The sequence below is a fragment of the Enterococcus sp. ZQ21 genome (assembly GCF_030053755.1).
GTDB lineage: Bacteria > Bacillota > Bacilli > Lactobacillales > Enterococcaceae > Enterococcus_B > Enterococcus_B lactis.
Genome location: NZ_CP125659.1, coordinates 57672 through 114489, shown reverse-complemented (window position 1 = coordinate 114489; position 56818 = coordinate 57672). Strand labels below are relative to the sequence as shown.

The window sequence follows — 56818 nt, the reverse complement described above, 5'->3', positions numbered from 1 at the left end:
CAATCGCATAGCTCAATACTTCCTTTGATCCGTCCGGGCGAATGCCAACTGCGATATGAATAGCTTCCTTGGCGACGGTTTTCCGCTTTAACGGAATATACGTTGCGTCCATATAAATAGCAGCATAACGGTCATGAAGCTCCCGCCCTTTAAACGCCGTTACCTCTTCTGTAAATGATTTTGTTATATTGGACATGGTTTGGGGCGTGTAGTGATGCCCATACATTTTCTCAATCAAGTCTGCGATTTCCGACATGGTAATACCTTTTCGGAAGAGGTGAATGACGGTCTCCTCTAACGTGTCATTCGTCCGTCTATAAGCAGGAACAGTCTGTTGCTTGAACTCACCATTGCGGTCGCGCGGAATCTGGAGATGAAGTTCCCCGTACTCGGTCTTGACTGTACGGTCATAGGAGCCGTTACGAGAATTACCCGTGTTAAAACCAATGCGATCGTACTTTTCGTAATCGAGGAAAGCCGTTAACTCCGTTTTGAGAAGCGTATTGACAGCTTTTTCCAAATGGACACGGAATAATTCATTCAAATCGCCTTTGTTCGCTAGAGTCTTTAGAATTTCTGTAGTAAAATCGTTCATATGGAAGTCCTCTTTTCTGTGAATGTGTTGTGGTAACTCTATTCTACACAAGGGACTTCCTTTTTTCTATTTACACAAAATATTTTGTTATCACTGTTGAATCATCATTTATAAGTGAACGTAAAAGATAATAGATACCCAAAAACAGAAAGAAAAATAACGGTAATACACGGAGTAAAACAAACGGAGTTTCAAAAATGAACGCTTTCCAAAACCACATACCCTCCATTTCCCATAAACCTTGGGTAAAATACCATGATTTAAAGTTCAATATCTTATCCAAATTCCAAGAATTACTACTAAAAAAAATAAAGAAATACAATAAAAATAGAGTTCCATAAGTATAACCATATTTTACATATCTTTTCTTTACACTTTCTTGAGAATCAGTGTCAGAAAATATGTCCCTTGTTACATCAGGATATTCTTGCTGAAAATACTGAGCGCCACCAGAACGACTTCCCTTTATTAGTTTCCAACCACTATCAGAAAACAATGTTACATAATCTTCATATTTTATTTTTCCCATACTTTTTTCTCTAAAATCAAGGCGCACATAAGGAATAAACTTTTCTTTACTAGCCAATTTTTCAAAAGTATATATAGGCACCACTGAACTAACAGAAACTAACCTATAACCTTCTTCTTGTATAGAATTAATCCATTCTTCTTTTTTTTTTAAGGATAAGAAAATTCTAAATTTTTTCATGTTATCTCCTCCTAATATCCAAAATCAGAAGATAGCTTAATCAAACTTCCTAGACGTTCTATTTCTAGTCTTAAGACTTCTTCTCCCAGATCAGTAATTTTGTAAACTCTTCTTCTTTTTTCCCTACTTGGAATTTCTTCTATCCAATTAAGTTTAAGTAAATTTTCAATCGCTCCGTACATAGTTCCAGCAGCTACCTTAACTGATCCCTCGCTTAACTTATCAATTTCTTGAATAATAGCATATCCATGAGCAGGTGTAGTTAAAACTAGCAGAATATAAAAAGTTGTTTCAGTTAAAGGTAAATATGGATTTCTAATCATATAAAGACACTCCTCTTAATATACAGTTCCATTATATAAAGCTTAACTATATACATAGTATATGAATTGACAGACATCGGTACGCCAATCGTCAAACAGCATAATGGTATCAATGAGATCACCTTATATTATGACTTGCCGCTCTTCTTTTATTTCATCATCGGGTTGACCTTCATTGGTTGGCTGATTTTATTCATCATGTTTATTAGAAGTCGGATACATTCATAAAAAAATGAGGTCGAGACAAAAATCGTTTATGAGAAATTAGAGAAAAAACGAACAATACATTTTTTGTATTGCTCGTTTTTTTTAAATTTCCGAAAAACCTGCCTTTCGGACGTCGTTTATTTGAGAGAGGTTAGGACAGAAGTGTTTAACTCTGAGAAATAAGAAGAAATGAACGAAAATTGCTTTTCAAATTTTTGTTCATTTCGGCTTATTTAAGAAGGAGTTGCTTCTGCTCCCGTCGTTTATTCGAGAGTCTGTAGCAAACCTGATTTTTAGATTTGTCCCATATTCTTATTGTGACAATATTCCTTCGTTTCTCTTCACTCCAACGTGACTGCTACCCCATAATGATCACTGACAATCGGGCCATTTTCCCCGTCAAAAATACGTTGATAACTTGTAACAAAGCAATCTTGTGGTACATAAATATAGTCGACACGTAGCCCCTCTTTATTGTTTTCCCAGCCATCGATTCTCTTTTCGATCGTTGCTTCAGCTTGTTTTTTTTGCGCGATTGTATAAGCATCACGAATAGGCAACTGACTTTTTGCCACTAAATCGTACCCGCTGCCTTCAGCAGGATTGTTGAAATCCCCTAATAGATACAGTGGTGTTGTAAGAGGCGCTAAACTTGCTTCTAATTCTTTCCACTCAAATGCAAATCCGCTTTTTTCATCTACCCACCAAGAAAAATGACAACTTGCTACAGTAATACATTGTGTTTTGACAGAGGTTTGACCTACTAATATTTTTCGAGTATGGTAATCCTCTTTTTCTTTTGTTTCGGAGACTAGGTGCGTTTGACTAGTTAGTGGTTGTTTGGAAAGAAGCGCATTGCCTTCCTCATAGATAGCATAGCCGATATGACTCATTTCCCAACTCCAATAGTAAGTTTCACCTTGTTCTGCTAAGAGCTGGATCAAGCAATAGGCAAAGTTATCCGAGCGGACAGGCGTTTGTTCCTGCACCTGACTAAAATTCTTCAGCTGCTCACTGGTTAGTCGTTTTGCGTCCATCGTTTGATTGACTTCTTGCAATGCGATCACATCATATTGTTCATGACAGATTTTTTGAGCGATCTGTTTTAATTTTTCTTGTGGTTCCTCTTCTAACCAACTATGCGTATTCAACGTCATTATTTTCATATAATTCTCCTTCTTAATGGGATGGGTCGAAACATTGCTCCCACCTTCTGGATCCATATAGGTAAAGATCCCAAAGTAGTTTATTCAAAAAATAAGCCAATAATCCCTGAAATAGGAAAAGCAATTTCGGGATTATCGGCTTACTTCTAGGAGTTACACACATCGAACACATTCTTTCGATATGAAATACACACATGAACTTCTGTGATTCTTTACAAGTTTATTTTCCCGATCACTGTTCCTCGTTCAGTGTCTCCTAATTTATTGATGGTCAGCCCATTGACTTTGTCATCTGTAAAGACTACTATGATCGTCGTTTCTTTCCCTTCGTTCTTGATTGCATCTAGATTCATCTGAGCAATCGTTGTTCCTGCTACTACTTCTTGGCCTTCAGAAACTAAGATCTCAAACGCTGGCTGGCTCATATGAACAGTATCCAGTCCCATATGGATCAAAACATCTGCTCCTTCTGCTGTTTGCATGCCAATTGCATGCTTGGTTGGGAAGACACTCACGATTTTACCAGAAAGTGGTGCCGTCACTTCTCCGGTGGCAGGAATGACAGCAAAGCCATCACCCATCATCTTTTGTGAAAAGACTGGATCATTCACATCTGTTAAAGCAATTACCTCACCAGTTGCTACAGTGAATAATTCTTTTTCGATACCTAAAACATGTTTCTCTTCATTCTTCTCATTTTTATTTGTTGCCTCAACTGTTGGCTCTGGAATATCAGCGCCTGATTGTAGTAAATCTTCAATATCCGATTTCAACACATCCGCTTTTGGTCCATACACGGCTTGCACACCTTTGTCCTTAACGATCAAGCCCATCGCTCCAGCACGTTTCCATTCTTCTTCTGAACCGACTTTCCCAGGATCCTCGACGCTGACACGTAAACGAGTCATACAAGCATCTACATCCTTGATGTTTTCTTTTCCGCCTAACAAATGGATGATCTTAATGATTTGTTGATCTGCATTAGTTGCAGAACCTGACGGCGTTTCTTCACTGTCGTTATCATAGTTCCCATTACGTCCTGGTGTAGCATAATTGAATTTTTTGATCAAAAAGTTTGCCACAAAATACGTCAATACTCCAAATAATATGACACAGATAACAAAATTGAGCAAGTCGATACCTAATCCTGCTTTGATCGCTAATGGTGTACGTGTCAATAGTTCAATGTTCCCAAATGAATGGACACGTAAAGGTAGAATATCTGCCATTGCAAAAGCTGCCCCTTGGATCACAGAATAAACAATGTAAAGAGGTACAGCTGCAAACATGAACATGAACTCTAATGGTTCGGTTACACCTGTTAAGAAAACTGCAAGTGCTGCTGAAAAATACATTGATTTATATTTAGACTTTTTGTCTGGATCAACATTACGGTACATCGCTAGTGCTAATCCCATCAAGATACCGGAAGAACCAATCATTTGTCCCACTTTAAAACGAGCAGGTGTCCAGTTCGTCAATACGAATTCATATTGCGACATGTCGCCGGCGCCTTTCAAGTTGACCAAATCAGTCGCCCACGCCAACCATAAAGGATCTTGTCCAAATACTTGTGTTCCCGCTTGCGCACCAGATAATATCTCATAGGTACCACCCAGCTGCGTATAATTGATTGGGATCGTCAACATGTGATGTAAGCCAAATGGTAACAATAGACGTTCCAATGTACCATATAGGAATGGTGCTAAAATCGGAGCGCTTTCTTTTGACTCTGCAATCCACAATCCAAAGTTATTGATCCCTGCTTGGACATTCGGCCATACAATAGCAAGAATCAATGCAACAATCGTTGACCACAAAATAACTACAAAAGGAACAAATCTTTTTCCATTAAAGAACGATAATGCGTCAGGTAATTTACGATAATTGTAATATTTATTATAGGCCATCGCCCCAACGAACCCTGCAATAATCCCAACAAATACCCCCATATTTAGTGCTGGTGCTTCTAATACACTGGTAAAGAACCCTTTAACCATGATTTTCGTGCCAAACAAGGTATGCGTAAATGCGTCTTCATTTGCCAACATCTCATTAGTCACACCAAAAATTGCTCCTGTGATCCGATTGATCAATATAAATGAGATCCCCGCAGCGAATGCTCCCCCTGCTCGTTCTTTTGCCCAACTACCACCTATCGCTAGTGCAAATAAAAGATGTAAATTTCCGATAATTGCCCAACCAATATTTTCGATCACGCCACCCGTTGTAACTAAAGGTGCAAGATCAGGATTGATCAACGGAATCGATTTACCGATACTGATCATCAAACCTGCCGCTGGCATAACTGCCACAACGACCATTAAAGCCTTTCCAAATTTTTGCCAAAACTCAAAGCTAAATATTTTTTTCATTTCCTCGTCTCCTTTGTGCAATCGGTTTCGTTGTTAGTTATTATAGCGTGTATTTCTTTTTTTGTAAATGCTTTATTTCGTATTTTTATGATTTTTCTGTAAGTACCCAATCGTTCTTTATACATTATTTCTGTTCATATTATAGTAGTAAATATTGATACAATCGCTTTTGTTTTGTTTTTTCATCCACTTCAAAATTTAATTTCACTTTTCTAGTTGACTTACGCAATCGGTTGCGTTTATTATGGACGTATAAACGACAACGTCTAGGAGGAGAACAATGAAACAAATTAAACGGTTATTTCAGATCGACCCTTGGAAAATCAGCACGAATAAATTAGATAAAGAAAATTTACGCTTGCAAGAATCATTGACCAGTATCGGTAACGGATATATGGGTATGCGCGGAAATTTTGAAGAAGCATATTCTGGTGATCATCACCAAGGAACCTATTTAGCAGGTGTTTGGTACCCTGACAAAACACGTGTTGGCTGGTGGAAAAACGGCTACCCTGAATATTTTGGAAAAGTAATCAATGCAGTCGATTTTATCGCTATGGATCTTTTTATCGATGATCAGCTGATTGATCTAGCTACACTTACTACTGAAGATTTTTATTGGGAATTAAACATGAAAAACGGTGTTTTGACACGTAGTTATACAGTCACTACCCCATCAAACAAAGTTCGTCTTTCATTCGAGCGCTTTTTAAGTATTGTCAAAAATGAAGCCGCTTATATTCGCTTAACCATTGAAATGTTGGAAGGAAATGGAACTGTAAAAGTTATTTCTAAGCTAGATGGCAATGTCCAAAACGAAGACAGCAATTACGATGAACACTTTTGGAATGACATCGATCATGGCGTCAAGGAAGAAATAGCGTACTTAACGACTAAAACGATCCCGAATAATTTTGAGATCGAACAATTTACAGTGACCGCTGGGATGCGCCACTACGTTGATGGAAAATTATATACGCCAAGCTACCAAGAGGGCACCTTAGCAATCGAAGGTTCATTCACCTTTGACTTAAATGAAAATGAAACACTTCTTATCGACAAAGAAGTATTGATTTTCACAAGCCGAGATATCCCTGAAGCGCAACAAGCGACACATCTCTTTAAAGAATTCAACGAATTGAACGTTCACTATCCCCAAGCAAAAGAGGAGCAAACAGCCGCTTGGTCTAAACGATGGGAATTGGCAGATGTAGTCATTGAAGGAGACGATGAAGCACAACAAGGAATCCGTTTCAACCTCTTCCAGCTATTTTCTACTTATTATGGCGAAGATGAACGTTTGAATATTGGACCAAAAGGCTTCACTGGCGAAAAATATGGTGGTGCAACTTACTGGGATACTGAAGCCTATGCAGTGCCTCTGTACCTCGCTTTAGCGAAACCTGAAGTCACTAAGAATCTCTTGAAGTACCGCCATAACCAATTGCCACAAGCAATCCATAATGCACAACAGCAAGGGCTAAAGGGCGCGTTATATCCAATGGTCACTTTCACAGGTGTCGAATGCCACAATGAATGGGAAATCACCTTTGAAGAAATCCATCGAAATGGCGCAATTGCCTACGCTATTTATAATTATACTAACTACACTGGCGACATCGACTATTTAAAAAATGAAGGTTTAGAAGTCTTAGCAGAAATCGCTCGCTTTTGGGCAGACCGAGTCCATTTTTCTAAACGAAACAATCAATATATGATCCACGGGGTTACAGGACCGAACGAATATGAGAATAATATCAACAACAATTGGTACACGAATACGATTGCTTGTTGGGTACTACGTTACACACGAGAAAATTATTTGAAGTTCAAAGAAGAGAGCACTGCTAAAATCAGCGACGATGAATTGGCACATTGGCAAGAAATTGCTGAAAATATGTACTTCCCAGTAGATGAAGAATTAGGGATTTTTGTTCAACACGATACTTTCTTAGACAAAGATCTCAAACCAGTAGCGGAACTATCCGCAAGTGAATTGCCATTGAATCAGCATTGGTCATGGGACAAGATCCTTCGTTCTTGCTTCATTAAACAAGCAGACGTTTTACAAGGTATCTACTTCTTCAATGATTCATTTACAAAAGAAGAAAAACAACGCAACTTTGATTTTTACGAGCCAATGACTGTCCATGAGTCTTCCCTATCTCCTAGTATCCATGCTATTTTAGCTGCTGAACTAGGCATGGAAGATAAAGCTGTTGAAATGTATCAACGCACTGCTCGTTTAGATTTAGATAACTATAACAATGATACAGAGGATGGCTTACACATCACTTCAATGACCGGAAGTTGGCTTGCTATCGTACAAGGATTCGCGCAAATGAAGACAGATCATGAACAATTAAGATTTGCACCATTCTTGCCTAAAACATGGTCTGCTTATTCATTCCATATCAATTATCGCGACCGCTTGTTATTTGTCGCCGTTTCAAATGAACAGGTAACATTGAACCTCTTATCTGGCGAAGCATTACCGCTAGAAGTCTACGAAAAAGCGTATGTCCTTACTGATCATTTGACTATTCCATTACGAGAAGGTGAAGCGAATGTTTAAAGGTGTATTATTCGACTTAGATGGGGTCATTACAGATACCGCTGAATTCCATTACCGTGCTTGGAAAAAGCTAGGTGATGAGATCGGTATTCCCTTAGATCGGTCATTCAACGAACAATTGAAGGGTTTAAGCAGAGAAGATTCTCTGACTCTCCTTCTTGCTCACGGAAAAAAAGAAGAGCAATTCTCAAAAACAGAATTTCTCGAATTAGCGAAAAGAAAAAATGATTATTATCTTGAAATGATCCAATCGATCACACCAAAAGATGTTTTTCCAGGGATTTTAGAATTATTAAAAGACTTACGGGCAAACAATATCAAGATTGCACTAGCATCTGCAAGCAAAAATGGCCCTTTCCTACTTGCCAAGATGGGTCTAGAAAGCTACTTTGATGCGATTGCTGATCCGGCAAAAGTCGCTAATGGAAAGCCTGCACCAGATATTTTTCTACTTGCTGCGAAAGAAATCGGTTTGACCCCTCGTGACTGCATCGGAATCGAGGATGCAAAAGCTGGAATCGCTGCGATCATTGCTAGTGGTGCGCAACCTATCGGCGTAGGACGTTCAGAAGATCTTGGGGAGGATATTCCAATCGTACCTGATACAGCTTCATTGACTTTCGATTACTTGAAAAAAACGTGGCAGCCAAATGCCTGAACCTTCTATTTCAGTGACTCCTATCCCCAACACTGAATTAAAAAAAATCACATTGAAGAACGACGAATTGACCGTCGTTCTTCTAAATTATGGCGCTAGACTTCACCAAATCTTTGCTCCAGATAACAAAGGACATTTAGAAAACGTCTTACTTTCTTATGATGAACTTTCAGATGTTTTAACCGATGAAAGTTTCTTTGGAGCCACAGTCGGTCCCGTAGCAGGCAGAATCCGAAATGCTACATGGGGAAATCATCAACTTGAAAAAAACGCTGGCAACCACCATATCCACGGAGGAACAAATGGATGGTCTTTCCAATATTGGGATGTCGAAGTGTTCAAAAATCCACAGTCGATCGGCGTTGTCTTTTATTTACAAGACACTTTTTCCGATTATCCTGGTCCTATCACAGCAACGATCACGTATCAGCTAACTGCGAATAGCCTGGAAATGATCACAAAAACGAACAGTCCCGTCGAGACGATCTGCAATCCAACCAATCATGCCTATTTCAACCTTTCTGGGAATGGTAAATGTGACATTGATACACATGAACTGGCTGTCCAAGCAGAAAGTCTATTGGTATTAGATGAAGATAAACTACCAACAGGCGAACAAATCACTCAAGCGGATTTACCGATCAATTTCAAGAAACCACATACAATCGAAGAAATTCTCAACGCTTATCCAGAAGGACTTGATGACGTTTTTGTTCTTACTACACCGAAACGTTCAAAAAAGGTGCTGTGTCTTTCAGAAAAACAATCTGGACGCCAGTTGTCTATAGCAACAACAAATAGAAGTGTGGTATTATTTTCTACGACTGGTTTTGAAGCTGATTTTATGATCAACGGGAAACATATGCATTCAAACTATGGTTTAGCCATCGAGCCACAAGAATTTCCGGATCTAGTCCATTTACCTGAACTCGGTTCGATCGCTTTGTACCCTGGTCAAGAAAAGGTCAACCATACGACCTATCAGTTTACTATTTTACCGAATGAACAGATAGCAAATACTCAATAGTTGCTTGTTTTGATTACGAATAGCTCAGAAAAGAAGAGATTTTTATTTAGAAGAAAGGTGTTTAAATTATGGGGTTCTGTTGCGAAGTTTGAAAATCAAACGCGCCCTCTCTGAACTCTAAATATCTTAGGCTGTTATTCCCATTAATACCTTGATTTCAGTAGACACCGAAAAGCCGAAGAGCGTTCCATTTCTTCGGTTCTTTTTATATATTCCTCGAATGGTCTCCATGCCCTTAATCGTGGAAGAGGCTGTACGGAGACTTTGATAAAATTTATTTCGTCGTTTAATAGGTCGATGGTCTTGTTCTATTAAATTGTTAAGATACTTCACAGTTCGGTGCTCTGTCTTAGTATATAAACCCACACTCTGTAACTTTCTAAAGGCGGAGCCAAGAGAAGGTGCTTTATCGGTCACAATTGCTTTCGGCTCACCAAACTGTTTATGGAGTCGTTTTAAGAAAGCATAGGCTGCTTGCGTATCCCGTTTCTTTCGTAACCAGATATCTAAGGTTAAGCCGTCCGCATCAATTGCACGATAAAGATAATGCCAACATCCCTTAATTTTGATATAGGTTTCGTCCATTTTCCATGAATAGAAGGATTGTCTATTTTTCTTCTTCCAAAGATAATAGAGGACTTTGCTGTACTCTTGTACCCAACGATAAATCGTAGTATGACAAACATTTATTCCACGATCATATCACAATTCCTGAACTTCACGATAGCTTAGATTGTAACGCAGGTAGTAACCAACAGCGACAATAATGACGTCTTTTTTGAATTGTTTGCCTTTAAAATGATTCATTACTCTGTCCTCTCTGTCTTTTTTCTCAATTTTACACTAAAATAGATTTTTTGGAAAACTTTGCAACAGAACCTATCCATATGTAAAAAATTTATTTGACGAATATGAATCTATGCAGAGAAAGCTAGAAGAACTGAACGGCATTAAATTTGGCGTAATTAGAATTGGGACCTTTTCAAGTGTGGCTACGCATTGGCTACCTCAACTTATCTTAAATTTCCAAAATAAATATCCAAATATAAAATTTGAATTATTACTTGGAGATCATGATGAAATCGAACATTGGATTCTTACTGGTAGGGTAGATTTTGGATTTCTAAGATTGCCCACACTGCCAAAATTAAGTACGCAATTTATACATCAAGATGATTTCAAAGTTATAGTACCGAAGAACCACTTTTTAGAAAAGAAAGATTCTGTTTCACTCAATGATCTCTCTGGGTTACCTTTTATTCTCTTAGATAAAAATGGAAACTCCAATATCACTACATTATTTGAAACGATGGACTTTTCACCTGATATTAATTTCACTACTTGGGATGATTATGCAATTATGGCCATGGTTGAAAAAGGATTAGGTGTTAGTATACTTCCGGAATTAATTTTACAACGTGTACAATATGATCTAACAATTTTAGATTTAGATGTTCCATTATATAGAAAAATAGGGATTGCATACAAAGAAGAAAAAAATTTATCTTTAGCTAGTAAAAAATTTCTAGATCTTTTATTTTTTGAATAATTCATCAAAAGTCTTAGCTCAAAATATATTTACAATCATAAAATCAAATCGTTTTCAGACTATTTTGATAAAATACGAGATAGAGCCTAATATCATTACCTGACCACTACCGATCATAATAATTACTTATAACAAGATTGAGTTTATCCGAAACTATTCCAAAAGAAATTTATATACTAATCACACTTCACTAAAATTATTTCACCAATACAAATATTTTCCTATAAGCAAGTCTAAAAAAACTGCTATAAGACAAAAAAATAGCGATTTACGATTTTTTTACCACAATCAGTATCGAGTTTAATATAATAGTATTATCAAAAAGGGAGTGTGATCAACATGCAAAATATAAAAAAAATACTATTAGTAGAAATGAAACAAGTTGAAAGAAACGAAGCTGTTAACTGTGTTGCAGGAGCTATCAGCGAAGGACTAGCTAGTATTGATTTTGAAGCTGCTAGGGTCTAATGATATGTCTACTAAAAACAAATCCAAAGGACTTATAGTATCAACTATTATTTTTTCATGCTTTATTCTATTAGGTATCCATAATTTCAGCACAAACCTTTCAATCCCAAAATTATTATTAAACAGTTTAGGGATCTTCTTGTTTATCCTTTTACTCTTTCTTTCGATAAGAGAATTATTCAAACGGTAAAAACTATACTGTTTGTTGCAACAATTTTATTTATCTAATAAAAAAAGATAGTCTTCAAAGAAAAAGCTATTCTTAACATATGGCATTTTCATATTTTTAATTACCTATGACGTTCTATGGGAGATTTATTCTCATTATGATACAAAATAAAGTTATATAATTTGAAGAACACTTAAATAGCCTTAGTATTGCACACAAAAGCCGACTACTTCAATTTATGATGTAGTCGGTCTTTTTTAAATATTATTTGTACTAGATACTCACTATCAGTAGCTTCTTGTAAAACAGATTTTAGGATTACAATTTAAAATTCATTTACTTCCTTTTTAGGCATTTTTACTAAGAAGAACAGTGGGCTTTTGCCTACTGCTCTTCCTCTTTATCCAATCCCGCAATCTTTCGCTGTTTCCGATTAGATTCTTCAGCTACCCACTGTAAAACAGTCATAAACTCTTCTCGAGTAGCCTTTTCTTCAAATTCTCCATAGCTGCGATTATATTTTTTCATTATTTCCTCAGCTTCTTCTCTTTCAATCAAGTAACTTCACATCCAATTCGTTTTAAGTATAAGTGTCTCGCAATATAAGGTCGATATCTGTCACAGCAAGAACTATTATTGTAATCTGGTTGATATAGAATTTTATTACTATAGAAAAAATTAAATACTATAATTTAATCTAAAAAAGCTATTGCATACTACAACATATTTGTTGAAATGATAGAATAAAAGAATAATTTTAACAAATTAGAGAAGCTTGTTTCCATTTTTCATAGCGCGAATTGTAAAATTAAGTTAGAAAAATAAAAAGGCATTTATGGTACACTCAAATTGTATTTCCGACGAAAGAAAACAAAGGAGTGTAACCATAAATGACCTACAAACATCTTACCATAGACGAACTGACAATGATAGAATCATATTATCTTCAACATAATAAGCCGGTTGAAATCGCTAACCGAATGGGACGTGCTATACAAACTATTTATAATGTAGTCAATAAGTTCAAGCAAGGCAAGACTGCTCTTGATTATTGGCACCAGTATAAAGAAAATAAGAAAAAATGTGGGAGAAAAGTCATTCAATTACCTGCTCATGAAGTAGATTACATTAAAGAGAAAGTCACTCTTGGTTGGACGCCTGACGTCATTATCGGGCGAAAAGAAAGGCCTGTTTCATGCGGTATGAGAACACTTTATCGTTTATTTTCTAAAGGAATATTTGATATTGACACACTACCGATGAAAGGTAAAAGAAAACCCAATGGCCATCAGGAAAAACGGGGAAAACAACAGTATCAGCGCTCAATCCATGATCGACCTGATAATTATCCTGATTTCAATTCTGAGTTTGGTCACCTTGAAGGTGATACGATCGTTGGCATTCATCATAAAAGTGCCGTCATTACTTTAGTTGAAAGATTATCTAAAGTCATTATCACGATTAAACCCAACGGCCGTAAGGCATTAGATATTGAAACTGCCCTTAATCAATGGTTTTCTCGCTTCCCTAAAAACTTCTTTAAATCTATTACGTTTGACTGTGGAAAAGAATTTTCTAACTGGAAAGCCATTAGTAACCAACATGATATTGATATATATTTTGCGGACCCTGGAACACCTTCTCAACGCCCATTAAACGAGAATTCTAACGGGATTCTGCGTCGTAATGGACTGCCGAAATCAATGGATTTTAGAGAAGTGAATCAGACATTTATTTCCAGTGTCAGCAATCAACGTAATCATATTCCAAGAAAATCATTGAATTACAGAACACCAATCGAAATATTTTTGAGCTATGTACAAGAAGCATTTTATTCTAGCTTAATTTGACAAATCATATAGTGTAAAAAGTTTTTCAATTTATTCTGTGGCTGATAAACGTGGAAGCTGACTTAGTATCTCCGACATGGTAGTTAGTTCTGTTAAATGGTAATGCCCATTTGGTAATGTCTCTATTAAAATTTTGTTCGCAACAAATACCGCGATTTCTGCAGTCATTTTTGCTTCTTCTTCTCCAAAGAGAACAATTTTTTCAGGATCTTTAACTTGTCCATTTGATACTTTTACAACAAAAGAACGATCTCCGACTAATCCTCGTTTCATGAACCATACGGGGCTCTTTATTACTCTTGGATTTTTAAAAAGTCTTGCTAGTCCAACTTTTTTTATTGTTCTTAACAATGCAGTCAACCAATTTTGATCCAAACCGAGAAATGTTACATAATTGCGTGAAGGATCTGCAGAAAAAAGTAAATGCTGATCGGCAAAGCCAAAGTTAGCACTGCGACGCTTCCCAAATGGTGGTCCAAAATCCGTTTTTCGACTATAGACAAAATTTTCAATTGGTTGTGCCCATTTAGGATGTATATACGTACGATTTAATTGCTCAAAGGTCCATCTTACTGCTGCTTCACCGTGACGATCACCTATTCCTAAAAGGACATCAATTACTATCATTTGAGCAGATGGCTCTTTCTTAGTGTACGCGGCCGCGGCTAAGTTGGTAACACCAGGTGCTAACCCTAAACCAATGACTCTCTTGCTTTTTTCAGGAATGGGTAGCAAATTAACTTTTTTCAAAAAATCACTATTGGCACTGATATCCAAATAATCAATTCCTAATTTTTGACATTGTTCGACAAACTGGGTATCCGTTTGGTCCAAACAAACAATTACCATATCAAGATCAGCAAGTTTTTCAGGAATAACAAATTTATTCAAGTCTACTTCACTCTGTTCTAGAATGGGTAAAAATTCTTGGGCAAATACTTCCATTTTTTTTAAATTTCTTCCCATTAAAACAACGAAATACCCATGATTTGTTAACTCTCTAACATTACCTTTTCCAACCTGTCCATGACCGCCAACTACTGCTATCGTCTTCATCTTTCTTCTCCTTTATCTACCAAGTTAATTCATTTTTACCGATAGGCTAAATCGTATAAAAACTAACCACTTTTAATCATTATTTTATTCTTAGTTTTATGTGAGATAAATTAACCATTTTAAGTTTACAAATGTAATCAATTTCTATTACTTTATAAGTATCGTTTACATTCGTCAACGATAGAGCTTGAAATATTTTTATTTGAAAATTTTGTATTTAGATGATTATGAACTAATACAGTGTCGGAGGATACCTATGTATTTAAACTAAACTATTTTAGAAAAACCAGTAATCCTTTGAATTTTCTATTGGAAAATGAAGTAAAATATTATAAGAATAACCTTTAAAGTTGGGCAACTATTATTCAAACATCTAAACATACTCCTAAGAGAAATAGATATATAATAGACTAAGGAAGCGTTTTAAATATTGTAGAAAATAGAGAAAATTTATCAGATCTTCGGTTTAATTTTTACAGCGTTAATCGCTCTTGATATGAATGAGCTCTGATAAAGCCGAAGTAAATTGGCGATTTGAAAAGTTCAATTATTTGAGAATAGAATATTTTTTATATAGAATTGAGTTATAGTTAAGGGGGAATAGGTGTGTTAAATAAAATGTCAATTTCAACTGTGGAAGTCGATGGTGGTCGTGAAAATGAGCGATAATTTATTTTTAGAAGTACAACCAGAAGTATTTAAGCAAGTACCTCGTTTAAAGGATGGATTCTTGTTAACTTTAAATGATGGCTCTAATCAATTTTCTTCAGCAGAGGGATGCTGTATGATTGGTGATCATTTTTTATTAGTTTCCACACAACATTATATTCCAGCATATGATTTAACAATACCTTGCGAAGAAGCAACAGTTAAAACATCTGAATACGATACTACCTTTATTAATGGGCATTTAGTATTAGAGGTAACTCCATCAAATCAAACAATTCGTTTAAAGAATGAAAGTGGTATTTTAGATAGCAATGTCCAAGTCTATTTTGACTCATCAGACGCTTCGTAAATCTGTTCTAAATATAGTTTTAAAACCTCGAATATTTCTTATATCGAGGTTTTTTGATGAATTACCTAGTGTTTACGTGTTAGGGAACAATCGATCGAGCGTCACTAAAACACCGTCTTCGTCATTTGAAGGACATTGATGCTTAGCAACTTGCTTAACAGCTTCCGTTGCATTATCCATTGCATAACTCAGACCACAATACTCCAACATCTCAATGTCATTGCCCCCATCTCCAAAAGCAACGCACTGGTCAGGATTAATCCCCAAGCGCTCAACTAACATTTTCAAGCCGAAAGTTTTATGGCACTCAGAAAGAATCAAGTCTACAGAACCATGACCACTACTGGTAGGTACTAATAGCCCGGCTAATTTTTCACGGAACAATTCAACGTAAAATTCGGTTTTTTCAACAGGCATAGTCGGAGCAAATTTTAAAATTTTATCTTGAACTTCTGCAAAATCAGCTACCCATTCTAATCTATGGTAATAGATATTGGTTAGATCAAAAAATGCTTGACTCACCTTTCCTCTTTCACAGTAGGCACTATTCAGACCACACATCACATTTTTTACTTCAGGATAGTCTTTACATAAATCAAGGACCACCTCGATCGCTTTTCTAGGCATATCGGCTGAAAATAGTACCTCTGTTTTATCTTTAACAAAAGCACCATTTTCAGCAACAAAACTTAATTCATCATAATAATTTGGAAATAACGATCTCAATTGGTAGTATTGATTTCCACTTGCAACAACAAATTAACAATCAACAGCTTTCATTCACGATAAAACAGCCTTGAACCTTGGGATATCGTATGTGTAATCAGTACGAGCAAATGTTCCATCCATATCTACTGCTACCAACTTTAGATTATGAGGATTCTTATTCATAAAAACACTCCTGTCGCCTTTGATATCTTCATTATATTGAAAAAGTGTTCAGACCTAAAGCAGCCTATTTTTCTTACTCCGTTAAAAATAAGAACATTTCTAATTTCAGTTAACTATCTAGATACATACAAGCCATTTTTTGTATTAAAAGCTACCGACCTGTCTTTCTCCTAACCCACAGGTCAGCCTAAATCAGTGTTGACATAAGATTTTTATCATTTTTACTTTAACTGATTTTCTATAACTGGTACATCCTTGGTCAGCTAGTATCATAAGTTGATCCTAAGATAAGCACCTTATTACTGAATGTAATACACAAATTTGATCTGGATAATTCATAACCTAGAAATAGGCCATCAAAATAAAAATATTACTTTTATTCATGTTCAATCAGGTAATAAACCATTCATGAATTATTTTTTTACTAAATGCGTTATAGGGTATGGTTTACCAAAACCATCTAAGTCTTCTTCAGATTCAATTTCAAATCCATGGCTTAAATAAAAATGTTTTGCATATTTATTTTGACTATTAACATCAATTCTTTTTATATCTTCAGTTTCAATCAGCTCAATTAATATTTGACTACCATATCGCTTACCAATAAAATCTGGATCAAGAAATAGCATAACTAATTCTTCTGCACTTACACCACTAAAACCGACAATTTCTCCGTTATCTTCCCATAAATAAAGTTTAACCTCATCTAAGTTCTCAGGAATGATTGCTTTATAAAAATTAAAATCTGCTTCAGCTAGAAAATCATGGGTTTGCTTTACTGACTTCTCCCAAATTTCTAAAACTAATTTATAATCATTTTTATTTGCTATTCTTTTGTTTAACATGCTCTTATTCCCCTTTTCTTATAATTTTAACTTTATTTGCAAGCATAGTTAGTCAAACATAAAGCTACCGCTATATTTTATTTAAAAAGGAGAATTCGTAATGACTAAAATCTATTTTATGCTTACTTCTAATAGTGGCGTTGGTTCTACCACAATATTTGCGACCCGCGCTAGACGTAACATTGATGATCTTTTAGCTTTTTTCTCTCAGTATTATGACGTATCAGCAAATTATACCAAAGATAAGGATATGATTGATCTATTGGTGCTACCAGAGCCCTTTGGACCGTTTAATAATGAGCGTAATTTGCCGGTCATTCAGATTCCGACTATTTTATTTTTGGAGAGAGACTTTGAAAAAATAAAAACACACATTGATGCTTATTTGGCTAAAAAATAAAACAAAAAAATCCTAAGTTATTGTCTGTGTCAAACCAATGCTTATTAAAGTATTGATTTGACTTTTTCTATTAATGCATCATCTGGATTGATACAAGGAATTCTCGTTCTGGACTGATATTCTGTAAGAAAATAAGGAAAATGAGTACAACCGATCAAAATCGCTTCGACTTGATTTTTCATAAAAAAACTCATTGAATCCGTCAGTCCAAATTGTTCTACAATAATACTAGGGTGGATCTTTGCTTCCACCGCATGTACCCAATCCAGATTCGTGACATTATAAACTCGTATTGTTGAATGGTGCTGCACTAAAACACTTTCTATTCCAGCCGCTCCTTGACCATTAGCGGTCAACACACCAATACGCTCGTGTTTTTGAGCCAAATCCGCATATACTTGAAATGGTGTGATAATCTTCATTGAATATTTCTTAGCCAGAAAATCAAAATCAATCGATGCACTCAGTGAATTACAATAAACCAACAGTAAATCAATTTTTTTACTCTGTAGATCTTTTATTTTCACTTCAATTTGGTGCATCTTTTCGAAGACTGGAAGTGTTTGGAAATAGGTCTGTTGAGCTGGATTTTCTGAAATAGGTACTTCTAACAATTCACAGGAAATTTCGTTCAATAGATCAGCTCCCATCCTAGTATCAATAGGTGTTCCCGCCATTACAGCCACTTTAGGCATACTGATCATTCCTTCAAAATGAATTTTTGCCTATTATACTCTAAAAATCAAATTTGAAGAATAGCGATCCGGAAGTTAAACTGAAAATTCTAAAGTAATTCTTTGATTTATTTAGATTCAACTTAACATCTTTAGTGTACTAATAAAAAATTCGCTCAATATTTCTAGCTATACTTTATATCCCAATATACATAAGCTTCCCTATTTTTACAGGTTACAAGTGAAAATTAAACTGCTTATATTGATTGCATTTAACTACTAAGGATGATGCTTGTTGTTAGTATGTCAGAAAAATCCAACAGTATAGTTTTGTCAGCACATTCATCATTCTTTCCTGTAAAACAAAAAGAGAGTAGACCTATTCTTCCACTTCATCATCGTTATCTAAAACGGTTCTGTTGCAAAGTTTTAAATAAAGAATAAAATCCCTTACGGTATCTATGATTTAAGCTGGGATTCCCAATAATATCTTGATTTCAGTACAGACCGAAAACCCGAAGAGAGTGCCTTCTTTTCGGGTTTTCTTATATAATCCTCGGATGGCTTCCATGCCTTTAATCGTGGTAGAGGCAGTGCGTAAACTTCGATAGAATTTATTGCGTCTCTTTACTGGACGATGGTCTTGTTCAATCAAATTATTCAGGTATTTAATGGTACGATGTTCTGTCCCTTGATAAAAGCCGTATTCTTTTAGTTTCTTAAAGGCACTTGTAATAGAGGGGGCTTTATCTGTGACTACAACCTTTGGTTCATCAAACTGCTTCACTAACCGCTTAAGAAAAGCATAGGCTGCTTGTGTGTCCCGTTTTTTACGTAACCAAATATCCAAGGTTAAACCATCTGCATCGATGGCTCGATACAAATAATGCCATTTTCCTTTAATTTTGATGTACGTTTCATCCATTTTCCATGAATAAAAGGATTTTTTATTTTTCTTTTTCCAAATTTGATAGAGTAGTTTGCCATATTCTTGCACCCAACGATAAATCGTCGTATGAGAAACGTTAATGCCACGATCATATAAGATTTCTCGAACTTCACGATAGCTAAGGTTATAACGAAGATAGTAGCCCACGGCTACAATAATCACATCCTGCTGAAATTGCTTTCCTTTAAAATGATTCATCGTCATTCCTCCTGCTATCTTTTTCTATTATTCTACCTTATTTGATAGTAGATTTAAAACTTTGCAACAGAACCCAAATATCTTTGAGACTCAAAATTCCTGTATATGACATAAAATAAACCACCCAATTTCTTTAAATATTTTTAACAAGTTTTTCTTGTTATTTTTCAAAAATAGAGAATTGATTTTCGTTCATGACAAACAAAAAAGAGGGAACGCATCCAAACATGCGCTCCCTCTAATTTCAGCGTTCGTCACACGGCAAAGAGCCACACGGACATTTTTATAACATTATGCTTAGGCATTGATTCATCGTAATATCACGTATTTTTGACCTTAACACAGCCAAAAAAAGTGGTATCACTTTTGAATATCTGTTATACTAAATCCGTTGCGGGTAATACCGTAACACTGAAAGGTTAACGCATTAAGGGCCAAATCTTAATGCCGTGTATGAACGCTGACGAAGGTTACCAGCCTTCCGAGTTCATACCGCCTTTCTTTTTTTTTGTATTTTCAATTGTCCAAATTTATCGTCCAAAAGTGCAGAACGAAAATCAATTCATCACAAGCATAGCAGACAACTAAATTTATACAAAAAAATGTAAGCGAATAATATTCGTATTGCCTGAAAAGAAGTAATATCAAGATTTTTAGCTTGTTTAAATAATGAAATTATCTCTCTTCGCGTATTATTATAACTCAAAAAAAAGGAGTATACAAACATACGTTCCCTTTTTTATATTTGAAATTAATTATTTCTTTTAACACTTATGACGTAAAAGGCTACGTTTGTGATTTTTATCATAATATTTTAACTTATAAATTCTATTAAAATAGCTATTATTTTGTAATATTCGTAATATAATTAGAATAATAAAAAATTTTTAATTTTAATGTTACTCCATGAAGCAACAATCACTTTGTCAGTAAGGTTTCACTCTAACCAGTCTTTCGTAATAGTGCTTGGGGAGCTTTCAGAATTCAAACGTTTTTCACTTGATACTTTAGCAGCTATTGGTTTTTCGATAAACCAATTTTTTACATAGACAAAAATCAGGTTCTGGATATTTTCGACTTTTTCGGTTTTTAATTTTTGATAGGCTTTTAACAGTGTCGTGTATAATTCTTGTTCTGCATTGACATAATAACTATCGAGTTCTTCAAAAACTATCGAAATACCACTTTCTATTTCAGCTTTTTTCTTTGCATTATGAATAGTCTGGACGGTTTTTTGAGCTTCACTGTAACTTGAAGAAAATGTTTTTATCAAATTTAATACTCGTTCAGGGACAAACGTAGCAATGCTGTCGTTTGTCATAATTGTCTCAAAATTGTCTAACAACAATTGATCTTGTAGGCGGTCTTTTTCAGTGTCTATATTGTGTCTATTAGTGTCTAATATATTATTATTAAGTTCTGGTATGATTTTCATACCCTCTGGTTTATCAACGTTTTGGCACGGTATGATTTTCATACCCTCTTGAGCCCCAAGGGATTCAGCGTCTGATTTTTCGTCGAGGGTGGGTATGATTTTCATACCCTCTGATTTATCAACGTTTTCCCTATTCTCTCTATCAAATTTTTCGAGTAAGTAGATATCATTTTCTGAGACTTTTAATTCTGCTAGATATAGTCTATTAGGATTATTTTTCCCTAACTGTTTGTTAAATCCCATCTGCTTTTGTAATAATAAACCAAAGGATTCCAACTCTTTTTTGATTGCTATCGCTTTTTGTTTTTGGCAGTTTAATACGCTACACAGTTCATTTGTCGTATAAGTAAAATAAACATTACCTTCTTCATCGATTTGCCGTTTGCTGATTGCGATCTCTAATCTTGCTTTTAAAAGCATGTAGGCAATCTTAGTTGAATCTTTCATTTTTTTGTATTCGTCAGAAACAATAAAGACTTTTGGAAATTGATAAAATAATTCGTTGTAAACTCTATCCGCCTTAAAAAAATTAAAATCAGTCATTGTAGATCCTCTACTTTCACGTTGTTTTATTTATGTAAAATTACCTACTCTTTTCGAAAATAGCAAAGATAAATAAAAAATGCAAACGCATTAAAACTGCTTTTTAATTAAATACTACCTAAAATCAGAAATAAAATGAATTATGTACTACCTTTAAAGTCATTAAGAACTACTTTAAATAAATATTATTTATAATTAAATACTACCAGAAGAACGTATGAATAAAATTTAGTTTTAAAATTAAAGATAATTAAGTACTACCAGTGTCAAAACAAAAAATAAATTAAGAACTACCTTCTGCATATAAAACATACTACCATTACTAGTAATATATACTACCTTATTTCAGTAGTATATATTATATTATTTTTATAAGACAAGGCTTTAGGCTAGAAAACAATAGATTATATACTACTAAAAAATACAATAAGTACTACCAATGTCAGATATATATAATAATTATGTACTACCATTAAAATTAACTTATTTAATAAGATACTACTGTGTTAATCTGAAAAAAATTACTTTAAAGTAGTTACATACTACCTGTTAAATTAGATACTACCATTAATACTTAAATTAGATACTACCTATATTTATATTAAGTACTACCGTTCTAGGAATAAGATAATAAAAAAATACTACCAAATTGCAATTAAATACTACTTAAAATGTAAAAAATAAGAACTACCCAAATTAGGTAGTTCTTAATAAGAGAATATCAGATAAATTTGTACAAGTCATAAAAAAATTAATCTTAAATTTACCCGTGGTGCTAGTTAATTTTTTCCTAGAGGAAAATGTCTAAACATGTTGGTAAATCAACAAAAAAACGCATATAGTAGTCTCAAAACTCCCAAGAAATGAGGACTACATATGCGTTCATCAAAATATACTGAACATTATACAGATACTTTTATAACATTCAAGGAAATTATGAGAACTGTTTCTAACATATACCACAATTGTGTACCAGATAAGATTAAAAACCGAAGAAATACTGATCAACTGAAGCAACGCGATACAGTGATTATTGCTTGTGTTATATGGGGCATAATTAATGGCTATACTAGCCAAAGAGCCACGTATAGAGCGGTTTGTTCCGTCTTATTTCCTAATGGTGACTTTCCTAGTAGGAGTCGATTCACTCGCTTAAGTTCAAACTTAGCTTACACTATCAAGATTATTCGATACTTTTTCATCAAGAAGCTCACCAAAGGTGAATTAGTCGGAATTATAGATAGTTTTCCTAGTCCATTATGTAAACCAGTTAGAAATAGACAAGCAAAACTATTGAATAAAATAGCCAAAGTTGGCTATAACTCAACAAAAAAATCTTATTTTTATGGTCTTAAAATTCATATGATCGTTACTAAGACTGGCTTTCCGATTACTTACTCAATCACGAATCCAGGTGTCCATGACGTGAAAGTGTTAGAGACTTTATCGGAAGAAGCGAATCTTCCCAATATCCTAGGGGACAAAGGATATATTAGCCATAAAATCCATGAAAAGCTTGCCCTTATGGGCATTACTATATCCGTTCCGCCACGTAAAAACATGGATAAATCAGAAAAACTAGACCACAGCTTACTTGGAAAACAAAGAAAAATAGTTGAGACTGTTTTTTCTTCCTTAGAAAAATTAGGTTGTCAAAATTTCAACTCACGTTCTGTTAAAGGGCTAGAGAGTAGATTTGAAAGCATATTACTGGCTTACAGTGTTCTATTAAGTCGAGCACAACGACGTTTTGAAGGAACTTTGAGATATTCTTTAGGATATTAAAATTAACTAGCACCACGGGTTTAAATTTTTAAATATATATACTTGTTAATTATAAACTACTTTATTTAGGTAGTACATAACTAACAGATAAAACTACATGCTTGTAGTTTGTCTAGCTAATGAGTTGCATATGATTTATATAAAGGTGTGCAGCATAACTTAGTTGAAGTTAAGAGAATAGAATAAATATTTTTTGTTTTGCTAATAATTAAACACTACCTAAATATGGTAGTGTTTAATTATATAATATTCATTTTGTTACAAATAATCGTATTATAAAAGCATAACAATTGGGATAACTATTTTTTAGATTATTTAAATACTACTTAAATTAGGTAGTATTTAAATTTTGGTTTAAGGTAGTAGGTAATTAAGAAATGATATATATCTTCTTTTATAATAGAAGGGGAGAGGCCTAGTTAAAAGCAGCGACAATTAATAACAATGTATTTAATGCTTCACAAAATCCATTTGGTGGACAAAGCATTGTTATTAGCGATGATCTACCGTTCTAAGTAGTTTTTTCTATTGGTTGCATTCGTGACTAATTATGGTATAATTATGAGTAACAAAGAGGTATTTCATTATATCACCAAACCCCATCAGCGTGCAGGCTGATGGGGTTTTTTTTACGTTTCTATATTATAGAATTAACGGGTAGGCTTACTGTCTTTTTTGGCAATTTTGCAATCAAGCCACTTGCAGATGTAGTGTGCAGTTACCTCTGCAAATGGCTTGATTGCAAAAACAAAATCAAAAAGGTATTTCATTATATCTCCTCCTCCCCTTGCCAGATTAGGCCGGGGTAGCAGACAGCAAAACTATTATAACATAACTGAAATACCTAAATGACATATACAGATATGATAATTTATGTATTGATTTTTCTAACAAAAGCACATATTTTAATATATACTACCTATTTTAAGTAGTATATATTTTTAGATACAATATCGATCAGTTTTGAGGAAATGAAATTCTAGATATTTTTTGCTACATAGAGTTACTTTCAATATTTTTTAACGTAATTAGGCAGAAGTCACTCATCCTCTATAGGTTTGTGATGAAATTGCCATTGATCCATTTAAGTAAGAGCAAAAAACTGGAGGTTTATCAGGTAATTGGTCTAATGGATTTAAGTATGCGGTCACCGTGTATAGAGTTGCTTATGAGATTCAAGAAAATAAAGTTATTCCAGTATTGCTATATGGAACACATAACAATTTTTATGAATTAGCCGAGAACACTCGCAACTTTATTCGTGTAGATGAATCGGCTTCGGTTGAGTTATAACTTTAGCTATATCAATCAACCGACCGACATATGTTAAATCTATATATAATAAAAATACCTACTTAAATGGATGTTAACGGAAGTGTATGGTGAGTAGTTCACTCGTATTTTGATATCGTTTGTATATGTTTTCAGCGTTCTAAGTGGCTTATTTTGTCCAATAATAATATGGAGTGGAATCCCTTAAGAAACACCGTTGGCAATTGTTGTTATAACATGTTATAATTTATTCATCAAAAACTAAAAGGAGTGTGATAACATGGGAAAAGAACTAAAGGTTAGAAAGATCGGCAATAGCGTGGGAGTGATCCTTCCAAGCTCTCTTGGATTAAAAAGCGGAGACACTATCCAAGCCAAACAAGAAGGCAACTTATTCATATTAGATACTACTCAAATAGCAAAAGAACACGATCGCAAATTGATTGAAGAAAGTTTCCAAGACTTTGAGAAAGGTTTAACAGTTTCAGAAATTGAAATGGTAAAAGCTTTCGGAAAATACGGCTGGAGTGAATAGATGAAAGAGTACACGCTAGTTTATTCTAAAAGTTTCCAGACCAGCCTTGAAACGATAATAGAAGAATGGGAAAATGAGCTTGCTCTTTCTCCAGCCAGCATAAAAAGATTTGTAGGTGCGATCCAGAAGGCTTTAGAACTAACCAAAAATTTTCCAACTATGCATGAGGAAGTTTCCGAAATCTATGGAATGGATATCCCAACATATCGGATCGTGATCGGCAAAAGCTATGCCTTATTTTATCGGATCGACCATGAAAAAAAAGAGATACTTGTAGGACGTATTTTCCAATCTAAACAAATGAAACTAGGCTTTTAACAATAATTAGGCAAAAGTCGCTCATCCTCTACAGGTGGGTGATTAATGCCGCTCGATATGGTTGTTAACCGTCGGTTACTCGAAGATTGATATATAAGACTTAGTACCTTTTTATTTTGCTCCATGTTATGGCCGAAGGTCTAAAGATACAATCATTAGTCTAGAGAAAAATTAAGAACCGTAGGAACTACGGGGATCGCTTGGTGAATAAGAGACACTGCTATTAGTGAAAAAATAAGATATCAAGTACGCTCTATTCCCAAAAATTTCGTGACTTTACTCATGAGAGGTTTAAGTAGTATATTTTTAATCAAAATTGACGTAACTTTTAATAAATACTACCTAAATAAGGTAGTATTTATTTTTGTGTTTTAAAAGAGGAAGTCCAATATATCTATGGGGGTTCTGTTGCAAAGTTTTAAATCTACTATCAAATAAGGTAGAATAATAGAAAAAGATAGCAGGAGGAATGACGATGAATCATTTTAAAGGAAAGCAATTTCAGCAGGATGTGATTATTGTAGCCGTGGGCTACTATCTTCGTTATAACCTTAGCTATCGTGAAGTTCAAGAAATCTTATATGATCGTGGCATTAACGTTTCTCATACGACGATTTATCGTTGGGTGCAAGAATATGGCAAACTACTCTATCAAATTTGGAAAAAGAAAAATAAAAAATCCTTTTATTCGTGGAAAATGGATGAAACGTACATCAAAATTAAAGGAAAATGGCATTATTTGTATCGAGCCATCGATGCAGATGGTTTAACCTTGGATATTTGGTTACGTAAAAAACGGGACACACAAGCAGCCTATGCTTTTCTTAAGCGGTTAGTGAAGCAGTTTGATGAACCGAAGGTTGTAGTAACAGATAAAGCCCCCTCTATTACAAGTGCCTTTAAGAAACTAAAAGAATACGGCTTTTATCAGGGGACAGAACATCGTACCATTAAATACCTGAATAATTTGATTGAACAAGACCATCGTCCAGTAAAGAGACGCAATAAATTCTATCGAAGTTTACGCACTGCCTCTACCACGATTAAAGGCAAGGAAGCCATTCGAGGATTATATAAGAAAACCCGAAAAGAAGGCACTCTCTTCGGGTTTTCGGTCTGTACTGAAATCAAGGTATTATTGGGAATCCCAGCTTAAATCATAAATACCGTAAGGGATTTTATTCTTTATTTAAAACTTTGCAACAGAACCCAATCATTTGAGAAGTTAAAACCTACACATGAAGGTAGGTATTTTAGAAGATTGAATAGACAACACCGGGTTGTTTATAAGGTAGATGAAGATGAACACGTGGTTGAAATTTATTCAGCAAGGACGCATTACGAGTCACAGTAATTACTTGTAAATACATTATCTCGTGGTATAATGTATTTACTAAGTAATTACATACTGTTAGAAATGAGGGATTTAAATGATTACAAAAACAAGAAAACAAGGCAATTCAATCATGTTGACAGTACCTAAAGATTTTAATGTTCCTAATGGAGTCGAAGTTGAAGCAAAGTTGGTAGAGAATGGTATTCTTTATGAATTTGTTGAACCACAAAAAGAATTTTATGATTTTAGCGAAGATATTTTGTCTGATATAATTGCAGAAGGCTACGATAAAGATGAGATTCTTGTAGAATTTAAGAATAGAAAAAACAAAATGCATTCTTCCTTTAGAGATATTGCTGAAGATACACTTACTAATTCTAAAGTAATGACTAAAGAGGAGTTGGCAACAGAAATTGGCTTATGAAATCGTTCCTTCAAAACATGTCATTAAGTATTTAAAAAAGCTAAAAGAGAAGACATTGAAAGAAAAATTTTTGAATTTAATTTATGATGAAATTGCGATTGATCCATATAAGGGTGAACAAAAAACTGGGGATTTATCAGGTATTTGGTCTAGTGGGTTCAAATATGCGGGCACAACATATAGAGTAGCTTACGAGATTATAGAAAACAAGGTTATTCCAGTATTGTTATGTGGAACGCATGAAAACTTTTATGAACAGTTGAAAAAATTAATCTAGTGATTTGTTGTCGTTCTTAAGAAGGACGGCTTCTTTTTTATCGAAGATCTGATTCATCTACATGACTAAAGTCGCGAGTATTCTCTGCTTCTCGATAAATTAAATAACGTCATTACTTTGAGGAAAGCTATAAATCAATATATTTCAGCTTTTCCTTATTTATGTACTACCTTTTACTTATTAATTATAAGGTAGTACATATATATCTTTTTTTTGGTAGTAACTAAAAATAAATATGTTATAATAGTATCAAATGAATATTGCTAAAAGAAAAGAGGTAGGAACGTGGTAGCGAAGAAATATGTAATCGGTAATTTTAAAGGTGGCGTAGGTAAAAGTACGTGCGCGCAAATGTTAGGGTTTGAATCAGCAGTTAATGAAGGAAAAAGAACCTTGATAATTGACTTGGATATGCAAGGAAATACTTCTGATGTGATGAACTTAACGCATATGAACTTCACTAACGAAGAAGGAGGCGGAGAAGGTGAACCGATTGTTTACGAAAATACTGTGACTGACGTGTTGATAAACAATCTTCCACCTAAAGAGGCTGTCTATAAAGTAATCAATAACCTCTATATACTTCCAGCAGACATGTCCTTTGAAATGTATGATGATTGGATCAAAGACCAATATAATGATTCATTATCCCAATTCAAATATATGAAAGAAAAGCTAGAACCATTATTTGATGAGTTTGACGTCATCTATTTAGATGTCCCACCTTCTATTTCTGTATATAGTAAATCCGCGATGTACATTGCGGACTGGGCAATCGTCGTCTTACAGACCCAAGTAAAATCGATGAGAAATGCGATGCAATATCTTGAGTATATGGACTTTTTTGTGAAAGAATTTGATACAAATTTATATGTTGCTGGTGTTATTCCTTTCATGTTGGAAAGCGGTGACGCAGTAGATCAGGAAATGTATAAACAAGCCCAAGAGATTTATGGGGAACATTTGATTAAAAATGTTGTACTCAAAAATGCACGCTTAAAACGATACGACGGATCAGGTATTACGATGGAGAAGACAAAGAAAGGTCTCTTAAAACAATGGGATCGCAAAAGCCACGAATTATTTATCAGTATTTTGAAAGAATTGGAAGAACACGAGAATTGGTATGCGGAGGTGGAGTAATTGGCTGACATCAAAGGACTTGATATTTTTGGGAACAACAAAGGACTCGCCAAAATAAAAAAAGAAGCAGAAGCAAAGAAAAAGCAGCAAGCAATTACACCATCTGAAAATAAGCAATTAGAAGTGCACCAAGTTCAAGAAATAAAAACTTCCTCCAATGTTGAAAGACAGAGTAGAGGAAGAACAAAAAAAGTTGGCGCACCAATCAGAAAGTTTGATAAGGTTTATTCCACCAAGCATCCTTTAAAACTGTCGACTTTGTTAAATGCGACTTCCAGAGTTTTAGTAGAAAAGTATGAGACTAATATGACAAGAGATGAATTGCTTAGAAAAGCTTTAGATGAGTATATTAAACAGAATCTTACGCAAGAAGATAAGCAAGATTTGTTTAATGACGTGGTGAAAGAACTAGACTTGTTCAGAGAAAAATATCCAATTGTTCCAGAATTAGATGATCGTGGAGAAATAATAAGAACTACCAGTCAGATAAAACAAGATACCGAAGACTCACTGCGCAAAGGGTGGGGAATGAATAATAAAGTTAGATAATAATCAAAGAAGAACTAAGTAACTACCTTTAAACGGTAGTTACTTAGTTCTTCTTTGATTTGCGTGAAATAGAGGGGATTTATTTTTCTGGTTACGTGATTAAAAAATCCAAAAAATGAGCATAGGAACGGTTATGATTTTAGGGTGTGTTTTAATGAGATATTGTGATTTCATTAACAAGTGTATGATAATCTGTTGTTGAGTTAGTAAATAAGTAATAGAGCTAACTCTAAAATAAAACTATTAGGAGGAGATGTAGATGAAAAAGTTTAAAAAGAAAATATATTTAGGATTGGTTGTTGGGGTGAGTATGTTTGGGTTCATGGCTCATACTAAACAAGTAACTGCAGATACTAACCAAAAAGAAAGGATTATGAGCCAATTAGATGACTCTCAAATAGAGTATGTACCCAATGAGCTAATTGTCAGTTTAAAGGCTACACTGGAATGGCAACAGTTTTTTTGACAAATTTTATAAGGTGCAGAACTTCTTTCCGTATGCTATTCCGATTGTCCTTGACAATGAGCCTCCTCGGATGTGACGATCTTCGGCAGGAGCTAACAGTTAAAGTTAGACTGCCTCGCTAGCGTTAGCACATCCGAGCTCATTATCAAGGATTCGCTGCGCCAATCTCTGGTTACGGTAACCAACCGGTGTCTCGTAGCCAAGTGTACCGTGCAACCGAAGGTGGTTCCACCAATTGACATAGTCAAATAACTCCAAATCCAATTGTTGTAAGGTTTCAAATGTGTATTGATAGACAAATTCTACTTTCAACGACTTATAAGTTGATTCAGCTACGGCATTATCAAAAGGACAGCCTTTATGACTCAATGATCGATTGATGTCAAAAGTTGTTAATAATTCATCAATAGCTTGGTTATCAAACTCTTTTCCACGATCAGTATGAAAAATCTCAACCTCTGTCAGAGGTTGTTTGATACGGCTAAATGCTTTTTTTACTAGAACGGCATCTTTATGTTCTCCACAAGAATAGCCGAGAATTTCTCGATTGAACAGATCCAAAATGAAACAGACATAATTCCATTTTTTCCCGACTCGTACATAAGTCAAGTCTGTTACGATCGCTTCTAATGGGTTGTCTCTTAAGAATTTACGATTCAATACGTTTGTCGTTTTGGCTTCATTGCAAGTAGAATGATGTACTTTAAAATAAGCAACAGTATAGCTCGATTTTAATCCTCTATTTTTCATGATTCTACTAATTTTTCGTCGGCTGATCTGAATGCCTCGTTTTGATAAGGCTTTTTTTATTTTTCTTGAGCCGTAGGCCTTTCGGCTGCGGATAAATTCTTCAGCGACTACTTCTTCAAGTTCTGATTCGTCTTTCTTTGGTTTTGATTGATAATAATAGGACTGACGTGATAGACCTAATATTCTGCACATCGCTGATATAGGGTAAAGATGCTTATTCGCATCGATTACTTGTCTCTTCGTCCGAATATCAGCGCTGCTTGCTTTAAAATATCATTTTCCATTTCTAATTGCTGGTTTCTTTTACGTAGTTCTAACAATTCTTTTTGTTCAGGCGTAAGATTATCTTTTTCTTTGAATGAACCACTCGTTTTAGATTGCTTTACCCATTTGTCAAATGCTGAAGCCGTTAGTTCATATTCTCGAATGATTTCTACACGTGGCTTTCCAGCTAAGTAAAGATTGACGATTTGTTGCTTGAATTCTTGTGAAAAAGTTCTTCGTGTTCTCTTAGACATAAAAATTCCTCCTGGTATGTTTTCTTCTAGTCTACACACCTTAATTTTTCTGTCTAGTTAATTGTAGCCTATCCACACAAAGAATTTCAACAGAGAAAAATAAACCGCAAAATTTATTGGGTGTAAAAGTTATGGTGGAAAAAGATTTGACTCTTAGGACAAATGAAAGCGATTATAATAAGCGAGATCAAGTATTATTAGTGAAATTGAACGAAGAAATTAGTGTGGAAGAGGCAGTAAGAACATTTAATGCTTCTGATATGGTCAATTATGCAGAGCCAAACTATGTGGTTGAACTAGAGCCGTTGAATGATGTTGAGGAGCCAAATACAACTGATTCTTTAGGAAATCGATCAATTATTCTTAACGATCCTAATTGGAGTAAACAAGCTAATTTAAGAGAGATTAGCATGCCATCCGCTTGGGAAGAAACCAAGGGTTCTAAGGATGTGAAGGTAGCGGTCATTGATTCAGGAATTGATTATCAACATGAAGATCTTTCTGGAAATGTAGATGAAAGTTTGGGATACGATTTTTTTAACGATGATACAGATCCTATGGATACTATGGGACATGGACACATATTGCCGGGATTATTGGTGCTCAAACAAACAACGAATTAGGTGTTGCTGGAATAAATTGGGATGTTACGATGGTACCTATACGTGTATTTGGTAGTAGTGGAGGTACCAGTTTGGCAATCTTAACTGAAGCTATTAATTATGCGGTTCTGTTGCAAAGTTTTCCCAAAAATCTATTTTAGTGTAAAATTGAGACAAAAGACAGAGAGGACAGAGTAATGAATCATTTTAAAGGCAAACAATTCAAAAAAGACGTCATTATTGTCGCTGTTGGTTACTACCTGCGTTACAATCTAAGCTATCGTGAAGTTCAGGAATTGTTATATGATCGTGGAATAAATGTTTGTCATACTACGATTTATCGTTGGGTACAAGAGTACAGCAAAGTCCTCTATTATCTATCGTGCAATTGATGCGGACGGCTTAACCTTAGATATCTGGTTACGAAAGAAACGGGATACGCAAGCAGCCTATGCTTTCTTAAAACGACTCCATAAACAGTTTGGTGAGCCGAAAGCAATTGTGACCGATAAAGCACCTTCTCTTGGCTCCGCCTTTAGAAAGTTACAGAGTGCGGGTTTATATACTAAGACAGAGCACCGAACTGTGAAGTATCTTAACAATTTAATAGAACAAGACCATCGACCTATTAAACGACGAAATAAATTTTATCAAAGTCTCCGTACAGCCTCTTCCACGATTAAGGGCATGGAGACCATTCGAGGAATATATAAAAAGAACCGAAGAAATGGAACGCTCTTCGACTTTTCGGTGTCTACTGAAATCAAGGTATTAATGGGAATAACAGCCTAAGATATTTGGAGTTCAGAGAGGGCGCGTTTGATTTTCAAACTTCGCAACAGAACCCTTTTGCTAATCATACAAGATCCGAAGATTATACTCGCTCATTTTTCCATAAAAAAGAAGCCGTTCTTTTGACGAACGACCTCTCTTTTGATTTGTACTATCCAAATATATTGTAACATTTTAATTTCTATATTCCATATGTTCCTTAAAACTCAATTAGATACTCTTACAAAAAATAGAATGGCACTTATCATAACTCAAAGTCCCGACCATGCTTTGGGAGTTTTTACTTCAGCAAGCAACTCCAATAAAACCTTCGGTGTGGAAAAGCCGTTTCTAATAGTGAATCCACTAATTGCAGGTTGAAATTCTTTCTTGTAATCATAATAAAATTCACCTTTAGCAGCACTAGCTTTTACTTTTTCTAAAATTTCACATAGATTTTTATCTTTTTTAATTTCTGGGGTGGCTAATGCTGTTTCAGTTAATTCTAGAACTTTGTTGAAAGATTTATTACTTTTCATAGTATTAATGTCCCATACCTGCCAAACCAGAAGCCCAGCCACTAATAACGATTCCTGCAATATTCTCTTTAGCTTCTCCCCAGTTAACCCAGCATTTACTATTATTACAATAAACACCATTACCATATGAACGCGTAGCTGCATCAACTTTTGTACCAAAATTTGTCACAACTAACCCAAATATTCCAATAAGAGCTAAACTAAATAATTTTTTTCTCATAAATCAATACCTCCTTTTTCTAAAATAATTATAAATGATTTTTAGAAAAATTTGATAATTATATCATAAACAGTTGTTTTGAAAGCATAATGGCAATAAAAAATCATTGTTAAAACTAATCTCATTTGTATTCTTCGGGGAATTAATTCATTCCCTAGAAAATCGTGTGTCACACAATAACGCGCATAATTTCCTACTTTTCTCAAATATTTTGCTACTTGATTTTCATATTCTTCCATTTCTGGAGTATACCCTATTGAGATCTAATTTTATATCTATCTGAACTTAATTAAGTGAACTATTGAAAGAACGCTGAAATGAGAAATTAAAACAGGATCAAAACCTTAAAAGTTGTTGGCCCTTCTATAAAGCTATAGAATATTTTTCGAATTTTTGTGTGACAAATACTGAGAAAAATTTTTGCCATTTAAATATAAAAATGACACTTGGATTTCTAAGGGGTCAACAGAGTTGGGCAATAGGATTTTAAAAATGATCCAAATTTTTGAATTTTAAAGGAGTTTTTTTCTATGGCTAAAATTGGATATGCTCGAGTAAGCAGTATTGATCAAAATTTAGATAGACAGCTAGAATTGTTATCAAAGTGTGATAAAATTTTTACTGATAAGGCAAGCGGGAAAGATACCAATCGTGAAGGATTTCAAAAAATGATGGAATTCATACGTGAAGGTGATATTGTCGTTGTGACAGAATTAAAACGTCTTGGGCGAAATAATAAAGAGCTAACAGAAACGATGAATTTGATTCAGCTGAAGAAAGCGACTCTGGAAGTTTTGAATTTACCAGCGTTAACAGGGATAACTGATGATAATTTGCGTCGATTACTTAATAACTTAATTATTGAACTATACAAGTACCAGGCGGAAGAAGAACGTCGATATATTCGTGAAACGCAGCAACAAGGTATTGCGCTTGCTAAAGCAAAAGGAAAATATAAAGGTGGGAAGCCAAAGTATAGAGAAGATGATAAACGTCTGCAATTAGCATTTAAATTATTTTTAGCTGGATCTACAGATAAAGAAGTAGAAGAGCAAACAGGAATTAATCGAAGAACATTTAGAAGGTACAGAATGAAATACGGAATCACTAGTAAATTGAGAGAGAAAAATAAGATAAAATAACTTAAAAATTCACAGAGATTGAACCGATTTCATATTTTTACTTGAGTCTTAATTAACAAATATAATCCATTAATTTAAAAATTAAGTAAGGATGGAGTAAATGGAATTTATAAACAATACTAAAGAAAAAATTTTGAATAGTCCCTACTTTAATAGGGTGTCTTATTTATTTGAAGAGTCTTTTATGACCTATTCAATAGGAGCGTATAGATCATCGTACATTACTTCGTATGTAGGCTTTTTACAACAAATAAGACAAAATATAATAAATTATAACGAAAATCCTTATTTCAGTATAATAGAAAAGAAAGAAAATGAGACAGAAGAAAAATATAAAGCAAAGATTGAAAACAAGTGGAGAGGGTTAAACAAAAATCTAATCGATGTTGATAAATGGGAAAATGCTCTTATTAGTGCTTTAAATGAAAATACCGATACTAATATATTAAGGCTGAACGATGGGGATAGAACTAAGCTTTTATACTTTAAAAATATTAGAAATGATGCAGTGCATGATAAAACAAATCAAATCACTTTAGCACAATTGCAATCTTTATGGGAATTCATAATAGAATATGCACATAGGACTAGAATAGGCGAAAACAAGGAAAGCTTTTTAAAAAATTACCAAGAAATTACCGAATGGTATAAGCAATCTGGGGATATTCCTGAAAATAGATTAAGAGTAATCGAAGAGTCTTTTTATTTATTAACAGAAAAAGAAAAGATAGAAATTCTTAGTATTTTTTATAGAAGTTTTTTTAATCCTCGTCCCGATGATATTTACACTCTGCATACTGAAGAAGTATTTAATCACTTATTTGAGAATCATCGACTAGAAATGTATAATCTGCTTAGTTCTGATCCTGAATTAGCTTTATTTTCTATTTTTGTAATTAATAACATAGATGTAGCATGTTTGCAATGGAACAGAGATAGAAGTGATTCAATATTACGACTAGATAATCGGATGATTGATAAAATAATTAGATTTGTTAAAATGCAAGATAATCTAATATTAAAAGAAAAAATAGGTAATTTCATAGATGTTCTATCAGAGCCTTATAAATTAGACCCCGTTTTTCCAGCTGCTTTAAAAGAAAAATTCAATTATTTCTTTCAGGAATTGCTGGTATATAAAATAATTGAATTAAAAGAACTAAAAGAGTTGGATTTGAATGAAAAAATAAATGAAATGCTTATAAACATTGCACTGGAATCAGTTGAAAAATCATATACTTATAAAGGATACAACGGGAGACAAAAAAAAATAGATACATTTTCATGGAATGATACATATATAAATATGTATTACATTATTTATCTCTCAGATTTATCTCTAGAAAGTAAATATGCAGAAAATGAAAGCATGAAGGAAGTTTTCAAAAGATTAAAAATATTATATGGAATGAATAATTCAGAAAATCCTAATAAGGATGTGAGTTTTCTCTCAAACTTTAGTATTTTATTTGAATTACTTAATGATTTTCCTCAATTAAAAAGAGAATTGGAACAATAACTTTCAATTCATTCATTATTTTGTATCTGTCTTGCTAGTGGTCTAAAAAACTTTAGTAATTTAACGATTGAAAATTTTTAATAAAAAGCAAATTAACTAATGGATTTTCATTAGTTAATTTGCTTTTTTTATTCTAATTAGTTGATATATGAAGATTCTAACGCATTTAAAATCTAATAAGTGGTCAGTTATCCGTTTAAACTTTTTGTAATAACAATTCGAATCTTTTTTTGTTCATTTGAACTTCCTTCTTTACAAAAGGGAACATATGTTTGTATAATTGTGACGAATGGAGTGTTATTTATGATAGATTATTCAAAATAGCCGAACAAGCCAACCAGTGAAAGGGTTAAAAGGTCAGAAGGGTTCGTTTGAAGCAACGATTGTTTTAAAAGAAGACTTCACTACAGGCTTTGAATTTTCTGAAAAGAAAAAAACGAACTTCAAGAAAAGAACACGACGCACTACAAAATAATGGAGGGTTAATCTTATGCGTAATACAACACACAAACAACAAGAAATCGAAAATCAAAAAGCCAAAATTCGTTCAGAACAGGAAAAAATGCGTGCCAGCAAACGAAGACTGCAGCAATTAAAGAACCAGCAGAGGATTCAAAAAGAAATTGAATTAGATCGATAGACATTAACCTTGTTACAAATACACTATCATGATATATTTAATGTAGTGTATTTGTAACGAAAGGGGGGAAGTAAATGCAAGAGAAACTGAAAGAATTGTTGGCTATTCGCGATGGAAATTTATCTATGAAGGAAGCCAGAAAGTTAGGAATCGCAGCAACCACTGTACAAAGATTGGTGAATCAAGGAAAATTGATCAAAATTGATCGTGGTTATTATGTAGAGGATGGTCATGGAATAGATGATTTATTTTGGCTTCAGCAACGATTTTCCAGGGGAATCTTCTCTCATGAAACGACTTTAGATATTTACCAGCTTTCTACGAATATGCCGAAATTCATTCACTTAACTTTTCCCCATGGCTATAACGTTGATCGTTCAATTACAAAAGAGCAGCAGTTACAATTTCATTTCGTGAAGAAAGAAGTTTATGAACTAGGAAAAGTAGAGGGAACTTCCTTTCAAGGAAATCCTATTACTATGTATGATAAAGAGCGTACACTTTGTGATATTTGGAATCCGAGATATGAAATTGAATATGAAATGAAATTAGAAGCATTAAAAGAGTACATGGAAGACCCATTGAGAGATCCAAGTAAATTAAGAGATTACATGACAAAACTACATGTAGAAAAAGAAATGAAATACCACATGCAAAGCTTATATTGATGGAGGAAAAAGATGACACCGACACAATTTGCAGCAAAAACAAGAAATTTAGCAAAGAGTACAGGATTAAATGCACAGTTAGTGCAACGGCATTTTATGATGGATCGTCTAATTGAACAAATTTCTGAATCAAAGTACAAAAATGACTTCATTTTGAAAGGCGGCTTTTTATTAGGATCAAAATATGGAATCGATAGAAGGACAACAATTGATATCGATACGACATTTAGAAATAGCAAATTAACTGAAGAAAAATTGAAGAGCATTTTTAATGATTTAACTAGAAAACCCACAAAAGAAGGCATTGTTTTCTCTATTCAAGGAATGAAGGAAACAAGAGAAGCCGATTTTTATCCTGGATTTCAAATTAAATTGGTGGCTAATTTAGAGAAAGTACGTGTACCGTTTAAAATGGACGTGACAACAGGAGATTCTATTTATCCTGAAGTAGATACACACTATCACCAATTAATGTTTGAAGATAAAAAAGTGGAGATTCCAGCTTATCCAACAGAACAAATTATTGCAGAAAAGCTAAGTGCTACGTTCAGCTTTGGCACAGATAATTCGAGAGCAAAAGATTACTACGACTTATTTACCATTCCGAAACTAGAAAATATTGATACGAAAGAGTTATACAAAAGTGTTCGAAATACATTTACAAAACGTGGAGATACAAAGCCTTTATCCTTTTATTATGAAAGAGAAATGGATAAGATCAGGGGAAACGACTATTTGGAAAAGCAGTGGGAAAAATATCGCTCAGTTAACACGTTTGCGAATTCCATTTCATTTGCAGATACAGTCAACGAAATTGATCACCTAATGAAAAGTGTGATCAAAATTGAAAATCAAGAAAGAAAAAGGCAGTTTAAAAGATCACAACAAATGAATCAAGAAATGGAGAGATAAAGATGATTAATAATGTAACTTTAGTAGGACGGTTAACCAAAGATACAGATTTACGTTATACCGCAAGTGGCACAGCAGTGGCCACTTTTACCTTAGCCGTTAATCGTAATTTCACGAATCAAAACGGCAATCGAGAAGCCGATTTTGTCAACTGTGCGATTTGGCGCAAACCAGCAGAAACGATGGCGACATTAGCTAAAAAAGGCAGCTTGATTGGCGTTGTCGGACGGATTCAAACCCGAACCTACGATAACCAACAAGGACAACGTGTGTATGTGACAGAAGTTGTAGCTGATAACTTTCAACTATTAGAAAGTAAAGTAACGACAGAGAGCCGTGCGCACGCTGATCAATCGTCCAGCAGTCCAAGCCCTACCACCTTTGAACAACGGGATGTAGCTACGCCTAACAACAATGGATTGAACGCTTCACAAAATCCATTTGGCGGACAATCAATCGATATTAGTGATGATGATTTACCATTCTGATTGTAAAAGATCAATAAAGTTGTTATAATGGATACGAAAAGAGGAGTTGCGCTAACAACTCCCCTAACAGCACCGTTTAAGACGGTGACCAGCTTAATATTATTTTTGAAAAATAATCGTCGACCGGCTAAAGCTGACGGTTATTTTTTTTTGATTGTTGTTTACAACTGCTAAGATTCCAAAAATGATTGTTGCGATCAAAGAACCGAAACTAATCATTAATCCTAGCGCCGTTTCAACAGGCAAAAGGCTTCTCCTTTCTGTAAGATTTTGGAAGTACGCACATACGCACCACCTCACTTTCAATCGGATAGCCACCGTCACAAACTTTACTGTCTTGATCATTATAGCATATCTAAAACCGATTAAAAATTCTCAATTTTAGTTGTTTTTGCTATAATTTTAGCGAGGTGATCGTGATGAACAAATATGTTGGTTTGCTTGATAAAATCCGAGTAATAAAAACACAACCATTATTGGTTCGCTTTACTTTACAAACAATTCATGAATCGATTAATTGTGTAGTTGCAGATATTGAAATTATCGATAAATTGCTAATTATGGATGATGGAAAATACAATATTGTCGTCACAGGTCACTTCAATAAACGAAATCAGCTAGTTATTGCTAGCATGTATGTTAGAAATCCCGATCATTTTACGCGATCGATGGGCATATAAAAAAAGAAGAGTTGCAATCCTAATGTAGGACTGCAGCTCTTTTTGTTTTACATAGAAACAAGAAAAATGAAAAGGCCTTTTTAGGAAGGCGCGAGCGCCTTCTCAATTGAAAAACCTCTCTCACTCCAACCGCCACCGCCGTTCGAGAAGAAAGGAAGTGAACGTTGCACGTTCACTAAGATAAAGGGTCTTGCAAAGCAAGACAAAATAGAAAAAACTTCCTCTCACCAAAAGGTTCGTTCCTGTTCGTTATCTCTTTATTGATTTGCCAGACCGGCAACAAGTTGCCTTTTATCACCAAAAAGCGACAAGGACAAGGGTAAATGGCACGCTGCGCGCCCTTGTCCTTGTCGCTTTTCGTTGATTCATTCTGGCCAACAAATCAATAAAGAAAGAACTAACGAAAGGAAGTAAAACCTTTCCTAAGAGGAGGCAGAATCAATCATGCGAAAGAAATTTGATTATTGGGGTGTTCCCTTCAGCGAATTATTCCCAAACTATCATGCACCACATACTGTCGAATGCGATTGTGGAGAAAGAGCGAAATGTATCAAAAGCTATTGTTTTTATCAATGTCCAACATGCGGGAAAAAATATACCTTGTCTTATGGCGATTATATTTTGATTGATGAGAAAGGAAAGAAACGCTGATGAAAACACAACACAAATTATTGACTGTAAAAGAAGTCGTTCAAATTTTGGTGGACAAAGAAGTCATTTCTGAAAAAGTAGCAGAAGCTTTACTTATTCCGCGGTACTGGACGATAGAAACCCCTTTAGTAGAGGATGCACCGACTATGCTATTTGAAGACCTAGTGAAGATTGCAGGATGTGAACTGCATTATCAAGAAAACTTGGAAACTTATGAAAACGAATATTGGTTAACCAAATTAGAGAACTAAAAAGGAGAAAAAAATATGGCTCAAAATTACTATGACGAATTTGTCAAATTACCTTTAGATAAAATGGCACAAAAAATGGAGGATATGACGTTCCTATACAACGAAACACGTGTTCCAAAAAAACATTATAAAGAAAAATTGTCGGTAGCTGTGGAAGAAATGATTGAATCAGGTGTCGAAATGAATCTTATTGCGACGTACTATCGAACACTGGAAGAACTGAAAAAGCAAAATGCAAAATGGTTTTTCCAAGCCTTACTATGCTTGGAAGTAGGTGTCAAACCAAGCACTATTAAACCTTCTGAATACCAAGCTTTAGAACTAACGTATGCGAAATTTATCGAAACGAAAAAAGCCAAGACTGTTTCAAGTGAATGGTTAGATTATTTTGAAAATATCAATAAGTATGGCGCATATTACACCATGAAAAAGGAAGACAACGAAAATGAATAAGGTGATTTATCAACTAACAACGGATTCCATATCAACGATTTGAAAGAAAAAAAGGCCAATAATCATTTATACCGAAAAGTGAGAATGTGTGAAATAAGGACAAAAAAAGCCTAGTAACTAAGGGAATGGTTCTTATTTCGCACCAACCGCCCCCGCCGCTTAGGTGGTGCGAAATAAACGGGCAAAGCCCGATAACTTAAGAGAAAGAAGGTGATCCATTTGAACAAGATTATTCCCTTATTGTTAGTACTGTTTGTTGGCGAAATACTTATGCGAGATAGTGCAGCTGTACAGTTAAACCTCGCTGTATTTTTGGTAATACTGGTGTTTTGTTTGATCTTTTGGCGGTTTGTATTAGTCCTCGTGAGTCTACTATTCAAGATGATTGCAGCCATATTTTTCATGGGGTTATTTCGATGAAAGGAGAGAGTACCAATGCCAATTGCAATAGGAAATAAACGGTTACCCGTGACATTAGATGAAAAGAGACAAAAAGAATTGCAGCAACTAAAGCAGAAGTACGGCAAAAGTGAATCCAGGATTATGTGTATTGCGTTAGATTTATTGATTGCCAAGAAAAAGCAGGATTTGAGGTACCAGCACTAAGAAAGTGACGTCACTTTTTATACTAAAACCTAAAAGTGATATCACTTTTAGACAATGGAAAAGGTGGAAATAAGATGAAGAAAAAACAAACTAAACTATCGTTAGCAGATATTTTAACACAGTTAACCGCAACTGAAGATGGTGTTGTAGAATTTGAACGATCTGAAATTTCGGTAGTAGATGATCGTTACTTTAAAATGCCTTACTTTTTTGACCAAGCAAAGGTCATTTGCCTTTGTGGCTACGATGGGGTACGTGATTACTTTGGAATTAGAATTACTGAAGAAAAAGTCGTTTGGGTAAACAATCATACAGAATTAGGTGCGCTAGCCTTTGAAGGAACTGTATTGGACAATATCTCTATTGTATTCGAGGAAGAAAGCTTTACGCTTGAATGCGATAAGTTAACCCGATATATCGATCCAAAATTCTATGAGGATAAAAACCTGGCATGGGAACTGGCTTTATAGACAGAGTGCTAGTGCAAGTAAAGGAAGAAAGGAAGAAAGGAAGATCACCATGAAATACAATTTATTAGACCATAAGCGAATGTGGGTAGAGAAATTAGAGGAAGACTTAGAACAGTTGGAATTGTTAGGTCATAATAAGACTTCAACGGTGTATAAAGAAGGACTAAAACGAACGAAAAAAGCACAAAAAGAACTAGCAACACTGGAAAGTAGCGTTCAGAAAAAAGAAGTAGACTTAACACACACTTACCTTTAGGAGTAGAAAATGGCAGACAAGAGAAAAGAAAAGATTCAAAAATTACTGGCGCTTGCGGCGGATGTAAATGATGAGGAATCAATGAGCGCATTAGCCAAAGCCCAGCAATTGATGATGGACTATGATCTTACTGAAGATGAGATTTTCAATTATCATGAGCAGCAACGGATAGAAGCAGTAGAAACGCACGTGATCTATCGTGGACGTCCGCAAAAATGGCTGTATCGTTTATTTAGAAATTAAGATAAAAAAGGCTAGTTAACAGGTTTGTTGACTGGCCTTTTTTGATATGTTTGTACATGTTTTATTGTGTTTTAATTTTTCTCTTTTTTATAACAAGCTCCTTTTATAATAAATATTCCGAAAAGTGAAGACCATTTTTTATTTATTAAGACTATTATTATTAGTGAGATAAAATTTGATTGATCTTACAGAATATTGGTGACGATTATGACACTAAAGATACTATTTATGAAAATTTTGCAAAAATGTTCTGAAAATTACATATAATTGTTTTATAAAAAAGGGAGGCAATTATATGAAGAAAAAATTTGTTAGTATTTTTTGATTTTAGGAATTGTTTTATTGAGTGTATCTACTTTAGGAATTACAGTAGATGCTGCAACTTATTATGGAAATGGTGTTTATTGGGTTCTGTTGCAAAGTTTTAAATAAAGAATAAAATCCCTTACGGTATTTATGATTTAAGCTTGGATTCCCAATAATACCTTGATTTCAGTACAGACCGAAAACCCGAAGAGAGTGCCTTCTTTTCGGGTTTTCTTATATAATCCTCGGATGGCTTCCATGCCTTTAATCGTGGTAGAGGCAGTGCGTAAACTTCGATAGAATTTATTGCGTCTCTTTACTGGACGATGGTCTTGTTCAATCAAATTATTCAGGTATTTAATGGTACGATGTTCTGTCCCTTGATAAAAGCCGTATTCTTTTAGTTTCTTAAAGGCACTTGTAATAGAGGGGGCTTTATCTGTGACTACAACCTTTGGTTCATCAAACTGCTTCACTAACCGCTTAAGAAAAGCATAGGCTGCTTGTGTGTCCCGTTTTTTACGTAACCAAATATCCAAGGTTAAACCATCTGCATCGATGGCTCGATACAAATAATGCCATTTTCCTTTAATTTTGATGTACGTTTCATCCATTTTCCATGAATAAAAGGATTTTTTATTTTTCTTTTTCCAAATTTGATAGAGTAGTTTGCCATATTCTTGCACCCAACGATAAATCGTCGTATGAGAAACGTTAATGCCACGATCATATAAGATTTCTCGAACTTCACGATAGCTAAGGTTATAACGAAGATAGTAGCCCACGGCTACAATAATCACATCCTGCTGAAATTGCTTTCCTTTAAAATGATTCATCGTCATTCCTCCTGCTATCTTTTTCTATTATTCTACCTTATTTGATAGTAGATTTAAAACTTTGCAACAGAACCAAACAGGATATTCCAATTGAGACTGACCACTCATTAGAACAGTTAGTTGATGATCTATTAAAAAGATTTGATAAATTACTACCATTTTATAAGGAAACAAAGAAATATACTAAAGGATAGGTAGAAGTAACATCTATCCTTTAGTTTATAAAGATTATAAAAAGTCAAATTTATTCCAAAAAGAACGAAATAGTATAATTTTCTTTCCCTTTCTATTTATTAACCCTCCTTCTTGAAAGGCTCTTAATTTACGAGATATAGTTTCAGGACTGGTAGCTAGATAGCTGGCCAATTCTTTCAGTGAGACTGGTATCGTAATGGTCTCTTCTGTCATTACCTCTGAAAGGAGAGAGAGCTGACTGAAGTAAGTAGCTAAACGATCCTCTATTGAATCAATTGCCAGTAGTTCCAGTTGCTTCTCTATCTCTAAAGATTTGTAGGCATTTAATTGAAGTAGTTTGCAGCTTAATTGTGGGTAAAGATTGATTAACTTATTGAAATCTGATTTATATAGGATACATACTTTTGTTTCTTTGATTGCCTCTCCAGAAAGAGAATTATTTGAGAGACCAAAGAGATAATTCTCTCCGTCATATTCTCCCTCATTAACAATACGAATAAGTTGTTCCTTACCAGTTTTACTCAGTTTATAGATTTTCATAGCACCAGCTGAAACAATCGATAGCTGCTCTGGATCATCAGGAGAAAAAATGATTTCTCCCTTTTGAAAGGTTTTATGATATAGCAATTCTTGAACCTTACTCCGTTCATCGCAGGCAAGGTTATTAAAAAGAGGAACTCGATGAACGCAGCCAATTTTTGTCATATTTTTATTCTCCCTTACATTCTTTTATATTTCCTAAAAAATTGACCATGGTCATTTTTTTTTAATTAGGTAAGATATATAATTAAACCACTATATATAGTGTCTGTTTTTAGTACCAAATGCAATATATAGGAATTATATATATTAGGAGGGAAAAATACAAGTGATTAGAATATACTATATCAGCCTTAGCGGGAATACAACTAATTTTCTTGAAAGATTAAATCATTATCTCCAGAAAGAACTTCAAGAGAAATTGGATTATGTTAATGTCAAGGATCTAGTAAAAAATAATGAATCATTTGGATTTGAAATCAAAGAACCTTACTTTGCTTTTCTACCAGCCTACCTTGAAGGAGGGAATGGTGTCACTACTGGTAATACCGAAATATTAACAACACCCCTCCGTAGGCTTATCGCATATAAAAAAAATAGTAAATATTGTATGGGTATTATCGGAAGTGGTAATCGAAATTTTAATAAACAATTCTGCCTAACGGCCCACCAATATTCTGAGGAATTTGGATTTCCAGTATTAGATGAATTTGAATTACGAGGAACTGAAGAAGATGTTATTCGTATTTCAAATCGATTGAATACTAGGTTAATAGAGTGGAGATACAGTTCAGAGCTTGTACCATATAGGCATTTACCCAATATGACACCACCTCATATGCCTCATACCTTGCGGCACAGTCATCATATTAAAGATGGGACTTGGTAAAAGATGACTATTTGGTCCGGGAAGATAAAGATTTTCGAATTGAGAGAGAATGGAGGTGTTCTCAGAGAGTGTACTTATGACACTAGCAATCAACCACCATTTATTGAAACCCAAACATGGTATAAACTCTCTCCGTTAACGGAAGACCTAGTATTTTCCATTGATCTCTTTTGTAAAAAATCTGATTTTTTACATCAATAAAAGTAAAAGTATAAAAAATAGAAAGAAGACTAAGATGACAAAAGATTATTTTATTCTGAATAATATGTTGAATGTACTAGTAGAGGGACAGATTCCACTTCATTATGACAGGAAGGCGTTAGAGGAATATTTAAATACAGAAATTAGGGATAACTTGAAAACCTTTGATAGTATTGATGAAAAATTGGATTATTTAATTAGTCATGATTATATTGATGAAAGTGTCCTTAGTATTTATGGTGAAAATAATAGAGAGTTCGTCAAAAAGCTGTTTATCTTTGCCTATAACTATGGTTTTAAGTTCAAAAGTTTTATGGCTGCCTATAAATTTTACAATCAGTATGCAATGAAAACAAATGATTTGAACTACTACTTAGAAAACTTTGAGGACCGTGCTGTATTTAATGCTTTGTATCTTGCGAATGGGGATAGGAATCTTGCTCATAAGATACTTGAAGAACTTATTTCCCAAAGATATCAACCTGCAACACCAACATTTCTAAACGCAGGTAAGAAGAGACGGGGGGAAATGGTTTCATGTTTTCTTATTGATATTAATGATTCTATGCTATCGATTGGTCGGAATATTAATTCAGCTTTACAGCTTTCTAGAATAGGGGGAGGCGTAGGGGTTAATCTATCCAATCTACGAGCGACAGGATCTCCTATAAAAGAAATTGAGAATGCTTCTTCGGGTGTGCTGCCTGTTATGAAATTACTGGAAGATTCGTTTTCCTATAGTAATCAACTTGGACAACGAAATGGTGCAGGAGTAGTTTACCTTAATGTTTTCCACCAAGATATTTTAGAATTTCTATCTACTAAAAAAGAAAATGCAGATGAGAAGATTCGAGTTAAGACATTATCACTAGGGTTAGTAGTACCCGATAAATATTATGAATTGCTTAAAACAAATGAACCCATGTGTCTTTTTAATCCTTATCACGTTGAGCGAGTTTATGGTATCCCGTTTTCTTATGTTGATCTAACGAAAGAGTACGATACTATGGTGGATAATGGTGAAATAGAAAAGACTGTAATTAATGCTCGTGAATTAGAACAGGAAATTTCACGTTTACAACAAGAATCTGGTTATCCATACATTTTAAATATTGATACAGCCAATCGAACTAATCCTGTAAAAGGAAAAATTATTATGAGTAATCTTTGCTCAGAAATCCTTCAACCACAAGAACCGTCTATATTAAATCCAGATTTAAGTTATAAAAAGGTGGGGACCGATATTTCTTGCAACCTTGGTTCAATGAATATGGTAAACCTTATGGAAGCTAAAGATTTTGGAAAGTCTATAGAATATGCGATTCGGGCACTCACCACTATTACTGATCGGGGTGCAATCAGTGAAGTTCCAACAGTAGCTAATGGAAATTCGCTTTACCATACAATTGGACTTGGTGCAATGGGACTTCATACAGTTTTAGCTCTTAATAGTATTGATTATGAATCTGATGAAGCCTTAGAATTTGTAGATGCTTTTTTTCTGGCTATGAATTATTACTCTTTAAAGGCCAGTCACCAAATTGCAATAGAAAAGAACGAAACTTTTCATAATTTTGAATACTCTCGCTATGCTGATGGAAGCTATTTTGATTATTATCTAGCGAAGGAATTTCATTTTACATCTGAAAAAGTGGCAAAGATATTTGAAAATATTTTATTACCAACTATTGAAGATTGGCAGTTATTAAAAGAAAATGTCATGAAAGATGGCCTCTACCATCGAAATAGACTAGCTATTGCTCCTAATGGTTCTATTTCTTATATCAATGAGACTAGTGCATCTCTTCACCCAATTACCCAATTAATTGAAAATCGTCAAGAGAAAAAAGTTGGTTCAATCTTCTATCCTGCTCCATACTTGTCAAATAAAACACTTAGATATTATAAGACGGCTTACAACATGGATCAACGAAAAATTATTGATATCTACGCTAAAGCTCAGCAACATATTGATCAAGGAATGAGTCTGACACTCTTCATGCGTTCTGTATTACCTGAAGGTATCTATGAATGGAAGAAGCAAGGAAGTTTAAAATTAACAACTCGGGACTTAAATCGTCTTCGTAATTATGCTTGGACAAAAGGAATTAAGTCACTCTACTATGTTCGGACATATACGGAAGATGACGAATTCAACAGTGTAAATAATTGTGAATCTTGCATGATTTAAGGAGGTACTATGTTAAAAAACTATTTATATTATAGGGCTATTAACTGGAATATTGTCGAGGATGAATTTGACAATGCAGTATGGGAAAGAGCTACATCACTGTTTTGGTTAGATACCCGGATTCCAATTGAAAATGATTTTACGAATTGGATAAAGCTTAATTTGGAGGAACAAGGACAGTTAAAATGTTTACTGATACTTTTAACGAATCTGTCTACCAATCAGTCCATAGAGGTAGGTGAAATTGTTCGAAATGGTAAGTGTTCGCAACAAGAAGTTGCTATTTTAAATAATATTCAATTTATCGAGATGGTCAATACCAAAGCTTATAATCGAATATTGCTCACCTTTGATAAAGAGATTAACCTTGAAAAGTCATTTGAGTGGGTTGATAATGACTCACGTGTACTGGAATATTTAAATGATATTAATACCGTTTATAGAGAATCGAGTCTAATTAAAAAAAGGTTCATAGCGCTATGTGTAGAAGGTCTTCTGAATTATGCTTATCTTTCACACCTTTTTGAGTTATGGATTAATAAAGAATTTAATAACCTCGGAACTATGTTGGAAATGATTATCCGTAATGAGTCCTTGCATTGCTTTTATTTTAGTCATAAGGTAAAGCTTCTACTAAAAGAATCAGATCCGAAAGAGGTTGAACGGTTCAAAGCATGGAGTTATGAAACTGTCAACCACTTTGTAAAGCTGGGACTTAATATAATTGGTGACTTCTATTATTTAAAGGAGAGTAAAAAAATCGCCAAAAACTTAATATTGCAGGAAGCTAATAATATTCTCATGGGGATTGGATTGAAAGAGCAGTTTAGTTTTAATGATGAGGTGTTGAAAGGAATAAATTATCGGTTAAATAACTTACGCAGGCATTATCTATCCATCTCTAGTAATAAATCAACTTCAACTAATGAAGAGATTATGGAAGAATCTGATTACGAGTTCTAGAGGGGAATATGGAATATAGGGGTATAGACTTAATTTGGTGATTAAACTAGAAATTAGGATTAATGTCATTGATTTGGAATTAGTCTATGATACACAATTTAAAGGAAAGGGTGTGATAGATACCGTTATCATATTAATGACAAAGGATAACAATAGATTGATCGATCTTATTACTGACTAGATATATATCGTATTAAAGTCAATAATAGAGGTCTCAAGTATTTACGATTAAGTAAGGGTAAGAACTTGCTTAGTAATTAGAAGGATAAGTTATGCATAGATTGCATTAGGGACTTGTTAGAAAAAGTGAGAATAGAAGGTAGAAATAAATAAATCTACTGCTTAAGAAAGGAATTATATTATAACAACATTTTTTGGGAAAACCGTTACAGTTTCAGCAGAGAGACAACTACATGTTGGCGATACAATGTCAAATTTTACACTAATGTCAAGTGATTTAACTCTTAAAAGTTTAAGTAATTTTGAAGGGAAGAAGAAAGTTATCTCAATTGTTCCTTCAATGGAAACTGATTTATGTTCAACACAAACACGTACATTTAACAAGGAATTATCAGAACTAGAGGATACGGTTGTTATCACTGTATCAGTTGATTTACCATTTGCTCAGGCGCGGTGGTGTGGTGCTGAAGGATTAGATGTCGTTTTACTTTCTGACTATTATGATAATAGTTTTGGTAAAGCATTTGGTGTTCTCATGGAGGAGTGGTATTTACTAGCTAGGGCGGTCTTGGTTCTAGATTCTCAAAATACTGTTCAGTATACAGAATATCTTGAAAATATCAATGAATCTCCTAATTATGAGAAGCCCATTGGGGTTGTTAAATCACTATAAGTGTGTGTTTTACGTACATCATATACTATTGATATATTGGTAATATTAATAAGTACAAAGGAAAGGGGAAAAGAATGCTAAATAAAACAATGAATTGGCAGCTTATTGAAGATGAATTAGATGAATATGTCTGGGATAAGGCAACTGCGCAGTTCTGGTTGGATACAAGGGTTCCTGTTTCGAATGACCTATTAGATTGGAGAAAACTTTCTGATATGGAAAAGGAGGTGGTGAAAAAAGCAGTTGGAGGGCTTGCCTTATTAGATACGTTACAATCTGAAGAGGGCTTATATGCATTAAAGAAAAATGCAAGAACCTTAAAAGAGAGAGCTGTGTTAAGCGACTTCACCTTTATGGAATCCATCCATGCCAAAACATATGGAACTATTTTAATTTCACTTAATACATTCAAAGATATAGAAGAAATATATACTTGGATGAATAATGACCGTAGAATGCAATTCAAAGCTAAAAAGATTAATGAGATCTATCAGAATGGCACACCTATGCAGGTTAAGGTTGCAAGTGTCTTTTTAGAAGGAATATTGTATTATAGTAATTTCTTTATCCCCCTTTGGTACCGAGGTCAGAATAAATTAGCTAACTTAGCAGAACTTATTAAATTGGTTATACGAGATGAATCAGTACATGGCACATATTTAGGGTATAAGTTTAGACAGGACTTTAACGAGTTATCGATTACTGAACAAGAAAACTATACTAATTGGATGTATTCCTTTCTAGAGGAGCTGTTAGATAATGAGTTTGCATATACTGAAGAAGTGTATTCTGAAATCGGACTAGTGGAAGATATTAAAACATTCGTGAAGTACAATGCAAATAAATCTCTACAGAATATGGGATTTGATATATATTTTAAAGACGCCTCAGCAAATGATGTAAATCCAATTGTAATGAATGGCATTTCTATTGAAACAGCAAATCATGATTTCTTTTCACAGGTTGGTGCAGGATATCTAATGGGAGAGGCAGAGGAAATGCTTGATGATGATTATATTTTTTAAAAGGAACAACAAAAACGGGAGCTCCATTAGATGAAAACAACTAAACAACACAAAAAAGTTTGGACTAATGTCAAATATTTAGACACAAAATGAGCTATATTTTCTTAAAATAATTTTCTTCTTTCTGATTTGGAGTTAAACCATTGTTGGCGACAAATAAAAGTGCCGCTAAAAAATATTTCAAACAAGAAGGCTGGCACTATTATAAAAAGTCAGCCTTTTGTAAGGACTGCTTTGAAAAATTAAATATCAGATACTTCGTCATTGACCGCTTCAATCAGTTTTATTGTCATGACCTGATTTGCGATACTCCAGACCCTCGTTTCTTGATGACCTTAGACCAGGCATGACCATTTACTTCAGCAACTTATAATGATGAACAGGTTCTGTTGCAAAGTTTTAAATCTACTATCAAATAAGGTAGAATAATAGAAAAAGATAGCAGGAGGAATGACGATGAATCATTTTAAAGGAAAGCAATTTCAGCAGGATGTGATTATTGTAGCCGTGGGCTACTATCTTCGTTATAACCTTAGCTATCGTGAAGTTCAAGAAATCTTATATGATCGTGGCATTAACGTTTCTCATACGACGATTTATCGTTGGGTGCAAGAATATGGCAAACTACTCTATCAAATTTGGAAAAAGAAAAATAAAAAATCCTTTTATTCATGGAAAATGGATGAAACGTACATCAAAATTAAAGGAAAATGGCATTATTTGTATCGAGCCATCGATGCAGATGGTTTAACCTTGGATATTTGGTTACGTAAAAAACGGGACACACAAGCAGCGTATGCTTTTCTTAAGCGGTTAGTGAAGCAGTTTGATGAACCGAAGGTTGTAGTCACAGATAAAGCCCCCTCTATTACAAGTGCCTTTAAGAAACTAAAAGAATACGGCGGCTTTTATCAAGGGACAGAACATCGTACCATTAAATACCTGAATAATTTGATTGAACAAGACCATCGTCCAGTAAAGAGACGCAATAAATTCTATCGAAGTTTACGCACCGCCTCTACCACGATTAAAGGCATGGAAGCCATTCGAGGATTATATAAGAAAACCCGAAAAGAAGGCACTCTCTTCGGGTTTTCGGTCTGTACTGAAATCAAGGTATTATTGGGAATCCCAGCTTAAATCATAGATACCGTAAGGGATTTTATTCTTTATTTAAAACTTTGCAACAGAACCGTATACTGATATAGGGTTATCCTCAAAAAAATAAAATAGTAATTATTATCTAGCGTTAAGCCGAATGTTTACACAACAAAAAACTACAAAGAATACAAGGATATCCTTATAACTTTATAGTCTTTTTTCAAAATTTAGTTTAGTTTAAACATTAATGTCTTTTTAGCCATTTTTCAATTTGATCTATTGTCCATCCTTGTCCAATAAATTGCATGATTTGTTTGTAGAATTTTTTGATTAGTGGCCACCCAAACTTTGTCACTAGTTTTGCGATTGCTCCCATATACTAACACATCCTTATTTTAAATATGTTTTTTAATCCACTCAATGATTTTGTTAATTGCCCATCCTTCTCCAATAAACTGCATAATTTGTTTGTAATACTTTTTAACAATAGGCCACCCAAACTTTGCTACTAATTTTGCGATTGCTCCCATAATATAACTCCTCCAATCATTTTTTTGTTCATAATAATTGTATATCACACAAAAACAAAAAAAATATTTGACAAAATATATATTTATGCATAGAAGATGTATTGTTGCAAATACTAGCTTTCCACAATTAAATTTTTTTCTCTTAGAAGAAAAATTTTTTAAAATAAGTAAAAATTTTAACATTTAATATTAGTTGACATTAAAATATTTGATGAAATGTAACTATATCAAGCCTATATTATATAAAATCATTCTACTATTTTGATTCTTTCTTTTGTTTAAGAGCTTCTACAAATATGATTTATCCAAATATCAATATTTTTTAACGGTTATGAGTCCAAAAGAAGCTTTTATTAGTCAAAAATAAACTCAGTTATTTTGTATGATATAGTCAATTTAGCAGGAATTTTTTTATTTATACTTTAATGTCGTTTGATGTAATGGTATAGGGTGTCTTAAAAACAGAAAGGAAGGGAGACTGTAGGGGGTCTATTATAGGAGGTAAAAATGGAAAATTATTTCTCTAATTTTAGTTTAGAAGATCAAAATTTTATGATTGATTTTTTATTATCTGAAGGTAATATATCAAGAATGTGTAAAAAAGGATATTCATATTCAAAAGTAAAAAAGAAACTACAATGTATTAATGAAAAAATAGGAAAAGATAGATATACAGAGGATGCATTAAAAGTGTATTTAGATATTCTTGTTTCTGAAGATATTTTATTTCCAGAGATCGCTAGCTTGATTTATAAAAAGCATAAGGAGGCGTTATAGATGAGTGTAGAAGTAATTGTATTATTAGGGCTATTGGCAGTACAAACATGGTTAATGCCTAAATTAAATAATAAGCATTTATTGTTTTTAATTCCCGGTATTTTTGTTGCATTAAGTTTATATGTTTTTAGAGAAAAACTAAGTTTATTAATAGTTATGGGGTTGATGTTAGGATTCTTTATTTATTATATGGCAGGATTAAGTCAGTGGGACAGAATAAAGAACGAGAAGCAAAATAAGCATTTAAAAGAGAAATTTTTCAATGAAAAATGAATTTGAATTTATGATGCATCATAATTATTTATTATTTTCAATAGTTAAAAATGTAATCGGGTCAATCTTAGTTATAGGCATTGCAGGTTTGATCCAAATTTTTGTGAATCAAAAATTTTTTTTGATTGTCTTGCTCTTAGTTGTTACCTTGATCCCTTTTGATATCTTTTACGAGTATATGTATGTAAAGAAATATTCAATTAAAATAGATTATAAGAATATATACATTTTTGAAGGATTTATTATAAGAAAGATAACTGTAATTCCAAAAGTTAAAGTATATACAGTGATTGAGACTGACTATATGTTTTTTAAAAAATATTGGAAAAAAGTTGAGCTAAAAACAATTGTAAAGGATTATAAGTTGCTAGGAGTAAATTTACATGATGTTAGAAAAATAAAAGAAGAGGTTATTAGATGAAAAAGTTAAATAAATGTATTTTTTTAATAAATACTATTTCTATAGCTAGAAGTTTAATTATATCTATTCCGTTTTCTATTTTTCTAATAAATAAAAACTTAACTTTTCTTTTTTTTATGTATCTTCTTTACCTTGTATATGTAATATTCCAAAAAATAACCGAGTATTTTAGTGTTAGATATGGATTTTTTGAAACTTACTTTATTTTAGAAAAAGGTATTTTTAATAAAAGCATTTTAAAAATAGATAAACAAGACTTAAAGTATGTCGACAGTATTGAATTTACTCAGTCGTTTTTATATAAAGCTTTAAATAAATATAAAGTCATTTTGAATTTAAAAGAAGAAGAAGATAAAAAAATAGTTATTAGATGTATAAATAAAACTGAAAAATGGATCTTTAATTCTTTTTTTGAAGTAGGTGTAACGGACAAAGAAGAGGAGAAGATTGATTTAATATTTAAACCTATGAAAAAAGACATAGTAATAATGTCTTTTTTTTCAGCAAATATAATTTTTGTCGTCTTATCTTCATTGGATTTTATAGATAACTTTAGTTATCTGAATATTTCCTATAAAGATGTAACAATGAATACCTATTTAATAGTTGCGTTAACACTTGGTGCGTTCATTATAATTATTTTAGTGCAGATATTAAGATATGGCAATTATTCAGTGGAAAGCACTAACAAGTATTTGTATAAAAAAAATGGAATATTGGATTATAGTAGTAAAGAACTTGATATTGATAACATTAATACCATGATTATGTACCAGAATGTATTTATGCGATATTTGAAAATATTTAACATATACTGTTTGACTACCAAAAATGATAGTTCTAAAAATGAATTTAAAAATATGCTGTTCCCATATATTAAATACGATATTTTTAAAAATATAATTCAAGAAAATTTACAACTAAAAAAATTCGAGACTATATTGGAGAAACAATCTTCTAAGTATAGTCTTTGTTTCTTGTGCCTCAATATCTTATATATATTTTTTTTCTTAGGGATTGTATATTTTGGGTACTTACATGGTTATAGGTACTACATTTTTTTACTGTTAGTCACTATATGTAAGAAATATTCTGATAGTTTTTTTATTTCTATTCAAGTTAAAGAAAAACGAGGTGTGTGCTTAGTTATTCCTGGCGTATTTTTTAATCGAAAAGTATTGATTTTATCAAATGGAATAGAAACTATTAAGTATTCTAATATATGTATGTTTAAAAAGTACAAACTTATACTAAACTCCAATAATTTACCTTCAAAAAAATATGTATTACGTGGGATCACTAAGACACAAGTATTGAATGTTTTTAGTGAGTTAAGTATTGAAGAAAAAAATGTAAATAACAGCCATTCAGTAGGAGGATAGCATGGAAAACTACAACGTAAAAATTAAAAAAATAAAGAGATGGAATTTTATAGCATTAATATTATGTGCTGTTGAAATAGTATTATCTATTTTTGATCTACCAGTATCACTTAATCCAGATAAAGCTGCTTATCAAAAATTAGGTGACGAGGGAATTAAAATTTTTAATCAATTAAATAGTGCGCCAATTAAAATATTTACACTTTTGAATTTGTTGATGGCTATTGCTTTTTTTATAATGTTTTTTTATGCTAATAAAAATTTAAAGAATAAAAAGATTATAAAAAAATATCCTTACTTTTTAAATCTAGTATGGACCGTTATTGTCGTTTTATTTACTGTATTAACCACTAACAACCTAGATAGTAATACAGGCGTTTCTTCGTTTAACCTAGGTATGCTATTATTTACGATATTTTTTATATTTTTGTTAAAGATACCGGTCGTAATGGTCTTAATTGGTATTTTTAAACTAGATCTAGGAGAAGAGAATGACTAAAAAAATGACTAAACGACAACAAATTTATTTGAGTATTATGGGTGGAGTAATCAGCTTTTTATTAATTGGGGGTGCTGTTATTTACAAATTGAGTAACCCTATTGTGGAAGAAGATTCTTATAAACTAGTTAAAGTAAAAAAGAGTGAACCCTTAGTTTTAAAAGGGATTGTTCAACCCAAAAATACTAGTTACTTAAATTTAGATCAGACGCTCGGCAAAATCAGTGCTATTTCCGTTAAAAATGGTCAAGAGATCAATGAAAATGACGTAATTGCTACTTATCAAAATACAACTATTGAGGATCAAGCGGAAGAACAAACGCAATCGCTAGAAAAGTTGAATTTGGCTGTTACAAATGCTCAAATAAATCTTGAAAATGCAACACAAAAACGACAAGAATTAGAAACTCGCTTAACTGCTGCTAAAAATGAACATGCTGCAATTACAAATAAAAAAATAGATGAAGAAATGAAAAAAGCGGAGAAAGCTGAAGATGAGAATAAAATAGAAGCTGCACAACAAGCCTTAGATGCACAAAAAGATGCAGTCTCACAAGCAAAACAGGTACTAGATGAAGCGAATGTTGATCTATCAAGTGTAAATAATACTATTGAACAAACAAAAAAGAAAATTACAAATACGGTAACCGCACCAATTAAAGGAATTGTCTATATTAACGATAAAGGCAAGACAGACGCAGCAGTACCGTATGCAACTATTGTTAGTCCAGATAAAGTTATAAAAGGAACCGTTACGGAATATGACTATAATAAAGTAAAAGTAGGGCAAGTAGTAAATATTAATCTGCTCAATGAAGAAAAATCAATAGAAGGAACAATCACTGATGTTAATGCATTACCTGAAGATATGGAAGTAAGTACACAAACTAATATATCCTCAGATAAAAATAATACAGTTTCCACCTTCACGTTCATGGTCAGCCCTAAAGAACCTATTCATTATGGTTATAACGTCCAAATAAATGTGCCAACGAATCATTTAGAATTAGCTAAAAAGAATACGATTAAAGAAAACAATGAAGTATTTGTTTTTATTTATAGAGATAGAAAAGCTATTAAACAAAAAGTAGAAGTAAAGGAAGAAAATGGAAAATACTTAGTAAAGACAGGGCTTAAAGAGAATGATTCAATCATCGAAAATCCTGGTGTACGCTTGAAAGATGGACAAGAAGTGACGGTGAAACAATGATTGAGCTTAATAACGTAAATAAATATTATACCAACGAAGAGGAATCTCTTCATGTATTAAAAGATATTCATTTATCCGTCAAAAAGGGGGAAATGATTGCTATTATGGGTCCTTCAGGATCTGGAAAGTCAACGTTAATTAATCTTTTAGGCTTTATTGATCGTAAATTTGAAGGAGAATACTTGTTTGAAGGTAAGTCTCTGATTAATACAACAGATGATATTCTATCTAGAATAAGGAATCAGACAGTAGGCTTTATTTTCCAAAATTTTAGTTTAATTGAGAGTAATACAGTCTATGAAAATGTAGAATTACCGCTTCTTTATAATGGAATCTCTCCCTTTCAAACCAAAGAAAAAGTATTTTCAGTATTGGAAAGAGTTGGCTTAAGAGGAAAAGAATATAAATACCCAAAGCAGTTATCAGGAGGTCAACAGCAGCGAGTTGCTATCGCTAGAGCAC

Annotated in this window: 64 protein-coding genes and 10 pseudogenes (2 of these 74 only partly in view); 52 read left to right on the top strand and 22 right to left on the bottom strand. The window is 33.6% G+C overall.

Annotated features, from left to right (window positions below):
* The 3 genes from QK255_RS13240 to QK255_RS13230 all read right to left on the bottom strand — a co-directional run.
* Positions 1-595 carry the start of an IS256 family transposase gene (locus QK255_RS13240; RefSeq protein WP_002333328.1) on the bottom strand. Its footprint begins 596 nt before the window's first position, so only the first 595 of its 1191 coding nucleotides appear in the window; the start codon lies at positions 593-595; its stop codon lies off the left edge, out of view.
* Between the two features lie 70 nt (positions 596-665).
* Positions 666-1304, bottom strand: a complete 639-nt coding sequence (locus tag QK255_RS13235; protein ID WP_081140264.1) for a DUF2812 domain-containing protein — start codon at positions 1302-1304, stop codon at positions 666-668.
* A gap of 11 nt (positions 1305-1315) precedes the next feature.
* Positions 1316-1627 carry a PadR family transcriptional regulator gene (locus QK255_RS13230; protein ID WP_002291321.1) on the bottom strand — a complete coding sequence of 104 codons (312 nt, stop codon included), beginning with the start codon at positions 1625-1627 and terminating at the stop codon, positions 1316-1318.
* A gap of 66 nt (positions 1628-1693) precedes the next feature.
* On the opposite strand from QK255_RS13230, the gene QK255_RS13225 reads away from it, so the two are divergent.
* The gene (locus QK255_RS13225; RefSeq protein WP_002291320.1) at positions 1694-1855 is read left to right on the top strand and encodes a hypothetical protein; all 162 of its coding nucleotides are present in this window, start codon (positions 1694-1696) and stop codon (positions 1853-1855) included.
* A 320-nt stretch (positions 1856-2175) separates the two neighbouring features.
* Here the strand turns inward: QK255_RS13225 and QK255_RS13220 are convergent, their stop codons facing one another.
* Together QK255_RS13220 and QK255_RS13215 are read right to left on the bottom strand one after the other, a co-directional pair.
* Positions 2176-3000 (bottom strand): endonuclease/exonuclease/phosphatase family protein, encoded by an 825-nt coding sequence (locus QK255_RS13220; protein WP_002342391.1) that lies wholly within the window; start codon positions 2998-3000, stop codon positions 2176-2178.
* A 212-nt stretch (positions 3001-3212) separates the two neighbouring features.
* Positions 3213-5375: a PTS transporter subunit IIBC gene (locus QK255_RS13215; protein ID WP_002342392.1), complete on the bottom strand. Its 2163-nt coding sequence runs from the start codon at positions 5373-5375 to the stop codon at positions 3213-3215.
* 280 nt (positions 5376-5655) lie between these two features.
* On the opposite strand from QK255_RS13215, the gene mdxK reads away from it, so the two are divergent.
* From mdxK to QK255_RS13200, 3 genes are read left to right on the top strand one after another with little or no spacing between them, the layout of a single operon-like run.
* The gene (mdxK, locus tag QK255_RS13210; RefSeq protein WP_002291308.1) at positions 5656-7950 is read left to right on the top strand and encodes a maltose phosphorylase MdxK; all 2295 of its coding nucleotides are present in this window, start codon (positions 5656-5658) and stop codon (positions 7948-7950) included.
* Positions 7943-8608, top strand: a complete 666-nt coding sequence (gene pgmB, locus QK255_RS13205; protein WP_002342393.1) for a beta-phosphoglucomutase — start codon at positions 7943-7945, stop codon at positions 8606-8608. The genes mdxK and pgmB overlap by 8 nt, the downstream gene beginning before the upstream one ends.
* Positions 8601-9635 (top strand): aldose epimerase family protein, encoded by a 1035-nt coding sequence (locus QK255_RS13200; protein WP_002328396.1) that lies wholly within the window; start codon positions 8601-8603, stop codon positions 9633-9635. The genes pgmB and QK255_RS13200 overlap by 8 nt, the downstream gene beginning before the upstream one ends.
* A 126-nt stretch (positions 9636-9761) precedes the next feature.
* Here the strand turns inward: QK255_RS13200 and QK255_RS13195 are convergent.
* A pseudogene (locus QK255_RS13195) lies at positions 9762-10442 on the bottom strand (IS6-like element ISS1N family transposase).
* Positions 10443-10554: 112 nt separating this feature from the next.
* Between QK255_RS13195 and QK255_RS13190 the strand changes: the two are divergent.
* Together QK255_RS13190 and QK255_RS13185 are read left to right on the top strand one after the other, a co-directional pair.
* Positions 10555-11184 (top strand): LysR family transcriptional regulator substrate-binding protein, encoded by a 630-nt coding sequence (locus QK255_RS13190; protein ID WP_002342395.1) that lies wholly within the window; start codon positions 10555-10557, stop codon positions 11182-11184.
* Between the two features lie 339 nt (positions 11185-11523).
* Positions 11524-11652 (top strand): hypothetical protein, encoded by a 129-nt coding sequence (locus QK255_RS13185; RefSeq protein WP_002316733.1) that lies wholly within the window; start codon positions 11524-11526, stop codon positions 11650-11652.
* A gap of 553 nt (positions 11653-12205) precedes the next feature.
* Here the strand turns inward: QK255_RS13185 and QK255_RS13180 are convergent.
* The gene (locus QK255_RS13180) at positions 12206-12349 is read right to left on the bottom strand and encodes a hypothetical protein (RefSeq protein ID WP_002342396.1); all 144 of its coding nucleotides are present in this window, start codon (positions 12347-12349) and stop codon (positions 12206-12208) included.
* A 362-nt stretch (positions 12350-12711) separates the two neighbouring features.
* On the opposite strand from QK255_RS13180, the gene QK255_RS13175 reads away from it, so the two are divergent.
* The gene (locus tag QK255_RS13175; RefSeq protein WP_002293280.1) at positions 12712-13671 is read left to right on the top strand and encodes an IS30-like element IS6770 family transposase; all 960 of its coding nucleotides are present in this window, start codon (positions 12712-12714) and stop codon (positions 13669-13671) included.
* A 30-nt stretch (positions 13672-13701) separates the two neighbouring features.
* Here QK255_RS13175 and QK255_RS13170 read toward each other — a convergent pair whose 3' ends face one another.
* Positions 13702-14727: a saccharopine dehydrogenase NADP-binding domain-containing protein gene (locus tag QK255_RS13170; protein WP_002293560.1), complete on the bottom strand. Its 1026-nt coding sequence runs from the start codon at positions 14725-14727 to the stop codon at positions 13702-13704.
* Between the two features lie 658 nt (positions 14728-15385).
* On the opposite strand from QK255_RS13170, the gene QK255_RS13165 reads away from it, so the two are divergent.
* Positions 15386-15745 carry an iron-sulfur cluster biosynthesis family protein gene (locus QK255_RS13165; RefSeq protein ID WP_002303333.1) on the top strand — a complete coding sequence of 120 codons (360 nt, stop codon included), beginning with the start codon at positions 15386-15388 and terminating at the stop codon, positions 15743-15745.
* A gap of 72 nt (positions 15746-15817) precedes the next feature.
* On the opposite strand, the pseudogene QK255_RS13160 reads toward QK255_RS13165, so the two are convergent.
* Positions 15818-16636: pseudogene (locus QK255_RS13160) on the bottom strand (Cof-type HAD-IIB family hydrolase).
* A gap of 413 nt (positions 16637-17049) precedes the next feature.
* Positions 17050-17481 carry a GNAT family N-acetyltransferase gene (locus QK255_RS13155; protein WP_002293556.1) on the bottom strand — a complete coding sequence of 144 codons (432 nt, stop codon included), beginning with the start codon at positions 17479-17481 and terminating at the stop codon, positions 17050-17052.
* A gap of 100 nt (positions 17482-17581) precedes the next feature.
* Between QK255_RS13155 and QK255_RS13150 the strand changes: the two genes are divergently transcribed.
* Positions 17582-17881, top strand: a complete 300-nt coding sequence (locus QK255_RS13150; protein WP_002293555.1) for a hypothetical protein — start codon at positions 17582-17584, stop codon at positions 17879-17881.
* A gap of 44 nt (positions 17882-17925) precedes the next feature.
* Here the strand turns inward: QK255_RS13150 and QK255_RS13145 are convergent, their stop codons facing one another.
* The 3 genes from QK255_RS13145 to QK255_RS13135 form a co-directional block, all read right to left on the bottom strand.
* Entirely contained in the window at positions 17926-18576 is a 651-nt protein-coding gene (locus tag QK255_RS13145; protein ID WP_002332339.1) for an aspartate/glutamate racemase family protein, read from the bottom strand.
* Positions 18577-19021: 445 nt separating this feature from the next.
* A complete protein-coding gene (locus QK255_RS13140; RefSeq protein ID WP_002332296.1) occupies positions 19022-19702 on the bottom strand; it encodes an IS6-like element IS1216 family transposase in 681 nt (226 codons plus the stop codon).
* A 937-nt stretch (positions 19703-20639) separates the two neighbouring features.
* The gene (locus QK255_RS13135) at positions 20640-21680 is read right to left on the bottom strand and encodes a replication initiator protein A (RefSeq protein WP_058138880.1); all 1041 of its coding nucleotides are present in this window, start codon (positions 21678-21680) and stop codon (positions 20640-20642) included.
* A gap of 876 nt (positions 21681-22556) precedes the next feature.
* Between QK255_RS13135 and QK255_RS13130 the strand changes: the two genes are divergently transcribed.
* From QK255_RS13130 to QK255_RS13075, 12 genes and pseudogenes are all read left to right on the top strand, one after another.
* Complete coding sequence (locus QK255_RS13130; RefSeq protein WP_283341629.1) at positions 22557-23465, top strand: IS982-like element ISEfm1 family transposase; 909 nt, start codon at positions 22557-22559, stop codon at positions 23463-23465.
* A gap of 428 nt (positions 23466-23893) precedes the next feature.
* Positions 23894-23980 (top strand): annotated as a pseudogene (locus QK255_RS13125) (single-stranded DNA-binding protein); the annotation flags it as partial.
* Positions 23981-24533: 553 nt separating this feature from the next.
* Positions 24534-24758: pseudogene (locus QK255_RS13405) on the top strand (type II toxin-antitoxin system RelE/ParE family toxin).
* Between the two features lie 259 nt (positions 24759-25017).
* A complete protein-coding gene (locus tag QK255_RS13115; protein WP_002290397.1) occupies positions 25018-25272 on the top strand; it encodes an AbrB/MazE/SpoVT family DNA-binding domain-containing protein in 255 nt (84 codons plus the stop codon).
* Positions 25273-25590: a type II toxin-antitoxin system RelE/ParE family toxin gene (locus QK255_RS13110; protein ID WP_002290394.1), complete on the top strand. Its 318-nt coding sequence runs from the start codon at positions 25273-25275 to the stop codon at positions 25588-25590.
* Positions 25591-26065: 475 nt separating this feature from the next.
* Positions 26066-26746 (top strand): IS6-like element IS1216 family transposase, encoded by a 681-nt coding sequence (locus tag QK255_RS13105; protein WP_283341628.1) that lies wholly within the window; start codon positions 26066-26068, stop codon positions 26744-26746.
* Positions 26747-26797: 51 nt separating this feature from the next.
* Positions 26798-26944, top strand: a pseudogene (locus QK255_RS13100) (Txe/YoeB family addiction module toxin); the annotation flags it as partial.
* Positions 26945-27020: 76 nt separating this feature from the next.
* Positions 27021-27350 carry an AbrB/MazE/SpoVT family DNA-binding domain-containing protein gene (locus QK255_RS13095; RefSeq protein ID WP_002292678.1) on the top strand — a complete coding sequence of 110 codons (330 nt, stop codon included), beginning with the start codon at positions 27021-27023 and terminating at the stop codon, positions 27348-27350.
* Positions 27340-27627, top strand: a complete 288-nt coding sequence (locus tag QK255_RS13090) for a type II toxin-antitoxin system mRNA interferase toxin, RelE/StbE family (protein ID WP_002292679.1) — start codon at positions 27340-27342, stop codon at positions 27625-27627. Before QK255_RS13095 ends, QK255_RS13090 begins: the two co-directional genes overlap by 11 nt.
* A 285-nt stretch (positions 27628-27912) precedes the next feature.
* Positions 27913-28770: a ParA family protein gene (locus QK255_RS13085; protein WP_002292680.1), complete on the top strand. Its 858-nt coding sequence runs from the start codon at positions 27913-27915 to the stop codon at positions 28768-28770.
* On the top strand, positions 28771-29319 hold the full coding sequence (locus QK255_RS13080) for a hypothetical protein (protein WP_002292681.1): 549 nt from the start codon (positions 28771-28773) through the stop codon (positions 29317-29319).
* Between the two features lie 259 nt (positions 29320-29578).
* Complete coding sequence (locus tag QK255_RS13075) at positions 29579-29785, top strand: hypothetical protein (RefSeq protein ID WP_283341627.1); 207 nt, start codon at positions 29579-29581, stop codon at positions 29783-29785.
* 105 nt (positions 29786-29890) lie between these two features.
* Here QK255_RS13075 and QK255_RS13070 read toward each other — a convergent pair.
* Positions 29891-31053 (bottom strand): IS3 family transposase gene (locus tag QK255_RS13070; protein ID WP_086956687.1). Its coding sequence is split into 2 segments (ribosomal slippage): positions 29891-30777 and positions 30777-31053, totalling 1164 coding nucleotides; the frame shifts between segments, so codons are not numbered across the junction.
* A 131-nt stretch (positions 31054-31184) separates the two neighbouring features.
* Between QK255_RS13070 and QK255_RS13065 the strand changes: the two are divergent.
* Together QK255_RS13065 and QK255_RS13055 are read left to right on the top strand one after the other, a co-directional pair.
* Positions 31185-31816, top strand: a pseudogene (locus QK255_RS13065) (S8 family serine peptidase).
* 36 nt (positions 31817-31852) lie between these two features.
* A pseudogene (locus QK255_RS13055) lies at positions 31853-32447 on the top strand (IS6 family transposase).
* A gap of 251 nt (positions 32448-32698) precedes the next feature.
* On the opposite strand, the gene QK255_RS13050 reads toward QK255_RS13055, so the two are convergent.
* Positions 32699-32965, bottom strand: coding sequence for a hypothetical protein (locus QK255_RS13050; RefSeq protein ID WP_002291092.1), 267 nt, complete (start codon positions 32963-32965; stop codon positions 32699-32701).
* A gap of 4 nt (positions 32966-32969) precedes the next feature.
* The gene (locus QK255_RS13045) at positions 32970-33185 is read right to left on the bottom strand and encodes a class II bacteriocin (RefSeq protein WP_002291094.1); all 216 of its coding nucleotides are present in this window, start codon (positions 33183-33185) and stop codon (positions 32970-32972) included.
* A gap of 530 nt (positions 33186-33715) precedes the next feature.
* Between QK255_RS13045 and QK255_RS13040 the strand changes: the two genes are divergently transcribed.
* The 7 genes and pseudogenes from QK255_RS13040 to ssb all read left to right on the top strand — a co-directional run bounded on the left by QK255_RS13040 (position 33716) and on the right by ssb (position 38554).
* Positions 33716-34327 carry a recombinase family protein gene (locus tag QK255_RS13040; RefSeq protein ID WP_002339780.1) on the top strand — a complete coding sequence of 204 codons (612 nt, stop codon included), beginning with the start codon at positions 33716-33718 and terminating at the stop codon, positions 34325-34327.
* Positions 34328-34427: 100 nt separating this feature from the next.
* A complete protein-coding gene (locus QK255_RS13035) occupies positions 34428-35846 on the top strand; it encodes a hypothetical protein (protein ID WP_047937347.1) in 1419 nt (472 codons plus the stop codon).
* Between the two features lie 310 nt (positions 35847-36156).
* Positions 36157-36321 (top strand): annotated as a pseudogene (locus QK255_RS13030) (type IA DNA topoisomerase); the annotation flags it as partial.
* A 15-nt stretch (positions 36322-36336) separates the two neighbouring features.
* Entirely contained in the window at positions 36337-36486 is a 150-nt protein-coding gene (locus QK255_RS13025; protein WP_002295632.1) for a hypothetical protein, read from the top strand.
* A 74-nt stretch (positions 36487-36560) separates the two neighbouring features.
* Positions 36561-37154, top strand: coding sequence for a type IV toxin-antitoxin system AbiEi family antitoxin domain-containing protein (locus tag QK255_RS13020; RefSeq protein WP_002342402.1), 594 nt, complete (start codon positions 36561-36563; stop codon positions 37152-37154).
* A 12-nt stretch (positions 37155-37166) separates the two neighbouring features.
* A complete protein-coding gene (locus QK255_RS13015) occupies positions 37167-38066 on the top strand; it encodes a nucleotidyl transferase AbiEii/AbiGii toxin family protein (protein ID WP_002296242.1) in 900 nt (299 codons plus the stop codon).
* A 2-nt stretch (positions 38067-38068) separates the two neighbouring features.
* The gene (gene ssb / locus QK255_RS13010; RefSeq protein WP_002339775.1) at positions 38069-38554 is read left to right on the top strand and encodes a single-stranded DNA-binding protein; all 486 of its coding nucleotides are present in this window, start codon (positions 38069-38071) and stop codon (positions 38552-38554) included.
* A gap of 99 nt (positions 38555-38653) precedes the next feature.
* On the opposite strand, the gene comI is transcribed toward ssb, so the two are convergent.
* Positions 38654-38800, bottom strand: a complete 147-nt coding sequence (gene comI, locus QK255_RS13005) for a competence inhibitor ComI (protein ID WP_223261117.1) — start codon at positions 38798-38800, stop codon at positions 38654-38656.
* A 173-nt stretch (positions 38801-38973) separates the two neighbouring features.
* Between comI and QK255_RS13000 the strand changes: the two genes are divergently transcribed.
* From QK255_RS13000 to QK255_RS12985, 4 genes are all read left to right on the top strand, one after another.
* Positions 38974-39234, top strand: a complete 261-nt coding sequence (locus tag QK255_RS13000) for a hypothetical protein (RefSeq protein ID WP_002344871.1) — start codon at positions 38974-38976, stop codon at positions 39232-39234.
* 444 nt (positions 39235-39678) lie between these two features.
* Complete coding sequence (locus tag QK255_RS12995) at positions 39679-39885, top strand: hypothetical protein (RefSeq protein WP_047936590.1); 207 nt, start codon at positions 39679-39681, stop codon at positions 39883-39885.
* A complete protein-coding gene (locus QK255_RS12990) occupies positions 39885-40136 on the top strand; it encodes a hypothetical protein (RefSeq protein ID WP_002293542.1) in 252 nt (83 codons plus the stop codon). Before QK255_RS12995 ends, QK255_RS12990 begins: the two co-directional genes overlap by 1 nt.
* Positions 40137-40151: 15 nt before the next feature.
* Entirely contained in the window at positions 40152-40589 is a 438-nt protein-coding gene (locus tag QK255_RS12985; RefSeq protein ID WP_002287515.1) for a hypothetical protein, read from the top strand.
* Between the two features lie 110 nt (positions 40590-40699).
* On the opposite strand, the gene QK255_RS13400 is transcribed toward QK255_RS12985, so the two are convergent.
* Entirely contained in the window at positions 40700-40927 is a 228-nt protein-coding gene (locus QK255_RS13400; protein WP_306173746.1) for a hypothetical protein, read from the bottom strand.
* Between the two features lie 97 nt (positions 40928-41024).
* Here QK255_RS13400 and QK255_RS12980 point away from each other — a divergent pair, with 97 nt between their 5' ends.
* From QK255_RS12980 to QK255_RS12965, 4 genes and pseudogenes are all read left to right on the top strand, one after another.
* Complete coding sequence (locus QK255_RS12980) at positions 41025-41195, top strand: hypothetical protein (protein ID WP_002293544.1); 171 nt, start codon at positions 41025-41027, stop codon at positions 41193-41195.
* Positions 41196-41269: 74 nt separating this feature from the next.
* The gene (locus QK255_RS12975; RefSeq protein WP_002293546.1) at positions 41270-41665 is read left to right on the top strand and encodes a hypothetical protein; all 396 of its coding nucleotides are present in this window, start codon (positions 41270-41272) and stop codon (positions 41663-41665) included.
* Positions 41666-41714: 49 nt separating this feature from the next.
* Positions 41715-41921, top strand: coding sequence for a hypothetical protein (locus QK255_RS12970; RefSeq protein WP_002293548.1), 207 nt, complete (start codon positions 41715-41717; stop codon positions 41919-41921).
* Positions 41922-41930: 9 nt separating this feature from the next.
* Positions 41931-42152: pseudogene (locus tag QK255_RS12965) on the top strand (DUF2786 domain-containing protein); the annotation flags it as partial.
* 473 nt (positions 42153-42625) lie between these two features.
* Here the strand turns inward: QK255_RS12965 and QK255_RS12960 are convergent.
* Both QK255_RS12960 and QK255_RS12955 read right to left on the bottom strand, forming a co-directional pair.
* Positions 42626-43306, bottom strand: coding sequence for an IS6-like element IS1216 family transposase (locus tag QK255_RS12960; RefSeq protein WP_283341625.1), 681 nt, complete (start codon positions 43304-43306; stop codon positions 42626-42628).
* Between the two features lie 228 nt (positions 43307-43534).
* The gene (locus QK255_RS12955) at positions 43535-44206 is read right to left on the bottom strand and encodes a Crp/Fnr family transcriptional regulator (RefSeq protein WP_002290114.1); all 672 of its coding nucleotides are present in this window, start codon (positions 44204-44206) and stop codon (positions 43535-43537) included.
* 157 nt (positions 44207-44363) lie between these two features.
* Here QK255_RS12955 and nrdI point away from each other — a divergent pair.
* From nrdI to QK255_RS12925, 7 genes and pseudogenes are all read left to right on the top strand, one after another.
* Positions 44364-44801, top strand: a pseudogene (gene nrdI / locus QK255_RS12950) (class Ib ribonucleoside-diphosphate reductase assembly flavoprotein NrdI); the annotation flags it as partial.
* A 132-nt stretch (positions 44802-44933) separates the two neighbouring features.
* Positions 44934-45131, top strand: a complete 198-nt coding sequence (locus QK255_RS13395) for a TehB-like domain-containing protein (protein WP_109114453.1) — start codon at positions 44934-44936, stop codon at positions 45129-45131.
* Positions 45132-45165: 34 nt separating this feature from the next.
* Positions 45166-47322, top strand: coding sequence for a class 1b ribonucleoside-diphosphate reductase subunit alpha (nrdE, locus tag QK255_RS12945; RefSeq protein WP_002290112.1), 2157 nt, complete (start codon positions 45166-45168; stop codon positions 47320-47322).
* Positions 47323-47331: 9 nt separating this feature from the next.
* Complete coding sequence (locus QK255_RS12940; protein ID WP_002290111.1) at positions 47332-48285, top strand: ribonucleotide-diphosphate reductase subunit beta; 954 nt, start codon at positions 47332-47334, stop codon at positions 48283-48285.
* 361 nt (positions 48286-48646) lie between these two features.
* A complete protein-coding gene (tpx, locus tag QK255_RS12935) occupies positions 48647-49138 on the top strand; it encodes a thiol peroxidase (protein WP_025477519.1) in 492 nt (163 codons plus the stop codon).
* 74 nt (positions 49139-49212) lie between these two features.
* Positions 49213-50163, top strand: coding sequence for a class 1b ribonucleoside-diphosphate reductase subunit beta (nrdF, locus tag QK255_RS12930; protein ID WP_002292696.1), 951 nt, complete (start codon positions 49213-49215; stop codon positions 50161-50163).
* Positions 50164-50619: 456 nt separating this feature from the next.
* Complete coding sequence (locus QK255_RS12925; RefSeq protein ID WP_002329884.1) at positions 50620-51303, top strand: IS6-like element IS1216 family transposase; 684 nt, start codon at positions 50620-50622, stop codon at positions 51301-51303.
* Between the two features lie 205 nt (positions 51304-51508).
* On the opposite strand, the gene QK255_RS12920 is transcribed toward QK255_RS12925, so the two are convergent.
* Entirely contained in the window at positions 51509-51640 is a 132-nt protein-coding gene (locus QK255_RS12920) for an enterocin L50 family leaderless bacteriocin (RefSeq protein ID WP_002293183.1), read from the bottom strand.
* Between the two features lie 19 nt (positions 51641-51659).
* Entirely contained in the window at positions 51660-51794 is a 135-nt protein-coding gene (locus tag QK255_RS12915; protein ID WP_002293184.1) for an enterocin L50 family leaderless bacteriocin, read from the bottom strand.
* 507 nt (positions 51795-52301) lie between these two features.
* On the opposite strand from QK255_RS12915, the gene QK255_RS12910 reads away from it, so the two are divergent.
* The 7 genes in view from QK255_RS12910 to QK255_RS12880 are tightly spaced (at most 1 nt apart) and all read left to right on the top strand, a layout consistent with a single transcriptional unit that may run on beyond the window.
* The gene (locus QK255_RS12910; protein ID WP_002329885.1) at positions 52302-52571 is read left to right on the top strand and encodes a hypothetical protein; all 270 of its coding nucleotides are present in this window, start codon (positions 52302-52304) and stop codon (positions 52569-52571) included.
* Positions 52572-52844: a hypothetical protein gene (locus QK255_RS12905; protein ID WP_002293186.1), complete on the top strand. Its 273-nt coding sequence runs from the start codon at positions 52572-52574 to the stop codon at positions 52842-52844.
* Positions 52834-53265: a hypothetical protein gene (locus QK255_RS12900; RefSeq protein WP_002293187.1), complete on the top strand. Its 432-nt coding sequence runs from the start codon at positions 52834-52836 to the stop codon at positions 53263-53265. Before QK255_RS12905 ends, QK255_RS12900 begins: the two co-directional genes overlap by 11 nt.
* Positions 53262-54647, top strand: a complete 1386-nt coding sequence (locus QK255_RS12895; RefSeq protein ID WP_002293188.1) for a PH domain-containing protein — start codon at positions 53262-53264, stop codon at positions 54645-54647. The genes QK255_RS12900 and QK255_RS12895 overlap by 4 nt, the downstream gene beginning before the upstream one ends.
* Before the next feature lies 1 nt (position 54648).
* Positions 54649-55146, top strand: coding sequence for a hypothetical protein (locus QK255_RS12890; protein WP_002293189.1), 498 nt, complete (start codon positions 54649-54651; stop codon positions 55144-55146).
* The gene (locus QK255_RS12885) at positions 55139-56356 is read left to right on the top strand and encodes an efflux RND transporter periplasmic adaptor subunit (RefSeq protein ID WP_283341636.1); all 1218 of its coding nucleotides are present in this window, start codon (positions 55139-55141) and stop codon (positions 56354-56356) included. Before QK255_RS12890 ends, QK255_RS12885 begins: the two co-directional genes overlap by 8 nt.
* Positions 56353-56818: the 5' portion of an ABC transporter ATP-binding protein gene (locus QK255_RS12880; protein ID WP_002293192.1), read on the top strand. The gene runs 218 nt beyond the window's last position; the window shows 466 of its 684 coding nt (coding positions 1-466); it begins with the start codon at positions 56353-56355; its stop codon lies beyond the right edge, outside the window. Before QK255_RS12885 ends, QK255_RS12880 begins: the two co-directional genes overlap by 4 nt.

Coding starts and splice junctions, on each gene's coding strand:
- QK255_RS13165 (WP_002303333.1), top strand. CDS start 15,386: ATGAGCGATAATTTATTTTTAGAAGTACAACCAGAAGTATTTAAGCAA.
- QK255_RS13170 (WP_002293560.1), bottom strand. CDS start 14,727: ATGAAGACGATAGCAGTAGTTGGCGGTCATGGACAGGTTGGAAAAGGT.
- QK255_RS12985 (WP_002287515.1), top strand. CDS start 40,152: ATGGCTCAAAATTACTATGACGAATTTGTCAAATTACCTTTAGATAAA.
- QK255_RS12915 (WP_002293184.1), bottom strand. CDS start 51,794: ATGGGAGCAATCGCAAAATTAGTAGCAAAGTTTGGGTGGCCTATTGTT.
- QK255_RS13190 (WP_002342395.1), top strand. CDS start 10,555: ATGCAGAGAAAGCTAGAAGAACTGAACGGCATTAAATTTGGCGTAATT.
- QK255_RS13020 (WP_002342402.1), top strand. CDS start 36,561: ATGCAAGAGAAACTGAAAGAATTGTTGGCTATTCGCGATGGAAATTTA.
- QK255_RS13200 (WP_002328396.1), top strand. CDS start 8,601: ATGCCTGAACCTTCTATTTCAGTGACTCCTATCCCCAACACTGAATTA.
- QK255_RS13050 (WP_002291092.1), bottom strand. CDS start 32,965: ATGAAAAGTAATAAATCTTTCAACAAAGTTCTAGAATTAACTGAAACA.
- QK255_RS12895 (WP_002293188.1), top strand. CDS start 53,262: ATGAAAAAGTTAAATAAATGTATTTTTTTAATAAATACTATTTCTATA.
- QK255_RS13135 (WP_058138880.1), bottom strand. CDS start 21,680: ATGACTGATTTTAATTTTTTTAAGGCGGATAGAGTTTACAACGAATTA.
- nrdE (WP_002290112.1), top strand. CDS start 45,166: ATGACAAAAGATTATTTTATTCTGAATAATATGTTGAATGTACTAGTA.
- QK255_RS13150 (WP_002293555.1), top strand. CDS start 17,582: ATGACTAAAATCTATTTTATGCTTACTTCTAATAGTGGCGTTGGTTCT.
- QK255_RS12980 (WP_002293544.1), top strand. CDS start 41,025: ATGCCAATTGCAATAGGAAATAAACGGTTACCCGTGACATTAGATGAA.
- QK255_RS13235 (WP_081140264.1), bottom strand. CDS start 1,304: ATGAAAAAATTTAGAATTTTCTTATCCTTAAAAAAAAAAGAAGAATGG.
- QK255_RS13145 (WP_002332339.1), bottom strand. CDS start 18,576: ATGCCTAAAGTGGCTGTAATGGCGGGAACACCTATTGATACTAGGATG.
- QK255_RS12960 (WP_283341625.1), bottom strand. CDS start 43,306: ATGAATCATTTTAAAGGAAAGCAATTTCAGCAGGATGTGATTATTGTA.
- QK255_RS13395 (WP_109114453.1), top strand. CDS start 44,934: ATGACTATTTGGTCCGGGAAGATAAAGATTTTCGAATTGAGAGAGAAT.
- QK255_RS12910 (WP_002329885.1), top strand. CDS start 52,302: ATGGAAAATTATTTCTCTAATTTTAGTTTAGAAGATCAAAATTTTATG.
- QK255_RS13015 (WP_002296242.1), top strand. CDS start 37,167: ATGACACCGACACAATTTGCAGCAAAAACAAGAAATTTAGCAAAGAGT.
- QK255_RS13045 (WP_002291094.1), bottom strand. CDS start 33,185: ATGAGAAAAAAATTATTTAGTTTAGCTCTTATTGGAATATTTGGGTTA.
- QK255_RS12920 (WP_002293183.1), bottom strand. CDS start 51,640: ATGGGAGCAATCGCAAAACTAGTGACAAAGTTTGGGTGGCCACTAATC.
- nrdF (WP_002292696.1), top strand. CDS start 49,213: ATGCTAAATAAAACAATGAATTGGCAGCTTATTGAAGATGAATTAGAT.
- QK255_RS12885 (WP_283341636.1), top strand. CDS start 55,139: ATGACTAAAAAAATGACTAAACGACAACAAATTTATTTGAGTATTATG.
- QK255_RS12995 (WP_047936590.1), top strand. CDS start 39,679: ATGCGAAAGAAATTTGATTATTGGGGTGTTCCCTTCAGCGAATTATTC.
- QK255_RS13185 (WP_002316733.1), top strand. CDS start 11,524: ATGCAAAATATAAAAAAAATACTATTAGTAGAAATGAAACAAGTTGAA.
- QK255_RS12900 (WP_002293187.1), top strand. CDS start 52,834: ATGAAAAATGAATTTGAATTTATGATGCATCATAATTATTTATTATTT.
- QK255_RS12940 (WP_002290111.1), top strand. CDS start 47,332: ATGTTAAAAAACTATTTATATTATAGGGCTATTAACTGGAATATTGTC.
- QK255_RS12925 (WP_002329884.1), top strand. CDS start 50,620: ATGAATCATTTTAAAGGAAAGCAATTTCAGCAGGATGTGATTATTGTA.
- QK255_RS13075 (WP_283341627.1), top strand. CDS start 29,579: ATGAAAAAGTTTAAAAAGAAAATATATTTAGGATTGGTTGTTGGGGTG.
- mdxK (WP_002291308.1), top strand. CDS start 5,656: ATGAAACAAATTAAACGGTTATTTCAGATCGACCCTTGGAAAATCAGC.
- QK255_RS13025 (WP_002295632.1), top strand. CDS start 36,337: ATGCGTAATACAACACACAAACAACAAGAAATCGAAAATCAAAAAGCC.
- QK255_RS12890 (WP_002293189.1), top strand. CDS start 54,649: ATGGAAAACTACAACGTAAAAATTAAAAAAATAAAGAGATGGAATTTT.
- QK255_RS12955 (WP_002290114.1), bottom strand. CDS start 44,206: ATGACAAAAATTGGCTGCGTTCATCGAGTTCCTCTTTTTAATAACCTT.
- QK255_RS13035 (WP_047937347.1), top strand. CDS start 34,428: ATGGAATTTATAAACAATACTAAAGAAAAAATTTTGAATAGTCCCTAC.
- QK255_RS12905 (WP_002293186.1), top strand. CDS start 52,572: ATGAGTGTAGAAGTAATTGTATTATTAGGGCTATTGGCAGTACAAACA.
- QK255_RS13040 (WP_002339780.1), top strand. CDS start 33,716: ATGGCTAAAATTGGATATGCTCGAGTAAGCAGTATTGATCAAAATTTA.
- QK255_RS13155 (WP_002293556.1), bottom strand. CDS start 17,481: ATGTTAAACAAAAGAATAGCAAATAAAAATGATTATAAATTAGTTTTA.
- pgmB (WP_002342393.1), top strand. CDS start 7,943: ATGTTTAAAGGTGTATTATTCGACTTAGATGGGGTCATTACAGATACC.
- QK255_RS13130 (WP_283341629.1), top strand. CDS start 22,557: ATGCGTTCATCAAAATATACTGAACATTATACAGATACTTTTATAACA.
- QK255_RS13175 (WP_002293280.1), top strand. CDS start 12,712: ATGACCTACAAACATCTTACCATAGACGAACTGACAATGATAGAATCA.
- QK255_RS13000 (WP_002344871.1), top strand. CDS start 38,974: ATGAACAAATATGTTGGTTTGCTTGATAAAATCCGAGTAATAAAAACA.
- QK255_RS13110 (WP_002290394.1), top strand. CDS start 25,273: ATGAAAGAGTACACGCTAGTTTATTCTAAAAGTTTCCAGACCAGCCTT.
- QK255_RS13230 (WP_002291321.1), bottom strand. CDS start 1,627: ATGATTAGAAATCCATATTTACCTTTAACTGAAACAACTTTTTATATT.
- QK255_RS12990 (WP_002293542.1), top strand. CDS start 39,885: ATGAAAACACAACACAAATTATTGACTGTAAAAGAAGTCGTTCAAATT.
- QK255_RS13115 (WP_002290397.1), top strand. CDS start 25,018: ATGGGAAAAGAACTAAAGGTTAGAAAGATCGGCAATAGCGTGGGAGTG.
- QK255_RS13215 (WP_002342392.1), bottom strand. CDS start 5,375: ATGAAAAAAATATTTAGCTTTGAGTTTTGGCAAAAATTTGGAAAGGCT.
- QK255_RS13220 (WP_002342391.1), bottom strand. CDS start 3,000: ATGAAAATAATGACGTTGAATACGCATAGTTGGTTAGAAGAGGAACCA.
- QK255_RS13095 (WP_002292678.1), top strand. CDS start 27,021: ATGATTACAAAAACAAGAAAACAAGGCAATTCAATCATGTTGACAGTA.
- QK255_RS13180 (WP_002342396.1), bottom strand. CDS start 12,349: ATGAAAAAATATAATCGCAGCTATGGAGAATTTGAAGAAAAGGCTACT.
- QK255_RS12970 (WP_002293548.1), top strand. CDS start 41,715: ATGAAATACAATTTATTAGACCATAAGCGAATGTGGGTAGAGAAATTA.
- QK255_RS12975 (WP_002293546.1), top strand. CDS start 41,270: ATGAAGAAAAAACAAACTAAACTATCGTTAGCAGATATTTTAACACAG.
- QK255_RS13105 (WP_283341628.1), top strand. CDS start 26,066: ATGAATCATTTTAAAGGAAAGCAATTTCAGCAGGATGTGATTATTGTA.
- QK255_RS13140 (WP_002332296.1), bottom strand. CDS start 19,702: ATGAATCATTTTAAAGGAAAGCAATTTCAGCAGGATGTGATTATTGTA.
- ssb (WP_002339775.1), top strand. CDS start 38,069: ATGATTAATAATGTAACTTTAGTAGGACGGTTAACCAAAGATACAGAT.